The sequence below is a fragment of the Proteiniclasticum ruminis genome (assembly GCF_900115135.1).
GTDB lineage: Bacteria > Bacillota > Clostridia > Clostridiales > Clostridiaceae > Proteiniclasticum > Proteiniclasticum ruminis_A.
Genome location: NZ_FOVK01000006.1, coordinates 1 through 57,209 on the forward strand (window position 1 = coordinate 1; position 57,209 = coordinate 57,209).

The 57,209-nt window shown below is 45.2% G+C and carries 63 protein-coding genes (1 of these 63 running past the window's edge); 1 reads left to right on the forward strand and 62 read right to left on the reverse strand.

What is annotated here, in order from left to right:
* The 4 genes from BM243_RS09415 to BM243_RS09430 all read right to left on the reverse strand — a co-directional run.
* On the reverse strand, positions 1–779 hold a 779-nt coding region (locus tag BM243_RS09415), incomplete at its 3' end, for a UPF0236 family transposase-like protein (RefSeq protein ID WP_177213499.1).
* Between the two features lie 246 nt (positions 780–1,025).
* On the reverse strand, positions 1,026–2,384 hold the full coding sequence (locus BM243_RS09420) for a glycoside hydrolase family 32 protein (RefSeq protein ID WP_177213500.1): 1,359 nt from the start codon (positions 2,382–2,384) through the stop codon (positions 1,026–1,028).
* Positions 2,385–2,428: 44 nt separating this feature from the next.
* Entirely contained in the window at positions 2,429–3,808 is a 1,380-nt protein-coding gene (locus BM243_RS09425; RefSeq protein WP_074912132.1) for a PTS transporter subunit EIIC, read from the reverse strand.
* A 379-nt stretch (positions 3,809–4,187) separates the two neighbouring features.
* Positions 4,188–5,216: a LacI family DNA-binding transcriptional regulator gene (locus BM243_RS09430; protein WP_207646187.1), complete on the reverse strand. Its 1,029-nt coding sequence runs from the start codon at positions 5,214–5,216 to the stop codon at positions 4,188–4,190.
* Positions 5,217–5,328: 112 nt separating this feature from the next.
* On the opposite strand from BM243_RS09430, the gene BM243_RS09435 reads away from it, so the two are divergent.
* Complete coding sequence (locus BM243_RS09435) at positions 5,329–6,192, forward strand: ROK family protein (RefSeq protein WP_074912133.1); 864 nt, start codon at positions 5,329–5,331, stop codon at positions 6,190–6,192.
* Between the two features lie 66 nt (positions 6,193–6,258).
* Here BM243_RS09435 and BM243_RS09440 read toward each other — a convergent pair whose 3' ends face one another.
* The 58 genes from BM243_RS09440 to BM243_RS09730 all read right to left on the reverse strand — a co-directional run.
* Entirely contained in the window at positions 6,259–8,919 is a 2,661-nt protein-coding gene (locus BM243_RS09440; RefSeq protein ID WP_074912134.1) for a glycoside hydrolase family 38 N-terminal domain-containing protein, read from the reverse strand.
* 53 nt (positions 8,920–8,972) lie between these two features.
* Positions 8,973–10,196, reverse strand: a complete 1,224-nt coding sequence (locus tag BM243_RS09445; protein WP_074912135.1) for a PTS fructose transporter subunit IIC — start codon at positions 10,194–10,196, stop codon at positions 8,973–8,975.
* A gap of 29 nt (positions 10,197–10,225) precedes the next feature.
* The gene (locus BM243_RS09450) at positions 10,226–10,546 is read right to left on the reverse strand and encodes a PTS fructose transporter subunit IIB (protein WP_074912271.1); all 321 of its coding nucleotides are present in this window, start codon (positions 10,544–10,546) and stop codon (positions 10,226–10,228) included.
* A gap of 17 nt (positions 10,547–10,563) precedes the next feature.
* A complete protein-coding gene (locus BM243_RS09455) occupies positions 10,564–11,007 on the reverse strand; it encodes a PTS sugar transporter subunit IIA (RefSeq protein WP_074912136.1) in 444 nt (147 codons plus the stop codon).
* An 11-nt stretch (positions 11,008–11,018) separates the two neighbouring features.
* Entirely contained in the window at positions 11,019–12,878 is a 1,860-nt protein-coding gene (locus BM243_RS09460) for a BglG family transcription antiterminator (RefSeq protein ID WP_074912137.1), read from the reverse strand.
* Between the two features lie 260 nt (positions 12,879–13,138).
* Complete coding sequence (locus tag BM243_RS09465; RefSeq protein ID WP_083422729.1) at positions 13,139–13,921, reverse strand: flagellar hook-basal body protein; 783 nt, start codon at positions 13,919–13,921, stop codon at positions 13,139–13,141.
* Between the two features lie 11 nt (positions 13,922–13,932).
* A complete protein-coding gene (locus tag BM243_RS09470) occupies positions 13,933–14,694 on the reverse strand; it encodes a flagellar hook-basal body complex protein (protein WP_083422730.1) in 762 nt (253 codons plus the stop codon).
* A 166-nt stretch (positions 14,695–14,860) separates the two neighbouring features.
* On the reverse strand, positions 14,861–15,343 hold the full coding sequence (locus BM243_RS09475) for a hypothetical protein (protein ID WP_074912139.1): 483 nt from the start codon (positions 15,341–15,343) through the stop codon (positions 14,861–14,863).
* 19 nt (positions 15,344–15,362) lie between these two features.
* A complete protein-coding gene (locus tag BM243_RS09480) occupies positions 15,363–16,070 on the reverse strand; it encodes a sigma-70 family RNA polymerase sigma factor (protein WP_074912140.1) in 708 nt (235 codons plus the stop codon).
* Between the two features lie 15 nt (positions 16,071–16,085).
* Positions 16,086–16,757: a flagellar brake protein gene (locus BM243_RS09485; protein WP_074912141.1), complete on the reverse strand. Its 672-nt coding sequence runs from the start codon at positions 16,755–16,757 to the stop codon at positions 16,086–16,088.
* Between the two features lie 11 nt (positions 16,758–16,768).
* Positions 16,769–17,662: a MinD/ParA family protein gene (locus tag BM243_RS09490; RefSeq protein ID WP_074912142.1), complete on the reverse strand. Its 894-nt coding sequence runs from the start codon at positions 17,660–17,662 to the stop codon at positions 16,769–16,771.
* Positions 17,659–18,771: a flagellar biosynthesis GTPase FlhF gene (gene flhF / locus BM243_RS09495; protein ID WP_074912143.1), complete on the reverse strand. Its 1,113-nt coding sequence runs from the start codon at positions 18,769–18,771 to the stop codon at positions 17,659–17,661. Before flhF ends, BM243_RS09490 begins: the two co-directional genes overlap by 4 nt.
* Positions 18,768–20,840 (reverse strand): flagellar biosynthesis protein FlhA, encoded by a 2,073-nt coding sequence (flhA, locus tag BM243_RS09500; protein ID WP_074912144.1) that lies wholly within the window; start codon positions 20,838–20,840, stop codon positions 18,768–18,770. Before flhA ends, flhF begins: the two co-directional genes overlap by 4 nt.
* 13 nt (positions 20,841–20,853) lie before the next feature.
* Entirely contained in the window at positions 20,854–21,924 is a 1,071-nt protein-coding gene (gene flhB, locus BM243_RS09505; protein ID WP_074912145.1) for a flagellar biosynthesis protein FlhB, read from the reverse strand.
* 15 nt (positions 21,925–21,939) lie between these two features.
* Complete coding sequence (fliR, locus tag BM243_RS09510) at positions 21,940–22,698, reverse strand: flagellar biosynthetic protein FliR (protein WP_083422731.1); 759 nt, start codon at positions 22,696–22,698, stop codon at positions 21,940–21,942.
* 8 nt (positions 22,699–22,706) lie between these two features.
* Positions 22,707–22,970 (reverse strand): flagellar biosynthesis protein FliQ, encoded by a 264-nt coding sequence (fliQ, locus tag BM243_RS09515; protein ID WP_074912147.1) that lies wholly within the window; start codon positions 22,968–22,970, stop codon positions 22,707–22,709.
* A gap of 11 nt (positions 22,971–22,981) precedes the next feature.
* Complete coding sequence (gene fliP, locus BM243_RS09520; protein ID WP_074912148.1) at positions 22,982–23,749, reverse strand: flagellar type III secretion system pore protein FliP; 768 nt, start codon at positions 23,747–23,749, stop codon at positions 22,982–22,984.
* Positions 23,736–24,077, reverse strand: a complete 342-nt coding sequence (locus tag BM243_RS09525; RefSeq protein ID WP_074912149.1) for a flagellar biosynthetic protein FliO — start codon at positions 24,075–24,077, stop codon at positions 23,736–23,738. The genes fliP and BM243_RS09525 overlap by 14 nt, the downstream gene beginning before the upstream one ends.
* A gap of 14 nt (positions 24,078–24,091) precedes the next feature.
* Positions 24,092–24,559 carry a flagellar basal body-associated FliL family protein gene (locus BM243_RS09530; RefSeq protein WP_074912150.1) on the reverse strand — a complete coding sequence of 156 codons (468 nt, stop codon included), beginning with the start codon at positions 24,557–24,559 and terminating at the stop codon, positions 24,092–24,094.
* Between the two features lie 3 nt (positions 24,560–24,562).
* Positions 24,563–25,318, reverse strand: coding sequence for a flagellar motor protein MotB (locus tag BM243_RS09535; protein ID WP_074912151.1), 756 nt, complete (start codon positions 25,316–25,318; stop codon positions 24,563–24,565).
* Positions 25,311–26,117: a motility protein A gene (locus BM243_RS09540; RefSeq protein ID WP_074912152.1), complete on the reverse strand. Its 807-nt coding sequence runs from the start codon at positions 26,115–26,117 to the stop codon at positions 25,311–25,313. Before BM243_RS09540 ends, BM243_RS09535 begins: the two co-directional genes overlap by 8 nt.
* Positions 26,114–26,320, reverse strand: coding sequence for a flagellar FlbD family protein (locus BM243_RS09545; protein ID WP_031574191.1), 207 nt, complete (start codon positions 26,318–26,320; stop codon positions 26,114–26,116). Before BM243_RS09545 ends, BM243_RS09540 begins: the two co-directional genes overlap by 4 nt.
* A gap of 93 nt (positions 26,321–26,413) precedes the next feature.
* The gene (locus BM243_RS09550; protein WP_074912153.1) at positions 26,414–27,322 is read right to left on the reverse strand and encodes a flagellar hook-basal body complex protein; all 909 of its coding nucleotides are present in this window, start codon (positions 27,320–27,322) and stop codon (positions 26,414–26,416) included.
* 95 nt (positions 27,323–27,417) lie between these two features.
* Positions 27,418–27,789 carry a TIGR02530 family flagellar biosynthesis protein gene (locus tag BM243_RS09555; protein WP_074912154.1) on the reverse strand — a complete coding sequence of 124 codons (372 nt, stop codon included), beginning with the start codon at positions 27,787–27,789 and terminating at the stop codon, positions 27,418–27,420.
* Complete coding sequence (locus BM243_RS09560) at positions 27,779–28,204, reverse strand: flagellar hook capping FlgD N-terminal domain-containing protein (RefSeq protein WP_074912155.1); 426 nt, start codon at positions 28,202–28,204, stop codon at positions 27,779–27,781. The genes BM243_RS09555 and BM243_RS09560 overlap by 11 nt, the downstream gene beginning before the upstream one ends.
* Positions 28,205–28,221: 17 nt before the next feature.
* Positions 28,222–29,472 carry a flagellar hook-length control protein FliK gene (locus BM243_RS09565; protein WP_074912156.1) on the reverse strand — a complete coding sequence of 417 codons (1,251 nt, stop codon included), beginning with the start codon at positions 29,470–29,472 and terminating at the stop codon, positions 28,222–28,224.
* A gap of 88 nt (positions 29,473–29,560) precedes the next feature.
* Positions 29,561–29,980: a flagellar export protein FliJ gene (gene fliJ / locus BM243_RS09570; RefSeq protein WP_074912157.1), complete on the reverse strand. Its 420-nt coding sequence runs from the start codon at positions 29,978–29,980 to the stop codon at positions 29,561–29,563.
* A 36-nt stretch (positions 29,981–30,016) separates the two neighbouring features.
* The gene (fliI, locus tag BM243_RS09575) at positions 30,017–31,330 is read right to left on the reverse strand and encodes a flagellar protein export ATPase FliI (protein WP_074912158.1); all 1,314 of its coding nucleotides are present in this window, start codon (positions 31,328–31,330) and stop codon (positions 30,017–30,019) included.
* Between the two features lie 13 nt (positions 31,331–31,343).
* A complete protein-coding gene (locus BM243_RS09580; protein WP_143093572.1) occupies positions 31,344–32,114 on the reverse strand; it encodes a FliH/SctL family protein in 771 nt (256 codons plus the stop codon).
* Complete coding sequence (gene fliG, locus BM243_RS09585) at positions 32,068–33,078, reverse strand: flagellar motor switch protein FliG (protein WP_074912160.1); 1,011 nt, start codon at positions 33,076–33,078, stop codon at positions 32,068–32,070. The genes BM243_RS09580 and fliG overlap by 47 nt, the downstream gene beginning before the upstream one ends.
* A gap of 14 nt (positions 33,079–33,092) precedes the next feature.
* Entirely contained in the window at positions 33,093–34,661 is a 1,569-nt protein-coding gene (gene fliF, locus BM243_RS09590) for a flagellar basal-body MS-ring/collar protein FliF (RefSeq protein ID WP_074912161.1), read from the reverse strand.
* Positions 34,662–34,912: 251 nt separating this feature from the next.
* On the reverse strand, positions 34,913–35,248 hold the full coding sequence (gene fliE, locus BM243_RS09595; protein WP_074912162.1) for a flagellar hook-basal body complex protein FliE: 336 nt from the start codon (positions 35,246–35,248) through the stop codon (positions 34,913–34,915).
* 7 nt (positions 35,249–35,255) lie between these two features.
* The gene (gene flgC / locus BM243_RS09600; RefSeq protein WP_074912163.1) at positions 35,256–35,690 is read right to left on the reverse strand and encodes a flagellar basal body rod protein FlgC; all 435 of its coding nucleotides are present in this window, start codon (positions 35,688–35,690) and stop codon (positions 35,256–35,258) included.
* Between the two features lie 139 nt (positions 35,691–35,829).
* Positions 35,830–36,213, reverse strand: a complete 384-nt coding sequence (flgB, locus tag BM243_RS09605; RefSeq protein WP_074912164.1) for a flagellar basal body rod protein FlgB — start codon at positions 36,211–36,213, stop codon at positions 35,830–35,832.
* Positions 36,214–36,752: 539 nt separating this feature from the next.
* A complete protein-coding gene (locus BM243_RS09610; protein WP_074912165.1) occupies positions 36,753–39,071 on the reverse strand; it encodes a methyl-accepting chemotaxis protein in 2,319 nt (772 codons plus the stop codon).
* 94 nt (positions 39,072–39,165) lie between these two features.
* Positions 39,166–39,552 carry a hypothetical protein gene (locus tag BM243_RS09615; RefSeq protein ID WP_074912166.1) on the reverse strand — a complete coding sequence of 129 codons (387 nt, stop codon included), beginning with the start codon at positions 39,550–39,552 and terminating at the stop codon, positions 39,166–39,168.
* Positions 39,549–39,926: a flagellar export chaperone FliS gene (gene fliS, locus BM243_RS09620; RefSeq protein ID WP_074912167.1), complete on the reverse strand. Its 378-nt coding sequence runs from the start codon at positions 39,924–39,926 to the stop codon at positions 39,549–39,551. The genes BM243_RS09615 and fliS overlap by 4 nt, the downstream gene beginning before the upstream one ends.
* 18 nt (positions 39,927–39,944) lie before the next feature.
* Positions 39,945–41,348, reverse strand: a complete 1,404-nt coding sequence (gene fliD, locus BM243_RS09625) for a flagellar filament capping protein FliD (RefSeq protein WP_074912168.1) — start codon at positions 41,346–41,348, stop codon at positions 39,945–39,947.
* Between the two features lie 2 nt (positions 41,349–41,350).
* Positions 41,351–41,725 carry a flagellar protein FlaG gene (locus BM243_RS09630; protein ID WP_074912169.1) on the reverse strand — a complete coding sequence of 125 codons (375 nt, stop codon included), beginning with the start codon at positions 41,723–41,725 and terminating at the stop codon, positions 41,351–41,353.
* A 128-nt stretch (positions 41,726–41,853) separates the two neighbouring features.
* Entirely contained in the window at positions 41,854–42,330 is a 477-nt protein-coding gene (locus tag BM243_RS09635; RefSeq protein WP_074912170.1) for a hypothetical protein, read from the reverse strand.
* 96 nt (positions 42,331–42,426) lie between these two features.
* Positions 42,427–42,651 carry a carbon storage regulator CsrA gene (gene csrA / locus BM243_RS09640; RefSeq protein WP_031574225.1) on the reverse strand — a complete coding sequence of 75 codons (225 nt, stop codon included), beginning with the start codon at positions 42,649–42,651 and terminating at the stop codon, positions 42,427–42,429.
* Positions 42,638–43,090, reverse strand: coding sequence for a flagellar assembly protein FliW (gene fliW, locus BM243_RS09645; protein WP_074912171.1), 453 nt, complete (start codon positions 43,088–43,090; stop codon positions 42,638–42,640). The genes csrA and fliW overlap by 14 nt, the downstream gene beginning before the upstream one ends.
* 9 nt (positions 43,091–43,099) lie before the next feature.
* Positions 43,100–44,005 carry a flagellar hook-associated protein FlgL gene (gene flgL / locus BM243_RS09650; RefSeq protein WP_074912172.1) on the reverse strand — a complete coding sequence of 302 codons (906 nt, stop codon included), beginning with the start codon at positions 44,003–44,005 and terminating at the stop codon, positions 43,100–43,102.
* Between the two features lie 12 nt (positions 44,006–44,017).
* Entirely contained in the window at positions 44,018–45,592 is a 1,575-nt protein-coding gene (gene flgK / locus BM243_RS09655; protein ID WP_074912173.1) for a flagellar hook-associated protein FlgK, read from the reverse strand.
* A gap of 10 nt (positions 45,593–45,602) precedes the next feature.
* A complete protein-coding gene (locus tag BM243_RS09660) occupies positions 45,603–45,974 on the reverse strand; it encodes a hypothetical protein (RefSeq protein WP_074912174.1) in 372 nt (123 codons plus the stop codon).
* Positions 45,974–46,261 carry a flagellar biosynthesis anti-sigma factor FlgM gene (gene flgM / locus BM243_RS09665; RefSeq protein ID WP_074912175.1) on the reverse strand — a complete coding sequence of 96 codons (288 nt, stop codon included), beginning with the start codon at positions 46,259–46,261 and terminating at the stop codon, positions 45,974–45,976. Before flgM ends, BM243_RS09660 begins: the two co-directional genes overlap by 1 nt.
* Before the next feature lie 121 nt (positions 46,262–46,382).
* Complete coding sequence (gene fliY, locus BM243_RS09670) at positions 46,383–47,498, reverse strand: flagellar motor switch phosphatase FliY (protein ID WP_074912176.1); 1,116 nt, start codon at positions 47,496–47,498, stop codon at positions 46,383–46,385.
* Entirely contained in the window at positions 47,495–48,493 is a 999-nt protein-coding gene (fliM, locus tag BM243_RS09675; protein WP_074912177.1) for a flagellar motor switch protein FliM, read from the reverse strand. The genes fliY and fliM overlap by 4 nt, the downstream gene beginning before the upstream one ends.
* Positions 48,494–48,506: 13 nt before the next feature.
* A complete protein-coding gene (locus tag BM243_RS09680) occupies positions 48,507–48,905 on the reverse strand; it encodes a chemotaxis protein CheW (protein WP_074912178.1) in 399 nt (132 codons plus the stop codon).
* 8 nt (positions 48,906–48,913) lie between these two features.
* Positions 48,914–49,276, reverse strand: a complete 363-nt coding sequence (locus tag BM243_RS09685; protein WP_031574241.1) for a response regulator — start codon at positions 49,274–49,276, stop codon at positions 48,914–48,916.
* Between the two features lie 16 nt (positions 49,277–49,292).
* Positions 49,293–49,892, reverse strand: a complete 600-nt coding sequence (locus BM243_RS09690) for a chemotaxis protein CheC (protein ID WP_207646188.1) — start codon at positions 49,890–49,892, stop codon at positions 49,293–49,295.
* On the reverse strand, positions 49,885–52,029 hold the full coding sequence (locus tag BM243_RS09695; RefSeq protein WP_074912180.1) for a chemotaxis protein CheA: 2,145 nt from the start codon (positions 52,027–52,029) through the stop codon (positions 49,885–49,887). The genes BM243_RS09690 and BM243_RS09695 overlap by 8 nt, the downstream gene beginning before the upstream one ends.
* Before the next feature lie 17 nt (positions 52,030–52,046).
* Positions 52,047–52,823 (reverse strand): CheR family methyltransferase, encoded by a 777-nt coding sequence (locus BM243_RS09700; protein WP_074912181.1) that lies wholly within the window; start codon positions 52,821–52,823, stop codon positions 52,047–52,049.
* A 4-nt stretch (positions 52,824–52,827) separates the two neighbouring features.
* A complete protein-coding gene (locus tag BM243_RS09705; protein ID WP_074912182.1) occupies positions 52,828–53,865 on the reverse strand; it encodes a protein-glutamate methylesterase/protein-glutamine glutaminase in 1,038 nt (345 codons plus the stop codon).
* 14 nt (positions 53,866–53,879) lie between these two features.
* Entirely contained in the window at positions 53,880–54,353 is a 474-nt protein-coding gene (locus BM243_RS09710) for a chemotaxis protein CheD (protein WP_074912273.1), read from the reverse strand.
* 47 nt (positions 54,354–54,400) lie between these two features.
* Positions 54,401–54,925, reverse strand: a complete 525-nt coding sequence (locus BM243_RS09720) for a chemotaxis protein CheW (protein ID WP_083422734.1) — start codon at positions 54,923–54,925, stop codon at positions 54,401–54,403.
* A 184-nt stretch (positions 54,926–55,109) separates the two neighbouring features.
* The gene (phnD, locus tag BM243_RS09725; RefSeq protein WP_083422735.1) at positions 55,110–56,990 is read right to left on the reverse strand and encodes a phosphate/phosphite/phosphonate ABC transporter substrate-binding protein; all 1,881 of its coding nucleotides are present in this window, start codon (positions 56,988–56,990) and stop codon (positions 55,110–55,112) included.
* A 15-nt stretch (positions 56,991–57,005) separates the two neighbouring features.
* Positions 57,006–57,209, reverse strand: partial view of a FapA family protein gene (locus BM243_RS09730; protein WP_074912183.1) — the 3' end only. Its footprint extends 1,629 nt past the window's final position; the window shows 204 of its 1,833 coding nt (coding positions 1,630–1,833); its start codon lies beyond the right edge, outside the window; the stop codon is at positions 57,006–57,008.

Below are 57,209 nucleotides of genomic sequence, written 5' to 3' on the forward strand. Positions count from 1 at the left end.
CCATCTCCTGATAGATAGACTGTTCTAACTTTTTCCATATCATAGGTTTCTTCCAGATAATTGGCTACATCCAACCATAGAGACTCATTATCCGACAGAGCGGTAAAATAGCGTTTATGGATCAGCTGATGGCGATTTTTGGATAAGGGCTTACGCCCTTCATGGACATACACAATCTTGGCGATGGTGGATTTTCCATGCTGCAATGCAACATGATCCTCATCTGCTTCAATATAGAGCACAGAGGGCGTGCTATCCTTTCTGTCGGACATTTCCGCAGCCTCATTGGGGATAGGCTCTCTGCCTTTTATGACGTTCATCACACTCATCTTGGAAGTTATTCCACTGTAGGACAAAGCATCGATCGTTTTCTGATATGACATAGACGTTGCATGTTCCATAATCCTAGCTTTCAAGCCTAAATCCATTCTCTCATGTGGAGTGAGTCCTACCTGGTCGTCAGACAGGTAAGCGTACGCTCCTGTCTGCTTATGGACATAATACGTCCTCCTGAAAGTGATTTCGCCTAAAACCGTATTGAGTGTCTTCTCGTCGCCATTTCTTTCCACATACCAGTCTTTCTTTCTGCTTTTGCTTTCTTTGATTGCCTGATCCAGATTCTCCATGATTTCTTTTGCCACTAGGGCCGCTGTCTTTCTGAAATCCTCTTCCAATCTTGTTGTCATCTCACTGAAGTTTATCGTTCCAGCTAGAGCTCTATGAAGATTCTCCCCATAACTCCTAGTGATAATTTCCATAGCCTGTTGTATAATGTTCATGAGAATAGTCCTCCCGAGTGTGTTTTTTGGTTGCATATTAAGCATATCATACGGGGTTCTATTCTCTTTTATTTTTCCTACAATAATTTTACACTAGCCTGTTTACAGTATTTATTTTAATAAGCTGTTATCACTTTTCTTTGAATATTATTCCATTCTGAAATGCGTTCTGACAAGCGCATAACATTCTAAAAAAACAAGAAGCAGATGCCACGCACCTGCTCCGTATTAATATATCCCTTATTCTTAGCCTTTTTGAAATCCCGATATCTTCAGAGTCACTGTTTCTGAGCTTAGTAGAGAAACCATGCTATCTGAGGAATCCTCAAAACACCTCAAGGAAAACACCTCTTCTCCTCCGTTGATAAAAATCTCCAAGGAGGTATGATCTCCGATGATTTTCAGATTTCTGAGCCCTCGGGGCAGCGGCACTTGCCGGATCTCTTTCTTTCCATCCAGCCAGGAGACTCTTTCCACTGTAAACCAGTGATCCTCCAGTTTCAGTTCCACATCAGATGATACCCGGAGATGGATTCTTTGAGCCTCATTCTCATTGAGAACCTCCAGAAGAAATGATCCTTCTCTCCCAATCTTCAGATCCTTTCCGCTTACTGTGTTTTCTTCTCTGAAGAAACGCAGAAGCTCTGAAACGGGTGACTGCATGACTTTCCCCTCTGCATTCACTTGAAGTTCCCTCGGAATACTCAGGTGGTGGACCCAGCCATCTTTAAGTGTAGGCAAGGCTTCTTCCTTCTCCTTTTCCATGGTGCCCATCCACCCGAAAAGAAGAACTCTTCCATCGGGCATATCAAAGGTCTGGGGCGCATAAAACTCAAATCCACGGTCCAGTTCATCAAAAAAGTTTTCGTCTTTCTGGAATCTTTCAGATTCAAATCTTCCGGTATAGTAACCCGTCTGAAAAATATTTCTGAAGCGGTGTCCATCCTCCTGAAGGCCTTGAGGAGAAAAAAGAAACACATCTTTTTCTCCCAGCCTCACAAGATCCGGACATTCCCACATATACCCCAGGTCCTCTCTCTTCGTGAGAAGGGAACCCAAAAACTGCCAGTTCTTAAGATCTTTGGACCTGTACAAAATGGTATCCCCCGTGAGATCCTCTCTCTGAGCCCCAAGAACCATATAGAACTCTCCGTTTTCTCCCCTAAAGACCTTCGGGTCCCTTACATGGGCAGTATATCCAGGAACTTCTCCAATGACCGGCCCCAGTTTTCTGAAGGTGAAGCCGTCCTCCGAGACAGCGGCACACTGATAGCTTTCCCGCTCTCCTTCTTCATTCTTCACATTTCCGGTATAGAACAGGTAGAGTTTTCCTTCATGAACCAAGGCGCTCCCTGAATAGCAGCCATTTTTGTCGTAGGGTTCATCCGGCAGAAGCGCCGGCTCATAATAGGTATAATGGACAAAGTCTTCTGTCACCGCATGTCCCCAGGCTTTGTAGCTGTGGTCTGTCCCTTCTGTATTCCACTGGAAAAACACATGGGTCAGCCCATTAAAATGCACGAGACCATTGGGGTCATTGAGAAGACCATGGGGAGGGAGCACATGGAAATCCATGGCTCCATTTTTCTGTATTTTGTTTTTCATCTTTATCCTCCTTACATCCATGATCCTCTATGCATCAGTTCCTATCAGACATTGATTTCTTCAGAGATCTTCTTCGCCTGCAGTCTTACAAAGAAGAACGCACTGGCAAAAGCTGCAGCGATGACGATAAGGTACTGCACTAAAGCACCCACAGAGCTTGTGTACAGAAGAAGACCCGGAATGAAGGTGATTCCCATACCTGTAGCAGTCAGTCCAAAGATATAGGTTACAAGTCCGCCGATGGCTCCACCCAGAATACCAGAGATGAATATCTTCATGCTTCTCAGGTTCACTCCAAAAAGAAGCGGCTCTGTGATGCCAAAGAGCGTGGAGGTGGTGGAAGAGATGGCATTGGTCTTCTTCAGCTTGTTCTTCATAAGAAGCGCTGCACTGATGGCTGCGCCAAACTGCCCCGCCATACTGGCAGTGCCAAGAGGGTTCAGCACGTTGGTGCCTGTGTCCGCCAGAAGCTGCAGCTCGAGGATAGAGAGAGAATGATGAAGACCTGTGATGACCAGCACCTGCTGAAGACCTGCGTAAATCATATAGCCGATACCAAGAGGCGCTTCAATAAGCATCAGAATAAAATCAGACACGTACACTTCCATCTGATGGGTGATGGGTCCTAAGATGAACAGCATCAGGAAAATGGTGACAGTGAGTGTCAGAAACGGTGTAACCACCAGGTCAATGAGCTGTGGCACCACTTTTCTGAGATTCTTCTCAATCTTTGCCACCAGAAGTCCTGCAACGATGGCAGGAATGATGGAACCCTGATATCCAACAAGAGGAATGCTGATGCCAAGAAGGCTCACATAAAGAGGTGATGCATCTCCTCCAGCCACAGCCCAGGCGTTGGGCAGCTGAGGCGCTACCATCATAAGACCCACAACAATACCGATGATGGGATTTCCGCCAAACTTCTTGGTGGCGCTATAGGCGATGAGCACAGGAAGGAACGCAAATGCTGTATCTGTCAGCATCTGGAACAGCATGAGCACAGTATCACTCATTTCCACACCAAGCTCCAGCAGCAGACCTCTCAGTCCCATAAGGAGCCCTGTGGTCACAAGAGCCGGAATAAGAGGAATCAGAATATCCGCAAGGGTTCTCACAATCTTCTGTCCAGTGTTCATATTGGAGTAGACATCTTCCTTGAAGCTTGCAGCTTCTCCAGTGCCTTGGGTGGTTTGGAACTCCTGATATACTTCATTGACCTTTCCTGTTCCAAAGATAAACTGATGCTGTCCGGTATTAAAGAAATACCCTTTGCTTCCCTCCACATTTTCTGCGAGGGCTTTGTCCACTTTGCTGTTGTCGTGCAGGATGATTCTGAGTCTTGTGGCGCAGTGTTCAAAATTTTTGATGTTTTCTTTTCCGCCTACGGCCTGCAGGATGTCTTGAATCGATTTTTCATGTTTCATAAGATTTCCTCCTCCATCTTAGGGTAGCATAAAAGTGCGTGCAGTTTAAATATTGAACCGGTTCTTATAATTCTGGTAATTTCTGAAGATTGAGTTGAATTTTCATAGTAATCCTAAATCTATTTCTCATTTTACTTCTGTGTTCATTACAAAAATATCCTTCATAATCAACGGTTTTATTCTTCTTTTGTGCTATTTTATTTAAAATAAGTTCGTGATATAATTTTATCTGATAATTGGAACCGGTTCTAATTTAGTTTTATTGTAGTGCATCTTTTTTCATTTGTAAAGGGTATCAGGCAAAATTAATAAAAAACTTTTAAAAATAAAAAATCACCCAAAACCTTTGAGTTTTAGGTGAAATGCTGTACCCCTCTAATTAGAGCGCTTTCGTGGATTCCTTTGGGAGAAACTCTCCACTCAGAGCAATCTTCTTTGGAATTTCCTCTCCCTGCAGGAGCCTCAGAAGATTTTCCGCAGCGATTCTGCCCATTTCTTTGTAGGCATACCGCACCGTCGTGATGGATGGTGTCACAAGATCCGTGATGGAGTACCCGCCAAAGCCGGAAATAGAGACATCCTCCGGTACTTTTCTCCCCAGGGTGATGCTGGCTTTATAAGCTGCCAGAGCAATGTTGTCTGTAGCGCAGAGGATATAGGTTTCTACTCTGTCTTTCAGGTATTCTTTCAGAAACCGGAAGGTTATATCAAAATTAAAATCAACCTCTTCTTCCTGCACATCGATGCCTTCTGCGTTTTTAAGGACATCCATGACGCCCTTTTTTCGGAGAACCCCTACAGACTCGTCTTTCTCTGTGACCCCAAGATAGAGGATCTTCTTATGGCCAAGCCTCAAGGCATGTCTTCCCATGGCAGCTCCCGCTTCTTCCTCCTCATGGACGATGGCATAGGTGGCATCACTTCTCTGTCCTAGAAGAAGCACCGGGATCCCGATTTTTTCCATGGCTTCTTTATGGGCTCTCGTCACGTCTGTGGCAAGAAGAATGATCCCCGCCACCTTTTGCCTGGAGAGCGCATAGAGGTTCTCCACTTCCCTCTCCACATCCTGATCTGTATTTACGATGAGAAGCTGATAACTCTTTTCTCTTAAGCATCGGTCCACACTCTGAAGGATTTCATTTGTCGCATACGAGTTCAGCCTGGGAATGATGATGCCGATGAGATTGGACTGCTTCACTTTCAGGCTCTGGGCGAAGGTGTTTGGCACATATTCCGTTTCTTTGATGATCCGGTCCAGCGTTTCTTTTGTCCTTCTGCTGACAGACCCTCCATTTAGATATCTGGAGACGGTGCTTTTTGCCACACCTGCAAGTTTAGCTATATCATTGATGGTCACCATGTCTTCTTCCCTGCCCTTTACCCTTTTCTTATCTTCATCATACCACAAAGGAACCGGTCACAAAATGAGCTTTGAAAAATCACTGAAAACATTGACAGAGTAGTAAACTTCACCCAAACTAAAAGAAAGCGAAAGAATAAAACATTTAGGAGGTATATTCATGAGACTTGGCGCAATTGAAGCAGGAGGCACAAAATTTGTTCTGGCCGTCGGAAATGAGAAAGGAGAGATCTTTGAGAAGATTTCCATTCCTACCAGAACTCCAGAGGAAACCACGAAGGACGCTTTGAATTTTTTCAAAGATAAAAACCTTGATGCCCTTGGCATCGGATGCTTTGGTCCACTGGAGCTGAACAAGGACAAGGAAAAATACGGATACATCACATCCACCCCAAAACCGCACTGGGGAGATTTTGATATTCTGGGCAGTCTGAAAAAAGGTCTGAATATCCCGGTGGAGATTGCCACAGATGTCAGCGGAGCTGCACTTGGGGAAATCACTTTCGGCGATTACGAAAAGGAGCATACACTCCTCTACATCACCGTAGGCACAGGCATCGGTGGAGGTTATGTCATTGATGGCAAAATCCATAACGGGATGCTTCATCCAGAGATGGGCCATATCATGATTCATAAAAACCCCAAGGACACCTATGAAGGATTCTGCCCCTATCATAAAACCTGTTTGGAAGGCCTTGCCGCAGGCCCTGCCAATGAAGGAAGAACTGGCATGAAAGGGATCGACATCCCAGAGGACCATGAGTCCTTTGATTTCATCGCAGAATATATGGCGGAAGCCCTCATGTCCTATATCCTGATTCTTTCTCCCACTAAGATTGTTCTGGGTGGTGGCGTCATGGGCAGAACCTATATGATCCCAAAAATCAGAGAAGTCCTTAAGGAAAAACTCAATGGCTATGTGAAGACAGACCAGATGGAGAACCTGGAGGAGTATATCGTAACCCCTTCTCTAGGGGTAGAATCCGGTATAAAAGGTGCCTTGGCACTGGCGCTCATGGCGTAGCATGGCTAGTTTATGTTTTGATATACAAAGGGAACGGATCACTCCGTTCCCTTTATGCTTTCATGACTAATCGATGCTATATGTCTTAACCTCGCAAGGTTTAAGGGTGAACTCTGTCATCTCTGCTCTTGTCTCATCCAGTCTGACTTCACACAACTTCTTCTGTGACAACCCCTGGATGTCTAATTCCTCTACATTCCTACTTGAAGGGTTAAAGAATCTAATAAGTATATTGTCTTTCCCTTCAGCTTTTTTCACAGTAGATAGCACCACTCTACTGTTAGATTCAAGAAGACTTTTTGAATCACTAAGCTTCTTCTCTCTAGGTATATTAAGCACAAAATAATTTGTATTATTCTTGAACTGCGCAGCCTGATAACCAATCACCGGGGTCAATATCTCTTTTGCAGTTTGGCTCATCACATGTTCCTTTACTGTTCCATTAAAGACCGTTACAGTGTAGGTAGCTGACAAACACTTACCTATCAGCGCGGCATCTGGTGTAGCAGATTTCGTTCCCGATTCTCTTCCTGGCCTGTCATTGAGGTTGTCCTTTCCTAGATACGGCGTTGAACGATAAACTGTCATTGCAATCTCATTATACTTGTCTCCTGTGACCTGATACTCTCTGACATTTTCTGTAAAGACAGCTACTGTATTTTCTTCATTACTAATACTAACAAACGACTGCATCGGTTCAATGGTTCTTGGTTTCTCATTCCAGCCATTTTCTTTCCAGTTTTCCACTTCCTCAAGATATACTGGTCTTTCGATTAGACCGAACTGCTGGTCAGCCACAGAGCACTTTGCCTCTATATCCGTATTCACTATTAACCTCATGCGGTGTTCGATAGCGGCATTCATCGTACTTAAATCGATGTGGATGTGTTCATCATTCTTTCTCAGCTCAATAGTTAACCGGATGGGTTGTCTTATATTTCTAATCCCCTCCGCCCTATTCAGCAGATTATATGGAAGATCCATATTAAGTTTCAACACTGCTCTACTTACAAGACCTGTTATTTCTGTCTCAATATTCTCTACTTCAAATTCTCTAATTGTCATATCCTTCTCAGGCTCTGAATAATCATAGGTATCCCCTTCGTCTCCTGAGTTCTCAAGTTTAAGAAAATCACTCCATTGCTTCAAGGCACGTTTGTCAAGTAGATCTATTTTCCCATCTGGATTAACTGAAATTTTGTAGAATTCATTTTCAAGGATACTTTTATCTATTAATAATCTTTCTTCATCTTCAGAGTCTTCTTCCACTTCTAAAACCGGGTTGATCTCATAAGTCTCATACCCTAGCGGAACCATATCTTTCACAAGTATCCGAACCTCAGCTTCATAAATCCTTATTTCTTCTTTATTCCACTGAGGATCACGGTCGTCATCTACTCCGATTTCCCGAACGGACTTAGCCCTAATTTCTTCGGTCACATTTTTTATGCTGATTACTTCATGAGACTGGAGTTCTCCCCTTCTATTTCGTACTTCAAATCGCTCACAAGGTACAAAAAGAGTTAAAACAATATATCCATCTCTTCTGGATGGAAGCAAATTATACAGTTGGAACTGAAAGACGTTCTTTTCCTGAATATTCATTCCGATCTCCCGAAGCTTCAGCTCCATTAGGTCTTCAGCGAGATTTCTTGCAGTGATAAATCGGTGCTCGACATCCACATTCGTACGATCGGAGTTGCACATACCGATGCTGTCATGTGCAGAATTATCCAACATGAGCTTCCAGATTTTCTCCATGAGCTTTTCTTCGTAGACAAATCCTGAAATATAAGCTAATGAACAGATTGGTTCCAGAGAATTGACTATGAAATTCTCCAGGGTGTTGTTCATGGATTTGAGATCAGCCCTGGTAGAGAAAATACTCTTATGCACCCGACTATGTTGTCCCCATGTGAACTCTCCCTGATAAGTCATAAAGTCTGTATCGGATTCTTCCATACTTTTCATCACATTTTCAATCTGACCTATCACGATGTTCAGATCCTTTTTTAGATTCACTCCGCTTTTCACGATGTCAAAGAGATTCTTCCGAATAGGCTTCTGGTCTTCACCATTGAAAAGTATAAGAGTCCCTGTGGTGGAGCTCGGTCCTAGAAGCTCAATCATTTCATCCAGATACCGTTTCAAACCCTCTGTATCATTTGGAGGGTAGGCCATACTGCCATAATGATAGATGTTATGGGTGAACACCCTGGACCCGTCTTTTGATTCCCAGTAGAACTCTCTGTCTTTTGTTATGCTATCCGCGATTCCTCTTCTGAACATGGCATACCTGATTCCAAAACCGTTATAAATCTGAGGCATCTGTTCAGACATCCCAAAAGAGTCAGGCAGATATCCTATCTCCATGCTGTGTCCGTATTCTCTAGCTTGCCTTGTACCATAAAGTAGATTCCTAATGATACTTTCTCCAGATACCACCAGTGTGTCAGGCTGAGTATACCATGGCCCTGTCATCAGGCGTCTCTCCTTCACTAGTTTTTTTAGAGGTTCTAGCATATAAGGATGTAACGCAATGTAGTCCTCAAGAATAGATGTCTGACCGTCCAGAATGAATGAACCAATCTCTTCATCCTTCTCGAGAAACTCGATGATTTCATCAAAATCTTTGAGTGAGTATATCATAGACTTTGAGGAAGTAAAATACCATTCACGATCCCAATGAGTATGTGGAAATATTACAATTTTCAACTTCTCTTTCATTTGTCCTCCATAAAATCATGAGGAACTGTCGCCAGCTCCTCACAATCATCAGTTTATTCTTCTACAACAAGTTTGCCTTTTTTAATGAGATTGTTTCTGTAGTAGATATTGACTAAGGCTACGAATATGACGCCCACTGCAAGTCCTCCCACATAAGCCAGCTTATTGCTAACCAGCGGCCATGCCCAAATTGCGGACTCTGGGAACCACTGCACTGCACCTAGCGCAATACTTGTGAACGCTCCAAGTACTGAACCTACAACATATAACGGTATCGTAAATGCAGGTCTTTCCATTGCAAAAGGTATGGCACCTTCGGAGATACCCATGAATGCAAGGAAGATAGATGTTTTTCCTGCTTCGTAAAACTCCTTTCCATAAATTCTTCTTCCAACAAGCTTTCTATCAAGCAGTGTTGACAAACCAAGACCAATGGATGGGGTTACAATAGCGATTACTCTTGCAGTAATAGGAAGTACTCTTTCAGTGGTGAAACCTAAGGCTACGAATCCAGCTGCTTTGTTAACAGGACCACCAAGATCAAAGGCAGTCGTTGCTGCAAGAACCAGAGCATACACATACTGACCCGTTGATCCGGCTAACGTCAGCAGGCTTCTTATTCCTTGATTCATCCATCCGCCAACAGGTGTGATCACAAACACCATAAGCACCATAGTGAAAACAGCTGCAGTCAAGGGAATCAGGAATGTCGTTTTAAATGCCATCCAGTTTTTGGGTAGATTAATGGTTTTGCTCAGCCACTTAACAAAATACCCCACTGCGAAAGCTATGAGAAGTGCCCCCATAAAACCAGAAGCTGTAGGTGCAGACGCCGTCCAAGCACCATCAGCTACACTCAGTCGAGCTATAGGATTATTCGCCACATATCCACCTATAAAGCCTGCGGCCAGCGCTGTTTTTCCTCCAATGGAATATGCGGTAAAAGAGGCAAAAAGAGGAATCGCAAATCCGAATAAGGTGAATCCAAACTTCTCCATAATGCTCGCTAGGCTTAGTAGTGACTCATTTAAACCTGTATAATTGCCAGTATTCAACGCATCAACGATAGACATAGACGGATCAATATTTAGTAGTACATAGGGGATAATCTGGGAGAATGCACCGATAAGTCCTCCCATAATGAGTACTGGGATCATGTAAGAGATTCCGGTCATCAGGTGTTTACTGATTTCAGACCACACTCCTTTGTTTGATGACATCTGTGATTTCTTAGGAGCTGCATCACTGTCTCCAATAATTTTCTTAGTTACTGCCATGATATTTCCCTCCAGTTTTATATTTTGGCTTAATTGATACCTTGGTCTTCTTCAATTTCTTTTAATACACCTCTGGCATTTCTAATGATCTCCTGAAGGCTAGCTTCATAGACCTCATACCCTTCAAATCTCTCGATACCATTAGGGGTAACCGCCACGGAATGGATGATTACATCTGCTTCTTCAATATCTCGTCCAGAAAGTTCACCTTGGATGCCATCAGATCCCTGTGTCTCTACCTTGTACTCATATCCCATCTCCTTTGCTGCCTGTTCCAGTGCCTCTGCCGCCATGAATGTGTGTGCAAGCCCCATAGGACATGCACATAGTGCTACTAGTTTTCTTTTCATTTCTTTCTCCTCCGTGCTCAATTAATCGCTTCATATACTGCGTTATAGATTTCGTCTTTGTCCATTGACTCATGGAGAATCCTTTTAAAATCCTGATTCATAAGTCTCCGAGATAGACTTGCCAACATCTTCAAGTGTGTATTTCCCTCACTTTCAAAGGGAGTGAATAACACGATGAACACATCAGCATTTTCTTCCTCAGACCAGGATAATGGTTCCGTCGTTTTCATAATCATGATCCCTGGAGTTTTGATGTATTCAGATTTTGTATGAGGAATTGCAAACCCCTCACCCAAGGCTGTTTCAAATTCTTTCTCTCTATCCAGCAAGCCTTTATGTACTTTTTCTTGATCACTTGCATATCCTAATAAACATATTTTTTCAGCAATCTCTCTTAGCAGATCCTCCTTTTGATCAATATGAACATCAAGATAAATGTTATCCTTAGTAAAAACTTCCATACCGTACTCCTCTACTGCACATTTTTTAATATTTTCATGAAGCTCTCAAAATTAGAAAAGCGAATCATGCTTTTTACTGCTCCTTCATCTTTTATGAAGTTATACAGATACTTGAAAATATCAAGATTCTCTCGATCTTCTCTGTTGAAGCATACGAGAAAAACCAGCTGAACATTTTCCTTGGTCCAATAAACAGGACTTTCAAGAAGACCTACACTGATAAATGACTTATCCTGATAACTTGAAAGAGTGTGTGGAATTGCCACAAGATTACCGATATCGGTAGAGGCCATCTTTTCTCTGTCCAGAACCTCCTCGATGACCCGCTCATTCGTAAAACCGTTCTTTATCAGCTTCAGACCCATAATATTAATGATTTCTTCCTTTGAGGATGCACTGATTATATTGAAGTTCTCAGGATGAAAGAGATTTCCTGATATCTTTTCTATCTTCGATTGTTTCAGTGCGTTCTGCTCAAGCAAATCAAATACCTCATTAGTAAAGATATTCTCCACAAAGATGACAGGGGTATTTGTTCTAATTTCTACATCCACTGTAGTAATGATGATATCTGCTTCAAGTTTAAGCGCTACATCCAAAAAAGCTACAGGATATACCCCCACTACGCTGTAATCTTCAAACCTGCTCATGATTTTCTCCTTGAGGAGTTGAGACGAACCCATGCCATAATGGCAGATAATCATGATCCTTTTCTTCTCCCGACTCTTTCTCCTTTCTTCAAAGGAAGCCAGATGAAGTGTAATGAATCCTATCTCATGCTCACAGAGTTTTACCTTAAATCTTTTCTCAATCTGCATCCCCATGAGTGCCGCCAGATCAAAATCCATGGGCAAATTCTTCTTAATCTGAGCAATTATCGGATTTGAGATTTCTACACCTTTTCTTGAACGTTTTAGGAAAAGCTCAAGATGAAGTTTCAGACTATTGACCAGATGTTCATCTTCCAAATATCTATTACCAGTGATCCGTTCGAACTGATGAAGCATTTCATCTACGAAAATCGACAACTCATTATCACTAGACAGCCTGTAGCTGTTCAGTATCCCGCCAATTTCAGCGCTGATGTAGTTCATCTCATCAAGATTCACATGGATTCCAGTAACAAAACTAATCTCAGCAATGATAGACGAAATAATCTTATCGGTGACAATCTGTTGTTGAGGACTGATTGACTTATTTTTCTTACATCTAGAAAGCATGATGAGAATTTCAAGTTTTAACAGCCTAAAGTCAAAATCTGAGATTATCAGGTTGTTCTCCGCTAGTTTCTTTTGTATAACACCATTGATCTCCACAACCTCACTTGCTGAGAGATTCTCAAAGAAGCTTAATACCCGGTCCTCACTGACTTCAAGTAATATATCCAGTATGAGTGTTCTGATATCTTTCTCCAGTCCAGCGAAAACAAGTCTTCTTTTCTTATCCACTATGATTTTAAGATCATAAGGTTTAATTTCTTTTTTTAGAGAATCTAAAAGTTGAATGACCCGTGGTATGCTAAGACATAAAAGTTCGCCAATAGCTTCCACTGTATTATTTGAGTGATTGTATAGTGCTTTTATGATTATCTCATTTCTCTTCTCCTCAGAATCATCCACATGCTGGTCAGAGATTGTATTGACCCATTCTTTGAGATTCTTCCGATCTTTCTCTGGAACCTGAAGAAGATACCCAATTCCCTTTGAAGATATGATCTCGGCATTAAATCTTCTGATAGAATAGTTTATATCTTTTATATACCTCATGATAGTACGTGGTGAGACCTTAATCAGCATGCTCAGTTCCTCTGAAGTACGATAACCTTCTTCAGTCAGCATATGAGATAAAATATTATGCTTTTTATTATCCAAACTCATTTCACCTACTTTAACTTAATTGTAAACATTTACTTAGAAGAAACTCATAATCTTTGTCGGACTATATGACAACGTAACCATAAATCTATTATATTCAACAAAAAGAGGCAGATTTCTCTGCCTCTAGTTATCTCCATTTCACTTCAGATGATTATGCATGTTTTTAGACTGTATTGTCATGATGTACTGGACGATTTCCATAATAGCAGCATCTAACAGACAAACCACCTTATCATCTCTCACTCAACCATGTACTAAATAATGGTGTTGATCACTTCCAGCATCTCATCTGCAGTGGTGATGCTCTTGGCATTGAGCTGATACGCTCTTTGAGTAAGAATCATCTCCGTCATGCTTTCCGCAATATCCACATTGGACTCTTCCAGATGTTTGTGACGGATGACCCCAAATCCCTGGGCATCATCAATACTGTTTGCCATTTCCATGCCTTCTGGGAGAAAATACTTGTTTTCACCTAAAGATATGAGGCCATCTTCAGCACCTGGCTGAAATAAAGCGACTCGGCCCAGCTCAATAACTTCTCCTCTATCATTGCGCCCGGAGATGACACCATTTTCTGAAATGCTCATTCCATCGTAGCTTCCGATGCTTCCCGCCGGAACATAGGATTCATAAACAAGACCATTTCCTTCTCCATCTGTCAAAGCACCATCTGCACTCATAGAGAAAGCTCCATTTCTTGTAAGAAGAAGATCACCAGCCGCGGTCATGACCCCGAAGAATCCATTTCCTTCTATCGCCATGTGGAAAGGGCTCTCTGAAGGCTTCAGAACCCCCTGGGTGAAGTTTGTTTTCGAGACCAGGGCTCTGGACCCTATGCCGATAGAAGCACCCTCTGCGTTCTCTGAAACCGCTGCATGACTTCTTGAGATCTCATTTCTCAAAAGGTCTCCAAAGCGGACCTCTTTCTTCTTGTACCCGCCTGTGGTGCTGTTGGCAATCTGGTCTGCCACGTTATCCATGACTTTCTGGGATGTCTGCATCCCGGTAACTCCAATTCTCAATCCGTTAAACATCGCGTTCTCCCTTAATTACGGCCAATCTCATTGACCGTCTTCTGAAGTGTGTCATTAAGCACCGTCAGCGCTCTCTGATTTGCCTGGAACTCTCTTGAAATCTCCATCATCTTCACAATCTCAGCACCCATATCCACATTGGCGCTTTCAATGTATCCTTGTCTCACAGATGCATCGCCCATACCAATGCTGGCTTCCCCCGTCACATAGACGGTTTCTCCCCGGAGCTCAAAATTCTGTGTATCATTGAAATTGGAGATGAGAAGACGCTGATCTGAACCAGAAATGGTTCCATCTTCCCTTACTTCAAAATAATCTCCGGACACAAAAATCTCTTCTACGGCCCCCTGGCCATTCACAGCAAGGACGGGATATCCTTCTTGAGTCACAAGACGTCCATCTCCGCTGATCTTAAAATTACCGTTTCTGGTATACCCTGTTTCCCCATTTTCCAAGGATAGCGTAAAGAAGCCATTGCCATCCAGCGCAAAATCCGTAGCAATCCCTGTTTCTTTCAGTACACCTGGGGTAAAGTTCGTCACTGCTCCGTCAATCTCTGTGCCAAAATTAATGGTGCCCAGTTCCTGAACTCTGTTGTTGTTTCTTCCGCCTGCACGGTTGTAGATATCAAACTCCTCCATGGCTCTTTGAATGAGGTCCTGATATTTGAATCCAGGAGTGTTCACATTGGCCGCGTTGGCGGAGTTGTTCTCCTGCTTTTTCTGCAGGACATTCATCTGTCTTGTGACATTGTATAAGCTTCTAATGATCATTCTTCGTTTTCTCCTCCCAGATTGACTCGGACTTCTTCCGGATAGACCATACCTAAGTCCCTTGCCTTCTCCTCCACAGAAAGGTTCACAGAAAAGGACAGGGAAAGATTCATGAGGATGGCACCCACAAGGATCCCAGCACCCAGGGCGATATAAATATCAGACTTTACTCTTTGTAGTGTTTCGATAAGTTTTTTAATAGTAAAACCTCCCCTTTGCTGATGCCAAGCTCCCTGGCAGCTTCTGCCGTGCTCCGTCCCTCTTTTAAAAGATCCCAGACCTTCTTCACATGCTCCGGCATCGGCTTCTTTTCTGAAACCTCTTCTTCCTCAAAAACTTCACTGTCTCTTAAAGGCAGCTCCGCCTCCTCCTCAGGAAGAAGATCTGATTTTTGGCTTTCCCGCTCCATCTGCCATTTGAGAAGCTCCTCAAAGAGGGTTTTCTCCAGCATCTCCATCCGATGACGAAGATCCTTCACTTCCTCCTCCGCCTCCAGTGACAAGGACACCTCTGATGAAGCTACTAAAGGAGACTCTGGTATCCATTCCTTATTGCTGGAAAAAAGCAGCTGCTCTTTTGTCTCATCCACTCGTTTCTTAAAACCATAGACCATGAGGGAAGCCCCCAGGATCAGAAGAAAAATAAACATAATGATTCCATCCTTTTCTTTATGCCATGAGCTGCCGAAGCTTCATGAGAATTTTACCGTGAAGCTGGGACACTCTTGGAATTGAAATATCCATGGCATAGGCGATTTCCTTCAAGGTCAGTTCCTGGACATAATAAAGATCCAGAATGATCTGTTCTCTCTCTGAGAGTTTCGTTACCGCTTCCTTCAGGAGATATTTTCTTTCTTTTTTCAGGAGCTCTTCCTCCGGTGTGTCTGTCTCATCATCCGGAATCATATCCGAAAGCTGCACCTCATTGCCGTCTTTATGAAACAGGGTAGTTTCAAAGGAGACCTTGGATAGATAGTGGACTGTCTCATGGAGTTTGGAGAGCTCTTTTTCCCCAATACCGAGAATGTCACAGATTTCCTGCTCATCCGGCGTTCTATGATGCTCCTGCTCCAGACGCTCCTTGGCCTCATAATATTCATGAAGCTTGGCAATACGGTCTCTGGAGACCCTGCCGCTTTTTCTCATCTCATCGATGATATTCCCTTTGATACGGACGGTGGCATAGGCCTCAAAGGGCACACCCTTCTTTGGGTCGAATTTTTTCAGGGCATCCATGAGCCCTATGACACCGATGGAAAAAAGATCGTCTTTATCAAGATCTCCATCCCCAGCATCCATACGGCCCACAATCCTCTTCACAAGAGGAATGTACTTCAGTATGAGCTCGCTGTCCGCTTCTTTTTTCTCGTACCCCATGGATGACCTCCTTTACTACCTTTTTGTGGATTTTCTCATGAGCAGAAACACATGATTCACAATGATTTCCTGCATTTTTTCTGTGATATGGTCAAACCTTATCCCGTAATCATACTTGATGCCTGATGGCCTCACCATGAGCTCCCGGTGCATTACAGTGCCCCAGAGCTGAATTTTGCGCTGGTTCATGACAAACTCCAGAATGATTCTCTTCCCTTCCTTGATGTCTTCCTCACAGGTGATTTTCATTCCCCCAGCACTGAGATCCACCATAAATCCAGGCTTCATGTACTTTGCGATCTCATCTCCTACAGCTTTCAGATCCTTGGAGAAGGAAACGCTGGTAGTGATGTACTCATTGGCCGTATAAAGAATTTCCTCTGTACAGGACACCCTCACGAAGTTCCGCCTCTGAATGGTCTTGAAATTCTCAAGTCTTGCAATGGTATAAGTAGGCGCTTCTGCTTTCACCCTCTTGGCAATGACCCCTGTGAAATACATTCCCTTGGCGCTGTGATAGACTACAGCCTCCACTTTCTCTCCCTCATGAAAAAACCGGAACTTTTTATCATCTGCCGGGATGGAAAAATCCACACTGTACTCAGTCTTGTCTGAAACCATCGCCTCCAGAATACTTCCATCCTCTGCTGTCAGCTGTATTTTTCCCCCAATTGTTATAAAATCCATCTCATCACCTGCTATGTGCCAAATATTTTTCGGAATCTGTTCCCCAGCTGCTTCAGCGTCGATATATTCTTGGTAAACACAGTCTCCTCCAATATTATACCAGCTATTTGCTCTATATTTCTACTAGATAGCGCTTGTGGATAGGACATCAGTACTGGTTCCTGATTCATGATGGCTTTTTCAAGCCTGATGTCATCAAAAATATATCCACAGTTCTCTAGTTCTATATGAAGAAAATTGCTGCAGGTGGCAAAGAGCTTCTCATAGGCCTCATCCCCTGCCTCTTTGGATGATACCTTGTTTACGATGAGCTTCACGGAAGACTTCAGTCCATAATGACTGAGGGTTTTCAGCACCCGATAGGCATCGGTGAGGGCGGTGGGTTCTGGTGTTGTCACAAGAATCACTTCATGGGCAAAGGTCATGAAACTCAAAGTTTCTTTACTGATGCCCGCTCCATTGTCGATGATCATCACGTCAAAGCCCCCAAGATTGATGAGCTCTTCAATGAGCTTCTCCTGGTTCTCCTCTGATAGGGATTCCATCTCCAGAAGACCAGAGCCTCCCGAAATGGCCTTGATGCCCATGGGTCCTTCATAGATGATGTCCTTGAGCTCTGCTCTTCCTTCCAGGTAATCAAACAGATCATACTCATAATGAAGCCCCATGATGATGTCTGCATTGGTCATACCGATGTCCGCATCCAGAAGCAGAACTTTCTTTCCTTTTTTTGCCATGGCAATGGAAAGATTCACAGAGATGTTTGTTTTCCCAACACCTCCCTTGCCACTGACCACTGCATAGATTTTCACAAGTCCGCTTTTCACGGGCTCCATTTCTTTCTCGGGCTCTTTGCCGAACTTCTCAAAGATTTTCCGCCGTAAAGATTCCGCCTGGTCCATCATGATTTCAGCTCCTCCCACAAATAGGTGAGCACACGGGAAAGCTCTGCTTCCTCCAGATCTTCCGGCACTTCCTGCCCATGGCAGAAATACTGCACCGGAAGCACTGTATTTTCCATAATGCTCCAGAAGTTTCTAAAATTCTCCACTTCATCCAGTTTGGTGAGAATCAGTGCGTCATATCGAAGTTCTTTATAGGTTTTCAGTATCCTTTTTACCGTGTCTGTATCCTGAGACATGGAAATGGAAAGATAGGTGTTTCTTTCCTCCGGAAGCTCCGAAAGATAGCCTTTGATGTCTTCCAGACGCTCTTCGTCCTTTGGACTGGCTCCGATGGTGTCCACAAGGATGATATCCACACCGCTGAGTTCTTCCAGTTTTTTCCCGATGTCTTTAGGATCCTCCACCGTGACAAAGGGGATACCGAGGATCTCTGCATATTTTTTCAGCTGCTCCACAGCCGCAATACGGTAGGTGTCAATGGTGAGAAGACCTACGGTCTTGTTTTCCTCAAGAAGAGCCGTGGATGCGATCTTCGCAATGGTGGTGGTCTTTCCTACTCCTGTAGGTCCCACCAGCACGTTGAGTCTGCCAAAGGGTTTCTCCTTGAGAAACGGATTCTCCAGATACATCTCCTGAACGAACTGAAGAAGATCTTCCTTCGTGAGCTTTTCCTCCAGGCCATGCTTCAGTTTGTAACCATCAAACTTCTCTTTGGCCAGGGGACTTTCTGAAAAGACCTTCCGGTGCAGCTCCTCTTCCATCATCTCCATTTCCTGAGCTTTCTGAAGTTCATTCCGGATGCTTCTCTCCAGGGTGTTTTTGAGAGTTTCTTTGGCCATCTGGATCATATCCGAGGAATTCTCGCTTTTCACCTGAGGTTCTTTGGAAAAGAGGATTTTCTGAAACTCCTCCTTTTCCTTCCGGTTTTTCTCATGGACCTTTTCTTCCACCGCCACGGTGACTTCCAGCATTTTCTTTCGGAACAGCTGATACCATCTGCCCGGACGAACCGGCTTCTGGCTCACGATGATGGCCTCTTTGCCCAGCTCATATTTTGCGCGGATCAGGGCTTCTTTCATATCATGGACTACATACTTTTTTATAATCAACGGAATTCCACCATCCCTACTACTTCAATGGGTACATCGTTAGGCACTTCGTTCAGGGACAACACCACCATCTGAGGAAAGGTCATGGAGATGAGATTCTTTAAGGCTGTTCTGATCTTGGGGGAAGCCAGAATTACGGTCTGATACCCCTTCATCATGGCTTCATCAAAAGCGCTCTGGATGCTGCCGAAGATTCTTGTGATCATTTCCGGCTCAAGGACTGGAATGGATCCACCCATGGATTTATGGATGTTCCCTCCGATGAGATCCTCCAGCTGACCGTCAATGGTCAGCACCTTCAGCTCCCCGGTCTGATCCAGATAATCCTTCACTATGGTTCTTTGCAGCGCATGACGCACATGCTCTGTGAGAATTTCAGTGTCTTTGATGGAAACAGCGTTGTCTGCCAGGGTCTCCAGGATGGTGACTAGATCCGTAATGGGCACATTCTCTTTGAGAAGGTTCTGAAGTACTTTCTGCACCTCTCCAAGGGTCATGATGCCTGGGATAAGCTCCTCCACAATGACGCTGTATTTCTCTGACAGCTCGTCAATGAGGGCTTTGGTCTCCTGTCTGCCTAAAAGCTCAAAGGCATGTTTTCTGATGAGCTCCTTCAGATGAGTCACAAGAACCGTCACAGGCTCTACAATGGTATAGCCTGAAAGATCTGCTCTCTCCTTGTCCTTCTCCTCAATCCACAACGCCGCCAGTCCGAAGGCAGGTTCTTTGGTGGGTATGCCTTGAAGATCAAAATCCTGGGTTCCAGGATCAATGACCAGGAATTTATGGACATAGATCTCCCCCCGGGCGATCTCATTCCCTTTGATCTTCATCACATAGCTGTTGGGCTCCAGCTGGAGATTGTCCCGGATCCTGATGGGATTTATGAGAATGCCCATTTCTGTAGCACACTGCTTTCTGATCGAAGTAATATGGGAAACCAGGCTGGAATCCGATCCTTCATCCACCAGAGGAATGAGGCCATATCCGATTTCAATGGAGATGGGCTCCACATGGTAAGAGCGCACCGTCTCATCCACATCTTTGATCTTACTGATCTTTTCCTTTTCCTTCTCTTCCACCTTTCTCACAATTTCATCTTTGTCATTTTCGTAGATGAGATATCCGCCAAGACCGATGAAGGAGCCAATGGCCACAAAAGGAATGGTGGGAAAGGCAGGAATGAATCCGATGGCTGAGATGACCACCGCACCAATCATCATGACTTTCCAGGTGCTGAACAGCTCCTTGGTGAAGGTTTTTCCAAAACTCTCATCCCCGCCGGACCGGGTCACAATAAGACCGGAGGCTACAGAAATGAGAAGGGATGGAATCTGGCTCACAAGGCCATCACCGATGGTGAGTTTCCCGAAATGACCGATGGACTCCATGATGGTCATTTCCCCCTGCATGGAGAAAATGATGATACCACCGGCAAGATTGATGAGCGTAATGATGATGCCCGCAACGGCATCCCCTTTGACAAACTTGGAGGCACCATCCATGGAGCCATAAAAGTCCGCTTCCCGCTGAAGATCCAGTCTTCTTTTCTTGGCCACTTCCTCATTGATGAGACCTGAATTAAGATCCGCATCAATGGCCATTTGCTTTCCAGGCATGGCATCCAAGGTAAACCTCGCACCCACTTCAGATACTCTGCCTGCACCGTTGGTCACAACCACCATCTGGACGATGGTGATGATGATGAAAATTACAGCACCTACCACATAGTTGTTCCCCGTGACAAAGGTGGCAAAGGCATTGATGACCTCTCCTGCATCACCTTTACTCAAAATGAGCCTTGTGGAGGAGATGTTGAGGCCAAGACGGAACATGGTCATCACAAGGAGAAGACTGGGGAAAATGGAGAATTCCAGAACACTTTTTGTGAAAAGCGTCAGAATGAGGATCATCATGGAGATGGCCAAATTCACCGTAAGCAGAAGATCCAGAAGAAAAGAGGGCATAGGCAGGATGATGATGGCAATGACACCCACCACAGCAAAGGCTATGAGAACTTCAGCATATTTTCTTAAATTGTAAAGACTTGCTCTTAGACTCTGCGGCATAACATACTCCTATCTATCTTGCTTTTTTCTTCTTGTTCATGGTGAAAACCAGGGCCAGGATCTCTGCCACCGCCTGATACATCTCCACAGGCACAGAAGAACCCGGTTCCACCTTATAATACATACTTCTGGCCAACGGTTTGTTCTCAATGATGGGAATCTTCTTCTCTTTGGCCAGCTCTTTCATCTTCATGGCTTTATAATCCAGTCCCTTGGCCATGACCACAGGCGCATCATCTTTCCCTTGCTCATAGCGCAGCGCAATGGCGATATGGGTTGGATTTGTGATGAGCACCGTAGAAGCTTCCACGCTCTGCATGGTTCTTGCCATGGACATCTGACGCTGGATCTGCTGCCTTTTCTGCTTGATTTTGGGATCTCCCTCCATCTGCTTGTACTCTTCTTTGATCTCATGTTTTGTCATCATGAGATTCTTCTTATGCTCTTTTCTCTCAAAGACAAAGTCGATGAGAGCCAGCACAAGCATAAAGGCTGCGATATTGATGCTGAGGCTCCTGGTTACCTCGATAAAGAAACTGAACAGCTTCTCCAGTCCTACCCCACCAAGGTTCAGCAGTGGCTTCATGAACTCCTGCAGTCCCGTGTAGGTGAGATACACCACAATAAAGAGCTTCATGAGACTCTTGAAGAGCGTAAACAGGGCTTTTTTTGAAAAGATGTTCTTTGCGCCCTGCAGCGGATTAAGACGCTTAAAATCAGGCTTCAGAGGCTCCACCGTGAACAGGAATCCCACTTGCATCACGTTGCTGAGAATCCCTATGAACACAGCCACCAGACCAAAAGGAAGAAAAATGAGAAGCACCTGCAAGAGAAGTTCTGAAAGATATGTGCCGGCATTGGCCGGTCCAAGTTCCTGTCCTAGGGTAGAAGATAAGGTAAACTGCATGAAAGTTCGGGCATTTTTATACAGATAGTCTCCCAGCGCTCCAAGAACCAGGGCAAAAAGAAGAAAGGAAAGTGCGGAATTAAGATCTCCGCTTTTGGATACCTGTCCCTTTTTCCGGCTGTCCCGGAGCCTTTTGGGGGTCGCCTGTTCCGTTTTTGAGTGCTTGTCTTCTGCCATTTAGCTCACATCCTTCTATCTGAACATCTCCACTGCTTTCCCCATATACTCCGCCATAAGAGAGAGCGTCTTTCCTCCATGATTCATAAAAGAAGAGGCCAGAAACAGAAACAGCACCATACCTAGGAGAGACTTCAGCGGCATCCCCAGCATGAAGACATTGATCTGAGGCACAGACCTGGAAATCAGCCCCATGACGATATCTACCACAAGAAGCACAATGAGCATGGGTGCTGCTATGCTGAAGGCGATCTTGAAGCTGTGGGAGAAGAGAAAGAGGACCCCTTCAAGGTTGATTCCTGAAAGCCCCAGCTGTCCCGGAAGAGCCACCTGGAAAGAATCCATCACCGCCGTCAGCAGCGTATGGTGAAGGTTCATCATAAAGAAAACCATGATGCTCATCCAGTAAAAGAGACTGCCGTAATAGGAGGATGTGGTGCCTGACATGGGATCATACACAGCCCCCATGGAATACCCCACCTGAAAATCGATGAACTGTCCCGCCATCTCCACAGCGGAGAAAATAAGCTTTGCCATATACCCCATGGTGAGACCGATGACCACTTCCCGCGCAACCGCCAGAACAAAAAGGACGGTTTCCTCATACACAAGGACCTCGGGTGCTCTAAAATACACAAGAAGACTCAAGATGAGGGAAAAGAACACCTTTGAAGTGTTTGGCAGCGCTTTATGGGAAAATCCCGGGACCACGGTAATAAATGCAGTGATTCTTGCAAGAATATACAGGAACCCTTGAATTTCAAGCTGCATCATGAATCCCCCTAGAGTCTGTTGATGACATCAAAGGACTGGTTCATAAATGCAATCAGTGTATTCATCATAAAAGCCCCAAGCAGAATGAGGCTTAGCAGCACCGCGATCATTTTGGGCACAAAGGTCAGGGTCTGTTCCTGAACCTGGGTTGTGGCCTGCAAGATGGAAATGATGAGTCCCACCACCATGGCAATGATTAGAATGGGCGCAGAGGCCTTGATTGTTGTCATGAAAGCACTTCTCATAAGATCCAGTGCCATTACCTGATTCATAAAAAAACCTCCTAACTGAATCCCTTGAGAAGAGATTCCACCACAAGATACCAGCCATCCACAAGTATGAAGAGAAGAAGCTTAAAGGGCAGCGCAATCATGGCCGGTGGCAGCATGAACATACCCATGGACATGAGGATGCTTGATACCACAATGTCCAGCACAAGGAACGGAAGAAAGAGAATAAATCCGATGGAGAAAGCAGTCCGAAGCTCACTGATGGTGAAAGCCGGAATCACCACAGTCAACGGAAGCTCCATGGGATCTTCCACATTCTCTAAGTTCCCCGACCTCATAAAAAGAGCCAGATCTTTCTCTCTGGTCTGCTTCAGCATGAACTCTTTGAGAGGCACCGCTCCAATTTCCAGGGCTTCTGCCTGGGTGATCTCTTCTGCCACAAAAGGCGTCACAGCTGTATCCATGATCTCGTTATAAACCGGCGTCATCACAAACATGGTGATGAAGAGCGCAAGGCCCATGAGCACCTGATTGGGTGGTGTCTGCTGGGAACCCATGGCATTTCGCAGAAAGGACAGCACCACCACTACTCTAGTGAAGGCAGTGGTGAGAATCACAAAAGCCGGCACTAAAGTCAGGATGGTCAGAAGCACGAAGACCCTTACGGTATCCACCGTCGCTTGGGGTCCCCGGTCCGGATTGTTGAAATTGATGCCCCACTGGCTGAGATCCAGGGCAAAGGTCTCTTTTATGTTGAAAGCGAGACCCAGTCCCACAAAGAGTGCCAGAAACAGCACCATTTTTTTCTTATTCACGGTCATTCCTCTTTCTCCACATATGCATCACCGGATTTTCTTCCAGCTGTCTTCTGCGCCTTTCCATCATTTCCTCCACCTCTTCCGGTGGAAGCTCTTTCAGAAGATCCACTTTGCCTGAACTGACACTGGCCAAATGATAGCTTTTCCCCACCCGGACCACCGCAAGGAACGCCTGGTTGGACAGAGGCACCTTTTCCACCATCTGGATGTACTGGTTTCCGCCATAGTTCATCTTCTTCCCGAAGCGCAGCACCACATATAAAAGGGCCAGCACTGCCGCAAGGCCTAGGATCATTTTCAGAAAGGACAGGATCAGTTCAACAGTTTCCATGGACGCTCCTTTTCCTACTGCACCAGAAACTCGGTGAAGTAGACTTCTGCCACCACATCTTCTCCTAAGGCGGCATTGATGCTGGCTTTGATTTTAACTTTTGCTCCAGCAAGACCTCCTTCTTTTAGAAGATCCTGCGGTGTGTATTCCATGAGGTCATGGATGATGACATCTCGCAGCTGGCTGGTCTTATTGGTCAGGACCGCCGCATGTTCCTCGTTGGTGTAAAGAAGGGACAGGTTCGCTTTGAGATATGTGGTTCCTTTTCCTTCTGTCCTGAGATTCACCACGTAGGATTCCATGGGCATCACAAACTCCTCATGCTTCTGGAATTTAGCCATGATGTCCGAGATCTTGATGTCTGTTGCGATGAATACCATAGCTACAGAGCCCACCATGATGATGAAACTCATGATCACGATGATGATCACCAGCACATTGGGTTTCTTTTTTTCTTTTTTCTGCTTTTCTTCCTGAGCCATTTCCTATTCCTCGCCTTCATCCATGATAATCAGTAAATTCACCCGGCGGTTCAGTGCCCGGTTCGCATTGGTGTCGTTGGACACGATGGGTCTGTATTCGCCATATCCTATGGCGGAAAGCCTTCCCCCTGGAATGCTCTTTTCTTCAGAAAGATATCTCACCACCGCCAGAGCTCTTCCTGCGGAAAGCTCCCAGTTGGTGTCATACTCATTGGAGTTATGAGGCACATTGTCCGTATGTCCCTCCACCACGATTTCATTTTCAAAAGAGAGAAAGAGTCCTTCGAGATCCGAAAGGAGACTTCTTCCTGAGTCCTTGATCACCGCTTCTCCGGATTCAAATAAAATGGCTTCACGGATATTCACAAAGACTCCGCTTTTGTTGAGGCTTACTGTGACCTCTGCCTGGAGACCTTCCGTTTCCACATAGTCCTTCACTTGACTGTACATTTCCAAGGTGCTTTCAGAAATCTGAGGATCCAGTTCATCCTCCTCAACTTCATAGGTGGGATTGTCCAGAGGAAGCTCCTCGTTGGGTCCTTCCATCTCTATGATGGAACTGGAAGCTTCGCCGGAAAGAACCGACTGGAGACTCTGGGTGATTTCCTTGAACTTCTGTGCATCAATGCTGGACATGGAGTAGAGAAGAATAAAAAATGTAAGAAGCAGCGTCATCATATCCGAGAAAGTAGCCATCCAGGCAGGTGCACCTGGACTGGAGGACTCTGATGTTTTTCTGGGTCTTCTTTCCTTACTCATAAGAAAGAGCCTCTTGGGTTACGGTTCTCTCCGCCTGAAGGATCTTCACTTCTTCAGGAGACAGGTAAGTCATGAGCTTCTCTTCCAGGATTCTCGGGTTTGTACCCGCCTGGATTTCCAGAATACCTTCAATGGCCATTTCCTTGGAGACCATTTCTTCATTGGTCTGGGCAGAAAGGTTGGAAGCAATGGGAATGAAAACCAGATTGGAGAAAAAGGATCCGTAAAAGGTTGTGATGAGGGCTACAGCCATACCTGACCCGATGGCGGAGGAGTCTTGAAGATCCGCCAGCATGATGATGAGCCCGATGAGGGTCCCAATCATACCAAAGGCAGGCGCCAGTTCTCCCCATTTGCTGAAGATGCTCTGTCCCATACGGTGTCTTCTTTCTGTGGTCTCCATTTTCAGGGTCATGATCTCCCGGATCACATCCGGGTCAATGCCATCCACCACCATCTGGAGTCCTGAGGTTAAAAATTCATCTTCCATGGTCTGAAGATCGTCCTCCAGGGCAAGAAGACCATCTCTTCTTGCTTTTCTTGCCATTTCTGAGAACATACCAATGAGCTTCACCCGGTCCTGTTCCGGCTTATTGATGAGGAGCTTCATGATTTTAGGAAGTTTCATAATGTCTTTCATGGGAAAACTGATCACAAGAGCAGCCAAAGAGCCTCCCAATGTGATGATCAGTGAAGGTATATGCAGAAAGCTCGACATATCCCCACTGGATGTGATGGACCAGACAACAAGAACCAGTCCCGATGCCAATCCAATCAGTGCACTGTAACTTTTTTTCATTTCGCGTCACCCTCCAGAACGCCTGCAAAAATCTGTCTTTTGTAGGCCACTATTTTTTGAACAATTTCGTCCGCGGTTTCTTTGACACGAAGGGTTTTACCGTCGGTCAAAGTAATCAGTGAATCTGCAAGAGGCTCCACTTTATAGATTAAATCAATATTCAGATAGAAATCGCTGCCATTTAAAGCAGTGAGTTTGATCATAGGTTTCGCCTCCTCCATATTCCTGTTCTACTTAACCAATCGGCTATTTAAGGAGAATCTTTAGCCGATCCTCCAAATTGCGTGAAATTTTCCCTATCTCTTCAGACTCAGAAGCTCCTGGAGCATTTCGTCTGAAGTGGTGATGGTTCTTGAGTTTGCCTGGTAGGATCTGGAGGTGATGATGAGGTCTGTGAACTCATTGGCCAGATCCACATTGGACATTTCCAGCACACCGGAACGCACAAGACCATATCCTTCGGAGTTTGCTGTGCTTTTCACATCCTCTCCGGAGTTTCTGGATGCTCTGTAGTTGTTGTTTCCCATTTTCTCAAGACCTTCAGGGTTTTCAAACTTTGCCAGAACCATTCTTCCAATCTCTCTGGCCACACCATCATCGTAAACTCCGATAATGGTACCGCTGGAGTCGATGGAGAAGGTTTCCAGATTCACATTCACGGCATTGCCATCGGCATCTGTGTAAGAAAGCTCATTGGTGATCTTCAGTGTCTGGAGATTGGTTGGTTCAAAGTCAGCAGGCCAGGTTTCATTTTGAAAATCATACATCTGCCCCACCACGCGGTACCCGGAAGCATTCACAAGGTTTCCGAGACTGTCTCTGTAGAAAGCGCCATCTCTTGTGTAAAGTCTCTGATTGATGGGCGAACCTTCAGGCACATTTTCCTGGGTCACGATGAAAAATCCAGTACCCTCCACTGCAAAATCCAGATCTCTGTTGGTTGGCTGCAGACCGCCGTTGGTCATGATGGTGTCAATGGCACCAACCTTTACCCCAAGGCCCACCTGCTGTGCGTTTACGCCTCCGATGGCCTCGTCTGTGCTGGCCTGTGCATAGGCAAGGGTCTGACTCAGCATATCCTGGAATCTTGCTCTGCCGGACTTGAATCCGGTGGTGTTCACATTGGCGATATTATTACCGATTACGTCCATTTTGACCTGATTGGTTCTCATTCCGCTTACTCCGGAATAAAGGGATCTTAACATGATAATTCCTCCTAGGATGTTTATTTTTTCCTTTTTCTGTACTTTGCATCCGTCATTCAGCAAAGTCTACATGGCTTCCTCAAGAGGTCCAGCCATTACTTGATTTTCACAAAACTGTCGATATTGGTGATGGTCTCAATCTCCGCATCCTTCATGGCGGTGATGATGGTCCGGTTTCTGATGCTGGCGATGAATGCGGCATCTTTGTATAAAAGAAGTCCCTCTCTGGCACCTTTCTGATCTAAGGTATCCACAGCATCATTGATCTTTCTCATATCTTCCTCTGAGAGTGAAATGTCCCTCTTGTCCATGCGGTCTTTGGCATGGGCGGACAGTTTTACGGTCTCTTTGGTTTTTTGAATGGATTCCAGATAAAGGCGCTCAAAATCACCTGAGGGCTTTTTCCCCTGGACCTGTCCCGGATGGGTGGATGGGATGATCTGACCATTTTGAATTTTAAAGGACATCTTCCTTCCCTCCGATCTCTTCTATGTAGCCCATGGGATACTCCTTACCGTTCACCACAGGATAGGCAACCCCTTCCCGGTATCTGACCTTTTCCACGATACCTGTGAATCTTTCCTCTCCGTCAAAAATACTGACTTCCTTGCCCACCAGAGAAAAAGACATCTGCTGCTGAGACAGCATGGTCATGGTGCCGATGCTTGAAACCAGATTGTTCATCTGCTCCAGCATGGTGAACTGGGTCATCTGATTGATGTACTCTGTAGGATCTGAACTGTTTCCGCCCAATGGGTCCATATGCTGCAGCTGCGCTGTCAGGATTTTCAAAAAGTCATTCACATCCAATGTATCATTGGATTTCACCTCTTCCTGACCATACACATTGGTGCTTTGTACACCGATTCCGTTAATTCTCATTTTCTTCACCTGCTTTCCTATGCAAGAATACTGATGCCCTCCTGACTTTTCAGGGCCACAGGACTGTACGAGCTCTTTTTTTCAGTTATTTTTCCATACCCTCTTAGCGTCATCTCCTGAGATCTCTTTTTCATCTCATCCTGGGGGTTCTGTCCCTGAAAGTTCTGACCCTGGTCAGAGAGATTAGTGGATACTTCCAGCTTCACCACCTGAATGTTCTGGGCTTTCAGGTTCTCCTGCAGTTCCAGAAGTTTCCCCTGGAATAGCTGGCGGATCTCCTGACTTTCTGTCATAAGCTTTCCTGTGATCTTTCCATGTTCCATGGAAAGAGTCAGTTCCATCTCCCCCAGCTCTTCTGGATGGAGTCTCAGTTTCATGGTGGTTGTGTCCCCATTTTTCAGCGTCTCCATGGATTTCACCATGGCATCTTCTGTGATTTTAAGGTTTTGGCTCATCTCATGTTCTGTCACTTTGACCGCTTTTCCATTGGACAGCCTCACTTCTTTTGCTGGAACAGCCTCGGCTCCGGCTTGCATAAGATCTATCTTTTCAGAATCCTTCAGCTCTCCCTGCTCTTTCAGTGAAAAAGCTGGGGATTTCCCTGATGCTTTTTCAACGTCATTCTCCATCTGAAGGGATGCTTTGTTTTCAGTTCTTTCCACAGCATCTGAACTTTCATCCACAGCTGCGCTCACAGCTTTATGGGTCTCGTTTCCTAAGATGCTTCGAAAAGCTACCTCATGGATCGTATCCTTCCCATTCTTTTGTCCCTGCTGCGCCACATCCTGATGTTTCATTCCAGATACCGCGTTCCCCCCCAATAAAGAGCTCCGTTCCTCCTGCTTCATTTTCAGCAGGTCCAGCACTGCATGATAACTCTTTTTGTCTCCACTTTCCAAAGATCCCAGAAGACCCTTCACACTCTGAAGTTCCTGAGCATTCTTTAAGTTACCCTGTGCTTCCTTCAGAAGACCGATGCCTTCTTCCAGAATATTCTCTGGTGTTTTTGCTTGAAGCATCTCTTCTGGCATTTTCGAGAATATCATTCCCACAAGTGCTGCTGCAGCTTCTTCTAGAGACAGATCCTCCTCTTTCTTTACTGATTCCGTACCACCTTGACCAAAAACAGTCCCGGTTTCTATACCGCCCTGTCCTGTCACCTTCTGAAGCAAAGAGGAAAAAAGCGCTCCATCCACTTCCACTGAGGTCCCTGCGGTATTTTGTGTTCCTGTTGTGCCCATCATGAGATTCATGATGTTTGTTTTCATATCATTTCTCACCTCCTTTCAGTAATCAGCTTTTTGAAGGCTCTCCAAGGGAATCCCTTCACCTTCCGTCTGCATCTATGAATAAAAGTTACTTGATAAATCTCATGACACTGAGATCATCCAGCTCCTTCTGTTCCGTATTGAGGAGATCCAGTCGATATTTCTCCTGATCCTTTTCTTTCAGCATCTCCATGATTTTCCGGTCTTTCCTGGCTTCGATGAGCACATGCTGCGCAGCCTCCGCTTTCACAGAGATTTCCTTTACTTTGCTCACTTGCCTGTCCACTTCCGCTTTCAGTTTTTCCCTGTATAAAAACCCCATTTTCATACCGTAAAGATCCTGCTGCTTCACTTTCTTCTTTTCTTCCAGGGTTTCCTGAAGATCCTTCAGATGCTCCTCTTCGGTACGAAGCTTATGGGTGATTTTGGCAAAGTCTTCCACTTTGACTTTTTCCACATTCTCCCGGTATTCCAGAACTTTATCCATTTTGAACTTGTAGCTCTTCATGTCTTTACTCCTTCCTGAAATGATTCCTTAAGGGTCTTACCTTCTGCCGAAGATCTTATGGAGCTCCTCCACCGTTTCCTCAAAGCTTCTCGCATCTTCCACGTCCTGTTTCAGGAAACGGTCAATAAGAGGCTTCAGTTCCACCGCTTTATCAAGATCCGGGTTTCTTCCCTTTGCATAAGCCCCCACATTGATGAGGTCTTCTGACTCCTGATACCTGGACATATTCTCTTTGAGCTTTCCAGCAAAGTCATAATGCTCCTTGGATACGATCTCCTTCATGACTCTTGACACACTCTGCTGCACATCGATGGAAGGGAAGTGGTTCTTTCCTGCGAGCTTTCTTGTGAGTACGATATGACCATCGAGGATACCCCGGACCGCATCGGCTATAGGTTCATTCATATCATCCCCCTCCACCAGCACTGTATAGAAGGCGGTGATGGAACCGTCTTTGGACATTCCGCTTCTCTCCAGAAGCTTCGGGAGCGTCGCAAACACCGATGGGGTATATCCTCTGGTGGTAGGCGGCTCTCCAATGGCTAGGCCAATCTCTCTTTGCGCCATGGCAAATCTTGTGACTGAATCCATCATGAACATGACTTTTTTGCCCTGGTCCCTGAAGTACTCCGCAATGGCTGTGGCCACATAAGCCCCTTTAAGCCTCACAAGAGGCGGCTGGTCAGAGGTGGCGCAGATCACAACAGACTTCTTGTAGCCCTCCGGCCCAAGATCTCTTTCAATAAACTCAAGGACCTCTCGGCCTCGCTCTCCGATGAGCCCAATGACATTGACATCCGCATCGGAGTATCTGGCAATCATTCCTAGAAGGGTACTTTTTCCTACTCCGCTTCCCGCAAAAATACCGATACGCTGACCTTCCCCACAGGTAAGAATACCATCTATGGCTTTGACTCCTGTACTCATGACTTCCTCGATCTTCCTTCTTTGGAAAGGATTGGGAGGCATATTGTTGATGTCGCCAAATCCCGTCAGTTTTCTCTTGATCTCATCCATGGGATTTCCTAGCCCGTCCACTGTGGTGCCAAGAAGCTCATCTCCGACTCTCACCTTCAGTGCGCTGCCTGTGGGCAGCACCAGACAGCCTGGACCAATTCCCTGCACATCTCCAAGGGGCATAAGAAGAACGCCATCATCCTCAAATCCCACCACTTCAGCAAAGATCTTATTGTGGTCATCCAGAAGAATTTCACATACTTCTCCCACAAACACCTTGAGGCCAACGGCATGGATGATGAGACCGATGACTTTCTTCACTTTTCCCATTTTCAAAGATAAGGTGCTTTCATCCAAAATCTCTTCCAGTCTGTCAAAGCGAACCTCTGTCATCTTTCTCCTCCTCTTAGCTAAGGGCCAGTTCTATGAACCTGTCCAGCTGTTTTCTGATAGACAGGTCTGTGATCTGATACTCGTTCTCCACCCGGATATCCAGCGGTCCAAGGGTCTTGTCCGGAAGAATCAGGATATGCGCATTGGGGCATGTTTTCTCTATTTCAGGCACATATCGTTTCACATGCTCCACCTTACAAGGATTACAGCTGATGATGACATTCTGGACTTTACCGTACTCCTGAAGAATTGGCCGTGCCAGAAGCATCACACCTTCTTCACTCTCTTGAATGACTTTCTCGAGGATTTTTTCCGCAATTTTTGTAGAAAGCTTCAGAATCCTCTCCTCATTTTCAATAAGATAGTCTTTTGCGGCTCTTTCTGCTTCTTCCAGGTAGGAGAGCGCCTCCTGTCTTATGGCTTCTGCCTCCTGGTATGCCGACTCTCTTCCGAGTCTCATGCCTTCCTTTACGCCTTCGTTTCGGGCTTCTTCCAGCACTTGATCCCGCTCTTTCTGAAGATCTTGACGGGCTTTTTCCAGCATAGCCGTTTTTTTGATTTCGATCTCTTCCTCCAGATTCTTGCGGATCTCACGCTTCACCACATCCATGGGATCTTCTCTTTTGATGATCTTCCGGATTTCATCCTGCTTCAGGGCTTCGCTCTTTTCCATGTACTGGGAAAGATCAAGGGATGTGAGTTTCTTTTCTTCTAGTGGCTCTGTATTTTTGATTATTCTATACGATAATGCTATCGGAATCACCTCTTCCAATGACGATTTCACCGGCTTCCTCCAGCCTTCTTATGATGCCCACAATTTTATGCTGCGCTTCCTCCACTGTGGAAAGACGCACAGGTCCCATGAACTCGATGTCTTCCCGCACCGTGTCCGCAGCTCTCTTGGAGAGATTTGCATAAACCACAGTGGCCACTTCTTCTGAAGCGCCTTTGAGGGCCAGAACCAGCTGCTCGTTGTCCACTTCCCGGAGAACTCTTTGAATGGAGCTCTTGTCCAGAGTGACGATATCTTCGAACACAAAAAGATTGGCTTTGATGACTTCTGCCAGTTCCGGCTGAGTCTTCTCCAGATCGTTCAGAATGTTCTTCTCGGTGGTTCTGTCCACAGAGTTCAGAATTTCCACAAGGGTCTTTACGCCGCCGATGTTCTCCGCATCACTTTCAATGATGTTGGAGAACTTGTTCTGAAGGATGGACTCAATTTTTTTGATGACCGCTGGAGAAGTTCTGTTGATGACACCAATCCTCTCCGCCACTTCTGTCTGAAGCTCATGCGGGAAGAGTGAAAGCACATCCGCAGCCTTATCCGGCTGGATATAGCACATGATGAGCGCTATGGTCTGGGGATGCTCATTGGAGAGCATATTGGCCAGCTGATGGGTATCCGCTTTCCTTAGAATGGCAAAGGGCATCTCCCTTTGCTGAATCTGAGTCAGCACATCCATAACTTCTTTTGCCCGGACAGTGCCCAAAGCTTTGGTGAGAAGATTTCTTGCATAATCTATACCGCCATCGATGATGTATTCCCGGGCTGAAGCCATATCCATGAAATCCTCAATGACCCGTTCCCGTTCCTTAGGTTCCACATACTCTGTATTGGCAATCTCATAGGTGACCTTCTGAATCATGGTATCGGGCAGCATCCGAAGGATCTGTGCTGAAATGTCCGGTCCCAATGAAATCAGCAGGATGGCCGCTTTCTTTATACCGCTGTTATCTTTATTTTGCATAGGTCATATCACCCTCATTCTTTCATCCAGGCTTTTATGAGATCTGCAGCAATCTCAGGATGCTCTTCGGCATATTCCTTCAGCTGCTTTTCCTTCTGATTCTCTTTCACCTCAAACTTCTGATACACTTCCTCAATGATGTCCACGGTCTGGCCAAGTGGTTCAGCCTGAGCCTGTGGAAGCATCACTGAAAGGTCTTCTTCTTCTTTTCTTCTCTTCTTCTTTCCAAAAATGAGTTTTATCACGGAAAGAACAATGACCAGTCCCAAAATACTGAACACACCTAGATAGATATAATCACCATATCGTTCCATAAAGGTCCTGTTGGCCTCCTCCAGACGTTTCTGCTCTTCCAGTTCTTCCTCCAGGGCTTCCTGGTAGCTCTTGTCAAACTCCATGCTTTCCACACTGATGAGATCCCCTCGATTGAGATCATAGCCTGTAGCCGTGGAAACAAGATTCCGGATGGCAAGGAGCTGCGCTTCCGTAAGATTCCCATCAAAGAGAACAGAGGTGGAGATTTTCTGGACCTTTCCAGGTGCTCTTACGGTACGGGTGGTTGTTTCCGTCAGTTCATAGTTTTTTGTTCCTTCATAGGAACCCATCCCGTCCTCTTCCCCGTCCAGAACATTCTGGGTGTTGTCGTCAATGGGATTGTCTGTGATTTCCCCCACATTGAGATTCGGCCCCTCAGCACTGTTCTGCTCGCTTCTTATGACAGGATCACGATAGGCAATGACGGTCTGCTCCTCCGCATCAAAATCAAGATCCGCATAAACCGCCACTTTCAATTTATCCGGTCCAAATGCCGGTCCCAAAAGATTGAGGATGTTATTTTCTATCTCTTTCTCAAAGCTTCTCTTCACCTCTGACTGCTTATCCAGAAGACCCACACCGGAAGAGGTCTCCCCAGTGAGACCAAGGCTTAAAAGGTTGCCTCTGGTATCAATGACCTGCACCTTTTCCTCTGGCAGATTGTTCACCGCCCCTGTGACAAGGGCGATGATGCCCCGTACGGAATCAGCAGAAATCTTCGCTCCAGTTTTCAGGCTGAGGATCACCGATGCAGAAGCTTCTCTTCTTTCGGTGTCGAAAATACTCTCTTCACTGAGCACCAGATGCACACGGGCACTTTCAATCTCTGTCAATGACATAATAGACCTCTGAAGTTCTCCTTCAAGGCCTCTTTGATACATGATCTTCCGGTCCTCATCTGTGACCATCATGCCCATATTGTCAAAAATCTCAAATCCTGTGGACTTGTCCGGCATCATACCGTTCATGGCTAGCTCCAGCCTGTACTTGTCCACATGCTTCTCATCAATGAGAATATCCCGTCCGCCGTTTTCAATTTTGTATCTGATATTTCCACGTGTATCAAGATCTGCCGTTATGGCTGCAGCATCCTCCAGTTCCAGTCCCTGGAACAGGGTGGCATAGGTCACCTGTCTGGAATACACGGAAAATAGAACGACGAAAAGAAGTACCGCTGAAACGATGAGTATCAGCGCCTTTCTTCTGCCCGGATCCATTTTGCTCCATCCGCCTTTTATTTTCTCTGAGGTATTCTTGATGCTATCCATTAATCAGTTGCTCCTTGCCTAGTAAGGTTACTTCCATTCATCAGACTTTTTGCGAAAACTAAAACTGCTCTAAATTGCACTCCTAAGGGAAGAAAATCAGCTCAGTAGTTCTGCAGAATTCTTTTTCTTTCGTCAGTATGCTTTCACAAAGCAGTTTGATATTTTTTCATTCTTATTGTTGTCCTTCTATTCTGTCAGCTGCCACGAAAAAACCATCCGCACCTATGTTAAAACATCATTGTCTTCCATCTCTAAAGCTGCATCTGTGTGAGCTCTTTATATGCCTCAATAATCTTATTCCTGACTTGAACCGCCAGCTCCATACTGAGTCTAGCCTCTTCCACGCCAATCATCACATTATGGAGATCATCGGTTTTTCCTGCAGCAAAGTCGCTGACCATCTGGTCTGCGCTGAGCTGTGTCATATTCAGCTTTTCCACTTGAGAGGTGAGAAGATCCCCAAAACTTTCTCCAAGCCCTAAGCTGGAAAAATCCGCCTCCTCTTTTCTCTCCGCCTTTCCTGTCTGATTCAAAAGCAGACTGTATCTGTCCAAAATATTTTTATAATTGCCGCTGATGTTTGTCATTTAGCTCTTACCCCTTTGTGATTTCTATGGCTTTGTTCAGCATGGATTTGCTGGCCTTCAGCGCTGTAGCGTTGGCTTCATAAGTTCTCTGGGCTTCAATGAGCTTTACCATTTCATCCAGAAGATTCACATTGGGCATAAGCACATATCCATTTTCGTCCGCGTCCACGTGGGTAGGATCATAGACACTGCGCAGACCTTCCTGGTCTTCCCTGATTCCGGTGACTTTCACACCAGAAGTGATTCTTTGTCCCAGCCCGCTGACTGTATTCTGGGCTTTCTCCACCATTTCCTGGAAAACCACTTCTTTTCTTTGGTAGGGACCGCCTTCTTCTGTTCTTGTGGTGTTTACATTGGCAATGTTTGAGGAGATGACATCCAGCTTCATCCGCTCGAGTGTAAGTCCTGAGGCATTGATTCTCATAGAATTAAATACAGACATAGTTCCCTCCTGATTGATGATTCATAATATGTATTTCTATACTTAGTATTCACGAAATATCTGTAGCATGCTACAGTTGAGCTAGATGAGCTTACTTTTTTCTATGCATACATCCGTTTTCAATATGAAGATCCATCCGCTAGCGGTTGATGACATAGCTCATCCCGCTCAGTTTACGGTTCACCTGTTCGATGAGAGCATTGTAGTAGATCTCATTGGCCGCTAAATCCACCATCTCTCTGTCAATATCCACATTATTGCCATTCTCATTCATGGAACTGCCCTCGACTTTTTCCACCTGCCCTGTAACTTTAAACGCTTCAGCAGCTCCCAGATGCTTTTCATGTGTGGTGACAAGGGTCCCCTTCTTTTCAATGGCTTTTTGGAGCTCTGTTTCAAATTTCACCGTTGATGCTTTATAACCTGGTGTATTCACGTTGGCAATATTCGATGAAATGACTCTCTGCCTTTTTGCAGATGCATCCAGTCCATTTTTCACAATCTGATATGTGAGATCTTTCATAAAACACCCCTCCCAGGTATATTCAGTAAAAACTCTTTGATATGAATAAATATAATTGTGTTCATACTTTCTTATTTTTCAATCACTACCAATTTTATCCGTTCATATTCTAAATTGCAATGAAATCTGTATGGTTTTGCAAAAAACTAACCGCACGCTAAAGCACCATTTGCAAGGGTTTTAGCATCTGATTCAATTTTAATTGAAATAAGCACAGGTGCTAATCATAAGATGTTCACTTTTTTATCAAGCATCCGCGTATGAACTCAGAATCAAACAGTATGTTCCATAGTATTTTTAACAATTTTTCGGTAATCTTTAAAATTTTTGTATAAAATTGTCGGAAAATAATGAGATAATGATTTATACCAACACTACTTTTGTGTACTAATGGAATCACTATGTTCATAAGTGCTATACACTTATTAAGCCATATGCACGGATGCATAAAAAGCCATAAAACCATTCTGATTATGAATTGGTTTTATGGCTTTCATACATTTTTCATATTTATTTCATAATTCTTCTGCTGTTTTTTCTTACAGTTTGAACTTCTCGGTTTCTTTCTGGAGTTTCACCGCCTGAAGCTTGGTTTTCTCCATTTCCTCCATCACTGCACTGGACTTCATGGTGGACTCAGAAACCTTTTCGGCAATGTCCGTGGTGCCTTCCGCACTTTCTCCGGCAGCAGTAGACACTGCTTCAATGGCATGGACCACATTTTCAATGGACGCCAGAAGCTCTTCCGATGTTGCACTGAACTCTGTGACAAGATCATCAAAATATCTTGCATCCTTGTTGTACTTATCGGCCACATCCAGCATACTTTCGTAGTCATTCTGGACATCAGTCTCCACAAAAGTCAGAAGTGTATTGGAGCTCTTGGAGAGATTCTCCACACTGTCTGTCACTTTACCGGTTACAGACTGAATCTGGGTTGCAGCATTCTTACTCTGCTCAGCAAGCTTCCTGATTTCATCTGCAACCACAGAGAAGCCTCTTCCTGCCTCTCCAGCTCGCGCAGCTTCAATGGCAGCATTCAGTGCCAGAAGGTTGGTTTGGGCTGTAATCTGCAAAATCGCGTCAGAGAGCACACGAATCTGCTCCACTACTTTAGAATCCTCAATGGCTTTTTCCAGATCTTCTTTAGCAGAAGCGAAAATTTCTTTGGATTTTTTCTGAGCTTCCCGAACCTTGTCTTGAGTTGCATCGGCTCTTTCGGCTGTTTCTCTTGCCGCCAGTGCACCCTGCTGGGATTTCTCCGCTATGGAATGAGCCGCACGTTCAATCTCATTGGATGCCGCTGCCATTTCCTCCGTGGATGCTGCAGTCTCTTCCATACTCGCTGCCAGCTCCTCTGTGGTGGCTGATACACTTTCCAGATTGCTGTTCAGCGCTTCGATGGACCGCACAGAGTTTTCCACCTGATGGTTGATGTCCTCTGATGATGCTGTGATTCGAAGAACCAGAGCGCGCAAAGAATCTTTCATCTCATTGATGCCATGGGAGATGATGCCGATCTCATCTTCTCTTTTCAGAAGCTTTTCATCCACCTGCAGGGTGAAGTCTCCCTTGGCAATCTTTGCCAGATACTGAGACGACGCCTTGATTGGTCCTGAAATGCTCTTAGAGAAAACCGATACAAGCACCGCTGCAAGAATCAAGGAAACCACCGCAATACCTAAACTGAAGTAGATGGTGTCGGTGATAAAAGCCATGGCATCTGATTTGTTTTCTACGGTGATCACCGCCCAGGATTTCGACTCTCCAGGCAGCGTAATCGGATGGAAAGCGCTGATGAGTTCTGTTCCATCCAGATCCAGGTACTCTTCCACACCCTCTTCCCCTGCGACAGCTTTTTTCACGATATCCGACAGAGCCTGAGGAGCTCTCACAGGCACCTCATCAATCATCTGATTCCCCTTAGGATCTGTGAGTACTTTCCCGGACGCATCTCTTCTTGTGACCGTCTTTGTTAACGTCACATAGTTGAACATCTCGGATACCATATTGTAGTTCTGGTGCGCCAGAACTTTACCATCCCCATCTACAATAAACGCATATCTACTTCCTTCACTGTATTCTTCGATGACCTTCTGGAAGGATGAAAGCTTGATGTCCGCTCCCAGCACCCCTAGAAAAAACATATTATGGTTGTACACCGGCATGGCAATGGTCGTTACCGCTGTATTTCCTGTAAGAGAGAAATAGGAATGGCTGACAAAAGGCTTCTTGTCTTCTGTCACCTGTTTGAACCACCAGCGGTCAGAGCGGTTGGCAAGTTTACCTGAACTTCGGGCGGTCTGCATTCCTGAGGTGTCAGTAACGTAAATGAGATCAAAAAAATCATAGCTTCTTTGGGTGTTCGCCAGTACAGCTGACTGTGCCATACCGTTATAATCTCTCACATCATTATTCACAGAAAGCTGCTCTGTAATCATAAAAGCTCTTTCTACGAAAGCGCCAACCTGGTTGGATATGGCATCCGCCAGCATGGCATTGTTCGCTTCCATCTCTTCCGTATAGTTCTCGTTCATATAGAGAAGACTTGCGGCATTGGAAACAAGAAGCGGAGTGATCACCATAAGCAGCGTCATGACCACAAGTTTTGTTCCAATCTTTTTCTTGCTTTTTAAGGCACTCATTTCCTGGTCCTGTTTTTTCCCTTTTTTAGGCCACTTGATTCCGGAGAGTTTCACGCTCTTCTTTTTGCTCTTCTTCTTGTCTGCCTTCACTTTTAACGGTTCTGAGACATCCACAGGTTCTTTCGCATCCCTCTTCGGCAGTTTCACCTTTGGCAGCTTCACCTTTGGTATCTTCGGCAATTTTACTTTCACTTTCCCCAACTGTTCTTTCAACGCAGTACTCCCCTTTTCACAATGTTTCATTCTGAAGCTTCTCTATCAGGCGTTCTTTTGATATTACGGTTCAAATAACGCGCAGTTTTCCTCATTATTCGAAGTCCCGATCCACAAAGACAGGACCTTGAGCGGTCTTCACATAGCTGTTTGCAATGCTTTTAATCCTTGCAAAATCAGTCATGGACTCCGTTGTCACTCTCTTCTCTTTCTGGAGCCCTTTGATGATGACTTCAAGATTGCCTTTTGTCCCAAGAAGAAGCTTATGGATCTCTTCCTCCAGACTTCTTTCTCCTTCTTCAGAAAGTGAAGTCATTTCACGCAGCATCTCATCAAGACTTTTCATCTCTTCAATTTTCCCAGAGTTTTTAGCGATGGCCAGAATGCATTCCTCCGGATTTTTAAAATCCACTTGAGTCTCTTCAAAGGCTTCAAGGAGAAGATTCCTCTTCTCCTTCAGAAGCTCTATTCTGCTTTTCATATTCTGCTCCAGGTGTCTCGAAGTTCTTCCAGCATTCCAATAACTTCGTCAAGAATTTCAGGATCTTTGTCGATATTGGCCCGGATGGTGCGGTCATACATGTACTGATAGAGATTCATAAGACCCTTTGCAATTTCTCCTCCATCCTCAAAATTCAACGTGCTCATGAACTCCGCTAGGATATTCTGGGCTTTGATGATGGCATTGTTTGTCTTTTCGATGTTCTTGTCTGCTATGGCAAGCTTTGCAAGCTTCAGATTTTTGATGGCTCCATCATAGAGCATCACCACAAGCTTCTTCTTCGGTGCTGTCAGCACTTCATTACTTTTGTAGGCATTTCCTGCACTGGCATAGGCATTGGTTCCTGCGTACATCTAAACGATCCTCCTAAACTATTTCTTGCTTCCTGAAGAAGCGGAAAGGGCACTGATCTGACTGGTGAGCCATCCCATCTGGGACTCGGCTTCCATCATAGCGGTATCAAGCTTCGAAAACATGGAGATATAATACTGCTCTTTACGCTCCATTCGAAGTGTAAAAGCGTCCACCTGCTTGTTGACTTCCTTGATGCTTCTCTCAAAACTGTCTGTTTTTCCTTTGATGATTCCTGTAGAGGAAGAGAAGCTGTCGATATAGCTGTTGATTTTCGGCACAAAACCGATATCCTTCCCTTCACTGTTCTTGCTCAAGAAGAAATTCTGTACCTCTACTGGATTTTCCTCCAGCTTTTCTTTCAGCTTGCTGTCATCAAAGGTCAGCTGGCCAAACCGGTCCACTGTCGAGACCCCAAGCTGGGATAAGTCTTTAATTGCTGTATTCTCATTGGAAAGGGATGAGGTCACCATGGTTCTCAACGAGGACTGAAGCCTCATAAGAGATCCGTCACTGGCCAGGGTCCCTCTTTTTTCTCCTCCATCATCGGGGCTTCCTGCCTTCAGCTGGTCGGAGATGAAGGTCATGGTGGAGTTATACTGATCCACAAAACCTTTCACCGCCTCCTCCACCTTTGAGGTATCCTTAGAGATGGTGATGGTGTCAAACCCGCCCGCTGCATGAGCTTTGTTCAGGTTGATGGTGGTGAACTCCACCACATCCTTCACTGTGTTGCTTTGACGCTCCACTTCCACACCATTGACTTTAAATTTGGCATTCTGTCCTAGAATGACCTCCGCTTTATTGGAAAGCCCTGCATCTGTGCCAAGTCCCAGATTGTCAAGAACAGTACCCACCTCATTTTTCAGTGTGATGGCCTTATTTCCTGTGTCCACATTGTTCAAAACCAGCCTGTTGTCGATGATGGAAGCCCGGACACCAGACTCTTTGGAAATACTGTTGATCTTATCCGCCACAGTCCTTACAGTATCAGCTTCTGTGATTTCAATCTCATTGGGCTTCTCTGTTGTGCCATTAACGGAAAATTTTCCCGTGAGCCCGAGGGCCTTGGTGCTGTCACCGGATGCTTCAACAATCTTCCCCCCGATGACAGAGGTTTTTGTAGCAAGCTGCTGCACAGAGATCTCATACACACCTTCAGGTGAATTCTTACTCGTAGTAATGGTTGCAGACTCGCCGCCAGTGGCTTTCATGGAACTGAACGTATCACTGTTCTGAAGCACCTTGATTTTCTCAAAAAGATTGTTCAGCCTGGTTCTTACGTCATTCCACGCATTTTTCTGCGATTCCATGGTGGTCTTTCTTTCGGACATCTGAACCAGAGGTCTCTTTTCAACTGCCATAAGCTGATCGATCATAGTCTGGTCGATTCCTGAATAGGAACCCATAAAATTAATTGACATCATTATCCCCTTTCATCCACAAGAAGCCCTAATCTTTCCCAGATATTCGCAACCAAATCCAGAATCTTCTCTGGTGGGATTTCTTTCAGAACTTCTTTTGTCTGCATATCCACAAGATTCACCATCACGCGTCCAGTGCCTTCATGGATTTCAAACTGATATTTCGCATTATGTTCCTCTTTGAGAATCTTATTGGTGGAATCCACCGCCTTCTCAACTTCTTCTTTGGTGAACGCCTTTTCTTCCGGATCCGGATATCTTTTGAACTCCATGACTTTTTCATCACGAATCAAAGATTCAATCCTCGCCAGTTTTGGTGGTTCCACTTTTGTCACTGCACTTACATGTTCATTGGAAATTCCAGAAACTTGAATCAAGCTGTTCACATCCTTCAAATGTTTTCTATCTACTTTTTCTATCTCAATATCATTTCTGCATAGCAGTGCTGTTTCTTATTTTATCGGCCAAAAAAAGAGATAGTTAAGCCTATCTCTGTCACTTTTTATCACACGTTGAATAATATATATAGAACTATGGAAATCACCATGACCATGGCAAAGAGATAAAGAATCTTCTCTGAACCCATAGAATCTCCGGAAGATGGAGAACGGGATTCGTTCCTTTTTATGGAATTCTTCGCCAGGTCGTGGTAAAGAGCCGCCTGCTCCATGGCGTCTTCTATCCTCTTTTGCACCTGATCTGATCCTCCAGATCCTTTTTCACTCTCTTTTTGTCTGGAGATTTCCCATGAGATTCTCCGCAGATATGTTTCAGGTGCCTCTCCTTGTTTCCTTGAGTACGCTACTTCCTGGGAGCTTTTTTCTCCTGTTAGTAGCACCTGATCTCTTTCAGTGAGAACCCTCTCCACTTCTTTCAGTATCTCTTCAGGCTTCAGATGCTCCCCGTTTTCATTGTTGCCGACGCTATTGCTGTTTAACTGCTCCAATAGCCTCACTAGCGGGTCATGACCTTCAATCCTCATTTCCGTTCACCTCCAGCTTCTGCTTTCTTTATCGGATGAAAAAATAGAAGTTAAAGGTGCGTTCACACTGAACGTCCTGAAGAAAAAAAAGAACCGCTATTTTAGCGGTCCCTGAAGTTTACTGAAGCTATCCAGCGATATGGTGGATGCCTTTTTGTTCTCTTCCCTGATTTCCTCATAGACTTCCTTGCGGAAAACCTTCACGCTCTTTGGTGCTTCAATCCCAATCTTGATTTTCCCTTCGGATACTTCCAGGATCTTGATCTCAATCTTGTCATCAATGATCAGGCTCTCCCCCTGTTTTCTGTTAAGAATCAGCATGGCTCGTCTCCTCCTTTTTCTCAAAGAGAGGATACTTTGTGCTGTATCCTGCCTGATTCAGCACATACTGTCTGCCCATAAGATGTTCTGTGTTCAGTATCACCGGGGCCAGAAGATTCAGTGTGCTCTTTTCAAATACATCCGAAAGAGTCACAATGCCCATGACACCAATCTGTTCTTTTTTAACGATATTAATTTTCAGAAGTTCCTCATCCGGAACCTCCACATCATAGTCTTCTTTAAACTTCCATGGATCCGTTACGATGAAGGACACATAGTCATGTTCCACATCCTGCAGCACCTGAAAAATATCATTGCCCGGTATAGGCAGAAGGATAAACTTCCTGCTGTCCTCAAAACCTAAGATACCTTCCGGAAACACCAGAATGTTCTTCTCATCCATCTCTACTTCACCAAGGAATTTTGTTTTTATCAGCATCTTTTATCCCTACCTTATATAGTCCAGAAGACTAGGCTGAAGAATTTGAGCACCGGTCTGAAGAGAAGCCTGATACACCGTTCTCATGGTGGAGAACTCCATCATTTTTTCCGCAAGATCAATGTCTTCACTTTTGCTTAAAAGTTCTGTCATACTGAGATTCTCCGCTGCATTTCTTTCTTTGGCGGACTCCAGTCTGTTATACACTGCTCCCATTTTGGATCGGAACCGGATGGTGTTGTCCAGATGCTTGTCAATGTCCCCCAGAAGTTTACCGGATAGATCTTCTGTATTTCCAGAATCCAGCGCCTCTGAGATGTTCTTGAACAGAGATCCGATCTCCTCATTGCCCAATGATGCTCCTTCCGTGAAGGTAATCCCGCTTCCATTGGTGGGAATTGCGATGTTTACCCCTTTGGAGATTTCTCTTTCAATGTTGCTGCTGTCTCCACTGTACGAAAGTTTTCCATCCACAATACTAAATGGTGGTTCTGTAGTTTTTTGCCCACCAAAAATATAACGTCCATCATAATTGGTGTTCAGCACCTGCATGAGCTGCCCCTGAAGTGTATCCACTTCATCCTTCAGCGCCGATCTGTCTGTATCAGACAAGGTGCCGTTGGCTCCATAGATGATGAGCTCTCTTGCTCTTTGCAGTGTACTGGTCACAACATTGAGAGCGCCATCGGCAGTGTCCGTCCACCCAAGGGCATCACTGATATTTTTCTCATACTGCTCATTCATCCGGACGTTGCTGTCCAGCTGCATGATTCTTGCCACCAGCATCGGATTGTCCGATGGTCTTGAGACTTCCTTTCCGGAAGACAGCTGGTTCTGATATTTCTGCATGGCTTTGAGATTTCTGTTTAGATTTCTCAAATAGTTCCCTGTCAGGGTATTATTGGTGATTCTCATTTACTACTCCTCCTATACCCCGGTTCTGTTGATGAGGGTATCCAGCATCTCATTGATGGTGCTGATCACCCTGGAATTTGCTTCATAGCTTCTCTGGAACTTCAGGAGGTTTGTCACTTCCTCATCGATGGAAACGCCCGATACAGATTCCCGCCTGTTGTAAAGCTGAGAAAGTACTGCTGTCTGATTGTCCACCATATTGGAAGCCTGTTCTGTCTTTACCCCTACTTTAATGACAATATCTCCATAAGCACCTTCCATGGTGGTGGTGGTTCCCGTTGCGGTGAACGTCATTTTGTCTCCATCATAGACGTTGTCAGCCAGATGATCCCGGGTGAAATTCAGCTTCACGTTTCTGAGATTTGCAAGAGCAAGCGCTCTGCTTCCATCTCCCTCTGGAGATAACTCATTTTTCCCTGTATTCACAAGACCTTCATCTTCAATAAGCTTGCTGTTTACTGCAAAACTTAATGCACTATCCCCAGTGAAAAAAGGTTCCCCTGATTTTCCACCTTCGTGAACGGTATTGAACGCATGCTGTACAACCTTTGCATATTGGGAAAGATCGTCCACTCTGGCGTCAATTTCCTTAATGGCATTCATATGTCCACCAATGGCTCCTGATTTTATTTCTGCAGGAGTGAGATCTGAAACCACTGGATCAGATCCATTCTCAGGCATCTTTACGAAGACCGGTGTTCCTTCCTGGAACTTCTTCACTTCCTCACTGCTCATGGTGACTGTCTTCACATTGGAAGTATCCCCGCCAATCTGAATCTGAACTTCAAAGTCGTCTCCTACTTGCTTCACTGAGGATACATTGCTCAGTATGGTCGTGTTTTCTGTGCTTTCAAGATTGCTTCCAAATATTTTGGAAATCTGCTGATCCCCAATGGATACGGAGGCTCTCCCCCATTTATCAAAAGTGGTGCTGATTTCTGTCAGATTGGACAGTCCTTTTAAAATCTGGTCTCTGGTGTCCATAAGATCATTGGGACTCTGTCCTTTGATCTGGATGTTTGCAATCTGCTCATTTACTGTATTCAGCTGGGTAACCAGAGAATTCACATCAAACACGTTCTTTCCGATGCTTCCTACCACGTCCCCCTTCAGCTGATTGGCACGGGATGCCATATGGTTCAGGCTGTCTGCGAAAGCTTTGGATTTTTCCACTACAATACTTTTGGCATTCAAGCTCTCTGGATTCTTAGAAAGCTCCTGCCAGGCATTGAACATTTCACCCATGGCAAAATTAAGTCCGGTATTGGAAGGCTCATTAAAGACCATCTCAATCTGGCCTATGGTGTCATACTGAGCTTCATACTGGGCCAGGATGCTGTTTTCATTGCGGATCTGAAGATCCACAAACTCATCCACCATACGCACCACAGACTGGATTCTGACACCAGTGCCCAGCTGTCCCACACCTGCAAAGGTGTATGGCGTATCTGCCTTCATTTCCACCCTCTGGCGGTTGAAGCCTTCAGTATTAGCATTAGAAATATTGTGTCCTGTTGTATGAAGTGCGGTCTGATTGGCATTTAAGCCCTTCACTGCCACATTGAAACTACCAAATAATCCTGACATAATTACCCCTCTATACGGACTGGTCGATGATACTGACTTCTTTTGTGCGGTTCATGCTGCCCTCTTTGGAATAGGTATTGTGCTTCACCGCAGTATTTTTTGAAAGCGCTTTGAAGATTTCCTCCTGGAAGCTTAATGCCTGCCTTGTAAGAAGCTGGTTCACTTCCTGGAGCTTTTCGATCTCCATCGCATAAGAGCGCACTGCCTCATCGGGCAAAACACCCTTTTCCTGCTCTTCCCGGATGATGGTCACAATCTCATTTTTTCTTGCAACAATCTTTTCCAGTGAAAGCGCATCATTTTTCACAAGCACTTCTTTTTCTTCTTTCAGGATCTTCAGAAGGTCTTTCAATGCCCCCTGAAGTCTTTTTGTATCACTCATCAGCCTCTGCCCTTTTCCTCATCAATCTTTTCTAGAATCTTCTCTGCAATCTTTTCGGGATCCACGCTGTAGCTGCCTTCCTGTATAGAACGGCGGATATTCTCCACTTTCTCGGAGAAATGGCTGTCCTCCGATTCACGGATTCTTTTCACCAGCGCTTTGGCTTCCGTGGAGATTTCCACACTACTCTTGCCTACGGTCTTCCCTTCCACATAACCATGCTTTCTCTCTTCACTGTTTTTATAGACATTCTGCACGAAATTACTGTGAAACTGTTCTATTTTCATGGAATTCACCTGCCTTATTACTCTTATTCTATCTTATCGTAGAAAAACGACAATTGTTAAGAGGAAAGAGAAAAAAAGAGGAATGACTTTTCCTCTTTTTTCATCCTTACTCTTAATAATACTATTTAAGCCCCTTTACTCTCTGTTCTTTGCTAAGAATCTGAGTAATACGGATACCAAAGTTCTCGTTGATGACCACCACTTCACCATGGGCAATGAGCTTGCCGTTGACATATACTTCAAGAGGTTCATCTGCCAGCTTGTTCAGCTCCACAACGCTTCCTGACCCAAGAGCCAGCACTTCTTCGATGGTCTTTTTGGTCTTCCCGAGCACCACAGAAAATTCCAGCGGCACATCCATGATGAGGTCCAGGTTTCTTGATGGCGCATGCTCAGAGCGGTCTTCCAGGTTAGCAAAAACAGGTTTCTGAACATCCACCCGTTCCGCATACTGTGGTTCACGCCTTCTAGGCGCTTCCTCATAATCCTCTTCCCTTTGGGCTCTTTCTGGTTCACGTCTCTCGGGTTCTCTTCTCTCAGGCTCTCTTGCTGGAGCTTTAGGCGCTTCCTTCTTTGCAGGCACCGCTTCTCCCATCATCACCGCAACAATCTCCTTCACGGTGTCCAGCGTATACAGCTGCATAATATCACTCTCAATGAGCCCTTCTACCGAAAGATGGAACGAAATCTTGCAGATATAATCTTCTTTGATGAACTTCTTGTAGTCAATGTCTTCTTTCTTGTCCCAGACTTCCACCACAGGGGGATTGATATCAATGGCTTTTCCAAGCATTTGTGCCATGGAAGTGGAGGCGGAGCCGATCATCTGATTCATCGCCTCTGATACCGCACTGAGTTCAAGTTCTGTCAGCTGCTGATTCGCATTGGTGCCGTCCCCACCCATCATAAGATCTGCAATAATTGCTGAATCCTCAATGTTCATCATGAGGAGATTGTTTCCGGAAAGTCCTTCTTTAAAGCCGATTCTTGAAACAATCTTCGGAATGTCACATTCATCGATGATGGACTGGAACGGAATATAGCTGACTCTAGGTGTGGTGATGGATACTCTTTTGCTGATGATGGAAGAAAGGGTCGTCGCAGCCGTAGACATGGTGATGTTTCCCACCTCACCTATGACATCCTTGTCCGTCTCCTTGAGACCTGTCTCTTCCGCGGCGGCTTTTTTGCTTAAGAGTGCATCCACTTCTGCTTGGGATAAAAAGTTATCTTTCATAATTCAACATCCTCTTCCACATATTGTAGTACCTGTACGGCCATCTTTTCTTTATAAAGCCCCGGCTGCACCAGGTAGTGCACCTTATCTTCCACATATAGTTTCATGGGCTGGTTTGTCTTCATGTCCAGCTGTACAATATCTCCTGCTTCCAGGTGGAGGAAATCATCCACAGTAAGCACTGTTCTTCCCATCTCCACAGTGATATTCACATCGGTCTGTACAAGCCTCTCGGCAATCTGGTCTCTGAAGCGGTTATCATCATAGGTTTTCCCCATATCAAACCAGCTTCTGATACTCAGCTTGTCTGTAATGTTCTCAAAGGAAACATAAGGAATACAGATGTTGATGAAACTCTTCGTATCGAAAATCTCCACCACAAAGCTGATAAGGACCACAGGCTCATTGGGCGACATGGTCTGAACCAGCTGTGCATTGGTTTCCAGATTGTCAAGTTCCGGCTCTAGATCGAGAATTTCAGCCCAGGAGCTTTTAAACACTTTTAAGAGATTCTGGATCATATCCTCCACAATCCCCAGCTCAATGTCTGTGAACTTCTCTTTTTTCTGTCCCTTCTTTTCCTTGGTTTTGGCGCCACCACAAAGAAGCTCAATGATCTGGATGCCAAACTGCGGATTGATTTCCATAATCTGGTTTCCATTCAAAGGGAGAGTATGGAATACCCCCATGATGGTGGGGTTTGGAATGGAGTGTACAAACTCATCAAAACTTACCTGTTCCACCGCACCAAGAGTCATATTGATGTTGGTTCTCACCATGGTGGACAGCACGTTTGATGCGCTTTTGGCGAAGGTTTCAAAAATCATGTAGAGCGTATTGACATACTCTTTGGAAAGCTTAATGGGCCTTCTGAAGTCATAGGCTCTGACTTTATTTTTCTCCTCCTCCTGCTTCATCTCCTCCGGATTGATTTCTCCCGTATTGAGCGCATTCAGCAAAGAATCTATTTCCTGTTGTGATAGTACCTGTTTCAAGTTCATCCCTCATTTACGAAATAATGCGTTCCAGATCGATGTAATTCACAAGATTCCCACCCAGCTGAATGATGCCTACAACACCATTCTTGCCATCTCCGGATACCTTCTCAATATCTTCGTCTTGTATTTTCAGGACTTCCTTCACTTCTGTAACCAGAATCCCTATTTTTTCATCTTCCTTGTTCATAATCACGATATTATTATAGCATTCTTTTTCTTTCAGACGCAGCAGCTCTGAAAGATTCACAAGTGCCACCACATTTCCCCGTAGATTGATCAGACCCCGGATGTGCTTCGGCGCATTGGGTACCACAGTGGAATCCATCATTTTGCTGATCTCCTCCACCTGGTCTGAATTAACGGCATAATGCTTTTCACCTAATGTAAATATAATAATCTGCTTCTCCATAATGCGCCCTACTTGCTGGCTTTCTGGATGGAATCGATGACTCGGTCCGTCTCAAAAGGCTTCACAATGAAGTCCAGTGCTCCTGACTGAATCGCTTCCATCACCATGGCCTGCTGCCCCATGGCGCTGCACATGATGACTTTTGCTGATGGATCTATTCTCTTGATGCCTTTTAGTGCCTCAATACCATCCATCTCCGGCATTGTGATGTCCATGGTCACGATATCCGGCCGTTCCGCTCTGTATTTTTCAATGGCATCCGCACCATTCTGTGCTTCTGCAACCACTTCATATCCATTCTTCTCCAGGATATCTTTCAGTTTCATCCTCATAAAAATGGCATCGTCTACAATCATAATTCTCTTTGACATGGTATATCTCCCTTCGTTACACTCCAATTTGTTTGAATAAAGAATCCAGAACTCCTGGCTTCGGGATGAAGTACAAGGAGGATTCCACCTTGGCTCCATCATAGGTAAACTCATTTTTAATGATCATCACCTGGTCATCGTACTGTTCACTTTCCATATAAGCATAGCTTAAAATGGCTCCGAACATGTCCACCGTAAGGGCGGGCACCGATGAGATTAAGGACAGGTCGAGCATTCTCGACAAGGCATTTAAATAAGAGGTGACAACAATATTCACCAGCTCGCTGATGGCCGAGTATTCCAGTTCATCGCTGAGCTGAACTCCTTCCGGCATCATCATCCTTACCAGAATTTCGGCATTCTTCGGGGTAGTCACAAAGAGGAAATTCCCGCTTTCCATGCCCATAACTCTCATGGACACGGCGACCACTTCTGTATCTTCTGCCATGATCTTCTCATAAATTTCATTATAATCTAAAATATCTATGGTTGGAACATTCATATTGACAAATTTTCCCACCAGCTGGGAGATGGCTGTGGCCGCATTTCCCCCACCGATATTGGCCAATTCCTTCAGCACATCCAGCTGAAGAGAGGAGTACAAGCTTTTATTCAAAAGTCTCCTCCTTTCCGGAAACCAGGTTTCCCACATCCAGAATAAGGGTGATGTCTCCATTTCCTAAGATGGCCGCGCCTAGATACTCCTTCATTTTGCTTAAAGAGCCACTAAGCTTCTTTATGACGATCTCCTGCTGGCCAATGAGTTCATCCACCACCAGTCCATACTGTCTGCCACCGATGTTCACCAGGATGATATGCTGGTTTGTTGCTTCAGAGCTGAGTGAAAGGGCTTCATTCACCCGAAGAACCGGAATGACTTTTTCTCGATAGATATACACTTCTCCATTATGGGAGTCCTTGATATCTCCTTCCAGGACCTTCACAACTTTCTCAATGAGCCCCAGTGGAAGGGCAAAAGTTTCGCTGCCCACATGGACCATAAGCGCTTGTATGATGGAAAGAGTCAGAGGAAGCTTTATGACAAAATTCGTTCCCTGATCCACTTCAGACAGCACATCGATGCTGCCTCCCAAAGAGGTGATCTTGGAACGCACCACATCCATGCCCACGCCTCGTCCGGAAATGCTCGTCACCTCCGTGTTGGTGGAAAAGCCCGGATTGAAAATGAGGTTGATGAGCTCTGCCTTGGAGAGCCCGTCTGTTGGAATGCCCTTTCTCATAGCACTCTCTCTGATCTTCTCCGGATCAATGCCTTTACCGTCATCACTGACTTTGATGACCACCTTATTGCCTTCCTGATACGCTGACAGATGAATGGTTCCCTTTGGATCCTTTCCTTTTTCAATTCTTTCCTCTGCAGACTCGATGCCATGATCCGCTGCGTTTCTGATGAGATGCACCAGAGGCTCTCCCAGTTCGGACACTACTGTTCTGTCAAGCTCAGTTTCTTCCCCTTCAATGATGAGATCCATTTCTTTGTCCAGCTCTTTGGTGAGATCCCGGATCATTCTTGGGAAGCGGTTGAAGACCACATTCACAGGCTGCATTCGGATTTTCAGCACCAGATCCTGAAGATCCGAGGTGATCCTTGCCACCTGCTCCAAAGGCTCATTGATTTCTGTGGCTTTATACTGTGTGCTGAGCTCTTCCAGTCTAGTTCTGTAGATGACAAGCTCAGACACCAGGTTCATGAAATTATCAAGCCTTGAAAGATCCACTCGAATAGACTGGTTGGCATGAGGTGCTGTATGCTTCTCTTCCGCCTTTGCCTTCACAGGTTCTTTGGCCTTCACAGGCTCCTTCACCTTTTTGGGTTTTGCTTCCTTGGGTTCTTTGATTGCCTTGGGTTCCTTGGCCTTCTTTGTCACTCTTGTTTTCTTCACAGGTTTTTGAGACTCTTCGGTCTCCTCCTGGGACTTTTCTTCCGCAACTAGTTGAGGTACAGAAAACACATCCGGAAGATCCTCTTCTCTTAGTTCCTTCACCAGCACTTCTTCGATTTCTGCCACATTCTCTACAGCTTCCAGCACTTCTTCCCTTTCACTCATGGAGACATAAAGAAGTTTAAAGATCCGGTCGAAGTTCCCTTCCTCCATTTCCTCTACGCCAGGGTTCGTCGCAATGATTTCTCCCCTCTGCTCCAATTTGTTCACCACAAGATATGCTCTGGCACCTTTCAGGATACAGCTCTCCATAACCTTCACCAGGATGCTGTAGCCCCTGAAGCCTTTTTCATATGCCTGTCGAAGAACAGAGGCATCCACTTCAGACACAGCATCGTGGGCCATGCCTTCTTTTGGTTCCATCACAGCTTCTGGCATTTCCTCCACCTCGGTGTTTTCCGGTGTATCCGGATTTGCAAGGCTTGAAAGATCATACAGCAGTTCTGATATATCATAATCTGGATAATGATCTGCCCGAAGGTCCTCTACGATTTCCTGAAGCTTATCAAGGCAAGCGAAAATCACGCTGACCGCTTCACTGGACACCTTCAGTTTTCCTGTTTTGAAAAGATCCAGCACATTCTCCATGTTGTGGGTGAGCTCCGTCATGGTGGTATACCCCATGGTCGCCGCCATGCCCTTCAATGTATGGGCAGAACGGAAGATCTCATCGATGATGCCCGGGCTTTCCGTATCCTTTTCCAATATCAGAAGATTTTCATTAAGACTTTGAAGGTACTCATCTGTTTCCTCAAAAAACAGACCCCTGTACTTTTGTGTATCATCCATGAACTTGTCGTTCCCCCTTATACTTTCTCATACAAAAAGGTGGAGAGCTTTCTAAATCCAAAACTGGCCGGATTGTAGATGGCTTCAGTGGCCCCTGTAAAAAAGATGCCGCCTTTTTCAAGAGATTCATTGATCTTTTTGTAGACTTCATTTTTGGCTTCATTTTTAAAATAGATGGTGACATTTCTGCAGATGACTGCATGAAAATTCTTCTCGTATGGATCCAGAAGAAGATCATGTTTTTTGAACTGCACTCTTTTTTTGATGGTATCAGAAAGCACAAATTCATTTCCTTTCTTCTCGAAAAAATCTATGAGTTCTGATGGAGCAACATTCTTCAGTTCTGTTTCCCGGTACTTTGCTTCCTTTGCTTTTCTCAAGATGGTGTCATCAATATCTGTCGCAAGGATGCTGCTGTTTCTGATCTGGTTCCGTTCCATAATCATGGAGACGCTATAAGGCTCTGCCCCGATGGAGCAGGCAGCACTCCAGATTTTAAGATTTTTGAAACGGGGCACCAGGATCTCTCTTAATGCCGTTTCGAACTCTTCAAAAATCTCTTTGTTTCTGTAGAACTCCGTCACATTAATCGTGATATAGTCGAGAAACACCTGCCGGACCTGCTGGTCTTTCTCAATGAGTGCAGCGTAGCTCCGAAGATCAGAAACACCGGCACTGGTCATCACCGTGGCAATACGCCTGTGCAGCTGCTTTTCCTTGTACGCATGAAGATCAATCTTCAGCTTCTTCTTGACCCATTCTTTAAAAAAATCATAATCCAGTTCCATCTCCATGATTTCACCTCACAATCCTTAAAATTCTTCCTGAAATGTCCTCTGGAGAAAGGATCTCATCCACCACTCCTGAAGAGACGGCATATCCAGGCATGCCATAGACCACGCAGGTCTCCCTGTTCTGGGCAAGGACATGCCCCCCCGCTTCTTTGATGGACATCAGTCCTGCAGCACCATCTTTACCCATACCGGTCAGAATCACTGCAAGAACATGACCTCCATAACTCCGGGCCACAGATTCCATCAGAAAATCTGCCGCCGGTCTTACGCCATGAAGCTTCGGTTTCTGATTGAGCCTGATTTTTCCGGACTCCACCACCATGTGGAAATCTCCAGGAGCCACATAGACCGTATTATTCTCCACAGACATCCCCTCTTCTGCTTCCACCACTTTCAAGGCAGAATCTCCATCCATACGCTCTGCAAAAGACTTGGTGAATCCCTTTGGCATATGCTGGACGATGAACACTGGAAGATTCAGTTCTTTTGGAATCTGTCTCACAATCTGAAACAGAACTTTAGGACCGCCCGTAGACGCCCCAAGAACCACCGCTTTTACTTTTCTGTAGTCAAAACCGCCTGCAGATAAAGACTCTCTCCTCTGAGGGACTGCTTCCTTCACTTTTTCCCTGACTTCCTTTGGCTTTGTGAGAACCTCCGCCATAAGTAGCTTCGACTCCAGCTGACTGGTCAGAAAACTCAGGTCTCCCCGATCGGATGATTTTTCAATAAAATCAAGAGCTCCCAGTTCCAGAGCCTCCATGGTCACAAGACTTCCTTCTTTGGAATGGGAGGAAAGCATGATCACCTCAATCTCGGGATGATCTCTTTTTATGATTTTCAGCGCCTCAATGCCATTCATCTTTGGCATTTCCACATCCATGGTGATGATGTTCGGGCGGTACCTTTCGATATTCTCAATGGCATCTAAGCCATTTCTTGCGGTCCCCACAACAGTGACCCCTGTTACCTTGGATGCAGCATCTGAAACGATCTTTCTCATGAAAGCCGAATCGTCTACCACCATGAGTCTCACTTGCATCTTTCTTCCTCCGTTTACAGCACCGTAATGCTTTTGCTGGCAGTTCTGATATCCACTACGAACGTCTCCAGGTCCACCACCATGGTTCTTCCCACAGATCCTCCCGTATGGCTGCCAAGGATGGGAATGCCAAGTTCATTCAGCACCTTTTCCACAGCCTCCACATTTCTTCTGCCAATGTCACTGGTCATCTTCTTATCAGGGAACTTGAACATACTTGCACCGCCTGCAATCTTTGCCACAAGATTTCTAGTATTCAGGCTGCCGCCGCAAAGTTCCCGGATCATCTTCGGAATAGCCGTATCTGCAAACTTCTCTTCCTTCACATCCCGATGAAAGGCTGTGCTGTCTGGAAGCATGATATGGCTGAGTCCGCCGACTTTTTTCACTTTATCATAGAGGGCAATGCCCACGCAGGATCCCAACCCCAGTGTGATGAGTTTTTGGGGGGATGTCCCGATTTTATAGTCAGCAATGCCAACCTTCATTTGCTCTTCCAAAATACTGTTCACCTTACCAAACCCTTCATTTTCAGCTATTCTTCTTCGTCTTCGTCTTCCTCCAGCTCTTCATCCTCGCTGTCCTCTTCCTCGTACTCCTCATCATCCTCGTCTTCCTCCAGCTCCAGAAGCTCTCTGGACTGCACAAAACTGAAGAGTTTGTCTGTATCCATGACAATGATGATGTCTTCCCCGATCTTCAGGAAACCCTTGATGTATTCTGAGGATATGCTCTCCTCGCCCATGGCTGCCTCTTCATAAGCACTATCTTCCACGGTTTTGATGCCAAGGATTTCATCCACCACAAGTCCAAGGTGTGCCCCCTTCCATAAAATCACAATGATTTTGCTGTGATTTCCGGTTTCTCCAGGAACGCTGTATAGTCTTCTGTTCAGGTCAATGATGGGCAGAACCTTCTCATTGTACTGTATCACTCCCAGAATATACTCTGCTGTCTCCGGAAGTTTTTTAGGTTTTGAGTACTCGATGATGCGCTCAATTCTCTCCAGTTCCAGCGCAAAATTCTGTTCACAGTTGTTGAATATGATCACTTGTTTCATAGAATCCGTTCTCCCATAAAATATTTGATATTGTCTATATCGACATTTTTGTTTTTCATTTAATGCATAGGTGGAATTTTCTTCTCATAAATGTGTTGAAAGGGATATCACTTTTAGGAAGTGCCAACCTCTCATGAAAAAAGACAGCCCTGAAAGCCATGTTTCAGGGCACCTTTGTCATTTTTCACTGATCCAGATTTCTTATGACATCATACATGGTATCGGATGATTCAATGAATCCCTGAACCTTCGTTTCAATGCCTTCATAATTTGAAAAGGCCACAAAGTTTCTTTTCAGCTCCTCTAGAAGATCTAGCGGAAAATCCTTTCTTGCTGCCAGCACATCCTTTGGAATATCTTCCGTCTTACTGATGATGGAAAGTTTACTCACATCAAGCCCTTTTTTCACTGCTGCGTCAAAGGCCTCATTATAGGTAGCTCCAGCATCAATCTCTCCACGCAGCACCGCATCTATGACATTGTCATGATTTCCAAGAAACAGCACTTTGGCAAATATTCTGTCCGGATCCATCTTTTCTTTCCGGATGCTGTCTCTTGCGTACAGATATCCTGAAGCGCTCTTCTCATCCACATAGCCGAAGGTCCTGCCTTTGAGGTCCTTCATGGACTTCACTTCCCCATCTTTTCTTGCAATGATATATCCATTGTAGGAAGCTTTTCCACTGACTTTCGGTGTCACCACTGGAAGAACTCCTGCTTTCTCCCTGGCTGCCACATAGGCAAAAGGAGAAAACCAGCCGATGTCCATGATGCCTTTCTGCGCTGCTTCGGCTAGAGCATCATAATTCTTCACAATGATGGTTCTTGCTTTATACCCCATGGAAGCGGCAACCCTTTCCAGAATCGGCACATACATTTTCCTGATTTCCTTTGGTGAAATAAAAGGATTCACTCCGAAGATGATCTCCTTTTCTCCCTTCAGTGAAGCGGCTTCCTCCTGGAGTGTACCTGCCACTTCACTGATTTGCTGGCTGTAGGACAGCATCTCCTCATTCTTCTTTGTTTGAGTCTCCACAAGAGCTATGGATTTCGTGGTAATCATATGGGTTTCTTCCACAGCCTTGGTCACATCCTCCACAGCCTTCTCAATTTCCATGGTAGTGTTCTTCTGCCCATCAGATACCTTGGTCAGTACCTCCATATTGCTTCGGACTTCCTTCAAAGCACTACCGATCTCTGTGATGGCTTTTCCCGACTCCAGTACCACCTTGTCCGCATCTGCCATTTTTCCGCCGATTTCATCCATAGCGCTTCGTGTAGCTTCAATCTTCAGAAGTATTGTCCTAATGACCTCTTCAATCACTGTGATGGCTTCATCGGTCTGCTCCGCAAGTTTTCTGATTTCACTGGCTACCACGGCAAAGCCTCTTCCCGCTTCTCCTGCCCTGGCAGCTTCAATGGCGGCGTTCAGCGCAAGAAGATTGGTCTGGCTGGAAATCTTACGGATATAATCCACAATCTCATGTATTTTCTCTGAGGACCTTTGAAGCTCCCCATTGTTCCCTTCTGCGGCTGCAACTAAAGTGCCCAGATGCTCAATGAACACCCGGATCTCTTCCATGGTCTTCTGGTTCTTTGTAAGAAGATCCATGGATCTCTCACTGTCTCTGTCGATGAGAAGGACCTTTTCATTGAGCTCTGTAGATGTTGCCACCAGTTCATTGACACTGGCATTGATCTCCTCGCTGCTTGCAGCATTCTGCTCACTGTAGCGGTCAATCTCATAGGAAATCTCCGCCAAAGACCGAAAGGTCTTCATATTTTCTTTCGTCAGCCACAAGAGCTCCTGAGAGTCAAAACCCAAATCCTCTGAAAGGAGAAAAAGCTTCTCGCTGAGCTGACTTCCCTCCAAGGATTTCTCTTTGTTTTCTTCTTTATTCTCCCTTCTGTTTCCATAGAAAAAGAGAAGAAGAAGAAAAATGCCCGATAGAGCCCCCAAAACCAGTGCCCCCAAAAGACCCTGCTCTATATAATAAGCCCCCACTTGTGCACCCAGCACGATGACAAATATCAGTAGCCCCTTGATCCAACTGCCTTGTTTCACCTTAATTCCCCCTAGTTACTTTAAAATCGCCGCATAGTCCTTCAGTTCATCTTTTCTCATCAGCGTCGTTCCCTTATAGAATCTGCCTGTAATATCTCCCTCTCGATCCAAAACCTTGAGAAACGTCTGAATTTCACTGGGCGTGCCAACGATCCCAGCCTTGATGAATCTTCCTGCAAGTAAAGTTCCGCCCTTGACCACACTGGCAAACTTTGTGAA

What these genes read in the sequence shown, in the direction of transcription:
- flhA (WP_074912144.1), bottom strand. Translation starts at nt 20,840, where the DNA reads ATGCCGCAGAGTCTAAGAGCAAGTCTTTACAATTTAAGAAAATATGCT.
- BM243_RS09705 (WP_074912182.1), bottom strand. Translation starts at nt 53,865, where the DNA reads ATGCAAGTGAGACTCATGGTGGTAGACGATTCGGCTTTCATGAGAAAG.
- BM243_RS09480 (WP_074912140.1), bottom strand. Translation starts at nt 16,070, where the DNA reads ATGGGGTACGAGAAAAAAGAAGCGGACAGCGAGCTCATACTGAAGTAC.
- fliR (WP_083422731.1), bottom strand. Translation starts at nt 22,698, where the DNA reads ATGATGCAGCTTGAAATTCAAGGGTTCCTGTATATTCTTGCAAGAATC.
- BM243_RS09490 (WP_074912142.1), bottom strand. Translation starts at nt 17,662, where the DNA reads ATGATGGACCAGGCGGAATCTTTACGGCGGAAAATCTTTGAGAAGTTC.
- fliF (WP_074912161.1), bottom strand. Translation starts at nt 34,661, where the DNA reads ATGGATAGCATCAAGAATACCTCAGAGAAAATAAAAGGCGGATGGAGC.
- BM243_RS09540 (WP_074912152.1), bottom strand. Translation starts at nt 26,117, where the DNA reads ATGAAAAAAAGTTACAGTGCACTGATTGGATTGGCATCGGGACTGGTT.
- BM243_RS09470 (WP_083422730.1), bottom strand. Translation starts at nt 14,694, where the DNA reads ATGATCATTAGAAGCTTATACAATGTCACAAGACAGATGAATGTCCTG.
- fliS (WP_074912167.1), bottom strand. Translation starts at nt 39,926, where the DNA reads ATGTACGCAGGAACCAATGCCTATGCCAGTGCAGGAAATGCCTACAAA.
- flgL (WP_074912172.1), bottom strand. Translation starts at nt 44,005, where the DNA reads ATGAGAATCACCAATAATACCCTGACAGGGAACTATTTGAGAAATCTA.
- fliE (WP_074912162.1), bottom strand. Translation starts at nt 35,248, where the DNA reads ATGACAAACATCAGCGGCAATTATAAAAATATTTTGGACAGATACAGT.
- BM243_RS09440 (WP_074912134.1), bottom strand. Translation starts at nt 8,919, where the DNA reads ATGAAAGAGAAGTTGAAAATTGTAATATTTCCACATACTCATTGGGAT.
- flgM (WP_074912175.1), bottom strand. Translation starts at nt 46,261, where the DNA reads ATGAAAATAGAACAGTTTCACAGTAATTTCGTGCAGAATGTCTATAAA.
- flgC (WP_074912163.1), bottom strand. Translation starts at nt 35,690, where the DNA reads ATGTCTGTATTTAATTCTATGAGAATCAATGCCTCAGGACTTACACTC.
- BM243_RS09615 (WP_074912166.1), bottom strand. Translation starts at nt 39,552, where the DNA reads ATGAAAAGCAGAATAGAGCTTCTGAAGGAGAAGAGGAATCTTCTCCTT.
- BM243_RS09660 (WP_074912174.1), bottom strand. Translation starts at nt 45,974, where the DNA reads ATGAGTGATACAAAAAGACTTCAGGGGGCATTGAAAGACCTTCTGAAG.
- fliQ (WP_074912147.1), bottom strand. Translation starts at nt 22,970, where the DNA reads ATGAATCAGGTAATGGCACTGGATCTTATGAGAAGTGCTTTCATGACA.
- flhB (WP_074912145.1), bottom strand. Translation starts at nt 21,924, where the DNA reads ATGGCAGAAGACAAGCACTCAAAAACGGAACAGGCGACCCCCAAAAGG.
- fliD (WP_074912168.1), bottom strand. Translation starts at nt 41,348, where the DNA reads ATGTCAATTAATTTTATGGGTTCCTATTCAGGAATCGACCAGACTATG.
- flgB (WP_074912164.1), bottom strand. Translation starts at nt 36,213, where the DNA reads ATGAAAGATCTCACATATCAGATTGTGAAAAATGGACTGGATGCATCT.
- BM243_RS09720 (WP_083422734.1), bottom strand. Translation starts at nt 54,925, where the DNA reads ATGAAACAAGTGATCATATTCAACAACTGTGAACAGAATTTTGCGCTG.
- BM243_RS09435 (WP_074912133.1), top strand. Translation starts at nt 5,329, where the DNA reads ATGAGACTTGGCGCAATTGAAGCAGGAGGCACAAAATTTGTTCTGGCC.
- BM243_RS09685 (WP_031574241.1), bottom strand. Translation starts at nt 49,276, where the DNA reads ATGTCAAAGAGAATTATGATTGTAGACGATGCCATTTTTATGAGGATG.
- BM243_RS09700 (WP_074912181.1), bottom strand. Translation starts at nt 52,823, where the DNA reads ATGGAGATGGAACTGGATTATGATTTTTTTAAAGAATGGGTCAAGAAG.
- BM243_RS09425 (WP_074912132.1), bottom strand. Translation starts at nt 3,808, where the DNA reads ATGAAACATGAAAAATCGATTCAAGACATCCTGCAGGCCGTAGGCGGA.
- flgK (WP_074912173.1), bottom strand. Translation starts at nt 45,592, where the DNA reads ATGTCAGGATTATTTGGTAGTTTCAATGTGGCAGTGAAGGGCTTAAAT.
- BM243_RS09455 (WP_074912136.1), bottom strand. Translation starts at nt 11,007, where the DNA reads ATGGAAGTTTTTACTAAGGATAACATTTATCTTGATGTTCATATTGAT.
- BM243_RS09635 (WP_074912170.1), bottom strand. Translation starts at nt 42,330, where the DNA reads ATGAGGATTGAAGGTCATGACCCGCTAGTGAGGCTATTGGAGCAGTTA.
- BM243_RS09680 (WP_074912178.1), bottom strand. Translation starts at nt 48,905, where the DNA reads ATGGAGAAGCAGATTATTATATTTACATTAGGTGAAAAGCATTATGCC.
- BM243_RS09485 (WP_074912141.1), bottom strand. Translation starts at nt 16,757, where the DNA reads ATGGATTTTATAACAATTGGGGGAAAAATACAGCTGACAGCAGAGGAT.
- BM243_RS09475 (WP_074912139.1), bottom strand. Translation starts at nt 15,343, where the DNA reads ATGTTTATTTTTCTTCTGATCCTGGGGGCTTCCCTCATGGTCTATGGT.
- fliJ (WP_074912157.1), bottom strand. Translation starts at nt 29,980, where the DNA reads ATGAAGAGCTACAAGTTCAAAATGGATAAAGTTCTGGAATACCGGGAG.
- BM243_RS09545 (WP_031574191.1), bottom strand. Translation starts at nt 26,320, where the DNA reads ATGATCAAACTCACTGCTTTAAATGGCAGCGATTTCTATCTGAATATT.
- csrA (WP_031574225.1), bottom strand. Translation starts at nt 42,651, where the DNA reads ATGCTGATTCTTAACAGAAAACAGGGGGAGAGCCTGATCATTGATGAC.
- BM243_RS09445 (WP_074912135.1), bottom strand. Translation starts at nt 10,196, where the DNA reads ATGGCAGTAACTAAGAAAATTATTGGAGACAGTGATGCAGCTCCTAAG.
- BM243_RS09565 (WP_074912156.1), bottom strand. Translation starts at nt 29,472, where the DNA reads ATGAAAACAAACATCATGAATCTCATGATGGGCACAACAGGAACACAA.
- fliP (WP_074912148.1), bottom strand. Translation starts at nt 23,749, where the DNA reads ATGACCGTGAATAAGAAAAAAATGGTGCTGTTTCTGGCACTCTTTGTG.
- BM243_RS09530 (WP_074912150.1), bottom strand. Translation starts at nt 24,559, where the DNA reads ATGGCTCAGGAAGAAAAGCAGAAAAAAGAAAAAAAGAAACCCAATGTG.
- BM243_RS09710 (WP_074912273.1), bottom strand. Translation starts at nt 54,353, where the DNA reads ATGAAGGTTGGCATTGCTGACTATAAAATCGGGACATCCCCCCAAAAA.
- fliI (WP_074912158.1), bottom strand. Translation starts at nt 31,330, where the DNA reads ATGACAGAGGTTCGCTTTGACAGACTGGAAGAGATTTTGGATGAAAGC.
- BM243_RS09420 (WP_177213500.1), bottom strand. Translation starts at nt 2,384, where the DNA reads ATGAAAAACAAAATACAGAAAAATGGAGCCATGGATTTCCATGTGCTC.
- BM243_RS09465 (WP_083422729.1), bottom strand. Translation starts at nt 13,921, where the DNA reads ATGTTTAACGGATTGAGAATTGGAGTTACCGGGATGCAGACATCCCAG.
- BM243_RS09560 (WP_074912155.1), bottom strand. Translation starts at nt 28,204, where the DNA reads ATGAGAATTAACGGAATCGGTGTACAAAGCACCAATGTGTATGGTCAG.
- BM243_RS09555 (WP_074912154.1), bottom strand. Translation starts at nt 27,789, where the DNA reads ATGTCCTTTAAAATTCAAAATGGTCAGATCATCCCATCCACCCATCCG.
- BM243_RS09525 (WP_074912149.1), bottom strand. Translation starts at nt 24,077, where the DNA reads ATGGAAACTGTTGAACTGATCCTGTCCTTTCTGAAAATGATCCTAGGC.
- BM243_RS09535 (WP_074912151.1), bottom strand. Translation starts at nt 25,318, where the DNA reads ATGAGTAAGGAAAGAAGACCCAGAAAAACATCAGAGTCCTCCAGTCCA.
- BM243_RS09550 (WP_074912153.1), bottom strand. Translation starts at nt 27,322, where the DNA reads ATGTTAAGATCCCTTTATTCCGGAGTAAGCGGAATGAGAACCAATCAG.
- fliG (WP_074912160.1), bottom strand. Translation starts at nt 33,078, where the DNA reads ATGCAAAATAAAGATAACAGCGGTATAAAGAAAGCGGCCATCCTGCTG.
- fliW (WP_074912171.1), bottom strand. Translation starts at nt 43,090, where the DNA reads ATGCTGATAAAAACAAAATTCCTTGGTGAAGTAGAGATGGATGAGAAG.
- fliY (WP_074912176.1), bottom strand. Translation starts at nt 47,498, where the DNA reads ATGAAAGATAACTTTTTATCCCAAGCAGAAGTGGATGCACTCTTAAGC.
- BM243_RS09695 (WP_074912180.1), bottom strand. Translation starts at nt 52,029, where the DNA reads ATGGATGATACACAAAAGTACAGGGGTCTGTTTTTTGAGGAAACAGAT.
- BM243_RS09450 (WP_074912271.1), bottom strand. Translation starts at nt 10,546, where the DNA reads ATGAAAAGAAAACTAGTAGCACTATGTGCATGTCCTATGGGGCTTGCA.